Raw genomic sequence first — 57671 nt, forward strand, 5'->3', positions numbered from 1 at the left:
CGCAAAAAGCAACTATTGCACTCGCACATCAACTTCTTAAAATAGCTTATATCCTTTTGAAAGAAAATCTCACTTATCAGGAGTTTGTGCTACAAAAAAGGCTACTAGAGACGAGCCAGTAGCCTAATACAATTTTTTCACTTTCATTATATCACAAGGGGAGTCTTTTTGCGCTCTTTTGAGTTTTCGTATAAGAAATCGGTAATTCGTTAGAATTCGATTTCGTCGTCCCACCTCCGCACAGTTGAGTAGGGCTGTAAAAGCTGATGAAATCAGCGTAGTAGAGACCACTCAACCACTGCGTCTTGCTCGACAATCCAAAGACAATTGAGAGGCTAGGACTTTTGTCCCAGCCTCTTTTTCTATAGGCCTCAGTCCGCTTAAATACGAATTATCATTTCTATTTCAAGATTTTAGAAATATTTTAGAATTGCTTGATGAATACTTAATAAGTGTCCGATATACTGGATAGTGAGGAAAGGATTTCCAAAGATAATTTAAAAAGGAGAAGTAAAACCATGGAAAATATTTTAGTTTTACAAGGGGTCAGCAAAAAGTTCGGCCAGCAGCAGGCTCTGAGCGATGTCAATCTGACCATCAAAAAAGGAGATATTTACGGTCTCATCGGTAAAAACGGAGCTGGTAAAACCACTCTGATCAAAATTATGACCCAGCTGATGCATGCTAGCAACGGAACCGTGTCTCTCTTTGGTTCCAGCAACCAGGCCGAATGGACACAAGCCCTCAAGCGGGTCGGCTCGGTCATTGAAACGCCCGTTGCCCACAACCACTTGACCGCCTACGAAAATCTCAGCTACTACTGCAAACTCCGCCAGATACCTAATGCCGAGAAGGCCATCCAAGAAACACTCAACTATGTAGATCTGACGGACACTGGCAAAAAGAAATTTCATGACTTCTCCCTTGGGATGAAGCAGCGTTTGGGCATCGCTATCGCCCTACTATCCAAGCCAGATCTGATGATTTTAGATGAGCCTATCAACGGACTAGATCCTGTCGGCATCAAGGAATTCCGCCAGCTTGTCCAAAAGCTCAATGAAGAGCTGGGCATGACCTTTGTTATTTCCAGCCATATCCTATCCGAGCTCTATCTAGTAGCTACGCGCTTTGGCATCATCGACCAAGGCCATATGATCAAGGAAATTTCCAAGGCTGAATTTGAAGAACAAAGCGAAGATTATATCGTCTTGAAAACGGATCATTTGGAGGAAGCCAGCCGGCTACTCCAAGACCAATTAGGCTACCGCATCAAGGTGGTCAATGCTCTCAATGAGATCCATGTCTTTACTCACTCACATAACATCAACAATATCGTAAAAGAGTTGGTCACAGCTGACTTAGTCATTCAAGAAATCTACTATGCACGACAAAATCTCGAAAATTTCTTTACAGATTTACTTGATCAAAACCAGGGAGGTCTATCATGATTCAAACCATTCGCGCTGACTTTTACCGTCTCTTCCACTCCAAGGGCTTTTGGATTACCGAGTTCGTTTTGCTAGCCAATATCCTGCTCGGCGTCCTCTATAAGGTTACCAGCAGATTTGGAACATCCATTGAGACGGATGGACAAAACATCACTCAGCAAGCACCAGTAAAAATGACGGGTATCAATGCTCTTGCCCATTTCTCTGGAAATTCTGACAGTATTATATTTTTCACTCTCATTGTCGTCTGCCTCTTATTAGGTGTGGACTTGTCCCGCAAGCTTTATAAAAACAGCCTCGCTCACGGTATTTCACGGACAGAGTTCTTCCTATCTAAAACTTTGGTCTCCTTTGTTGTCGCCATCTTCCAATTCATTCTCTTGCTAGGGCTATCCTTCATCATCGCTAGCTCTATCAACGGAATTGGAACAGCTCCAGCAGGTTTCTTTGGCCAATTTTTAGTAACCATTCTCGTCCAACTCATTGTGACCATCGCTTGGATTGGCATCGTGTCCTTCGTCCTCTATCTCAGCCATTCCATTGCTGCGGTCTTTGTTACCTATTTTATCGGAAGCGCCCTGCTTGCCTTTCCAGTCTTACTCTATCCCCATATAGAGTTGTACCGCTATTTAACCTTACGATTTGGAATAGAGATGGCTACAGATCCTGCTGTTGTTTTACAAGCTAGTTTAGTAGCAATTGGCATAGCAGTCTTCTTCCTAGGCAACAGCCTCCTCATTTTTAAGAAAAAAGATCTCTAAAACCAAACAATCAGCTAATCTTCTGACTAGCTGATTCTTTTTTATAGAGCCACAATCAATTCAAACCAATCTCCCTCTGCTTGAATGGTCAAATCACCACCCAGGATTTCGACCAGCTGCTGAGTGATATAAAGACCCAGTCCAGAGGATTCCTCACTGCTGGAGAGATTTTCAGAATAGAAGCGATTGGTTAGTTTATCCAGATGCAAAATAGGCTTCTGAACCTTATTTTTGACCTGGAAAATAACCTTTTGCCCTTCATTTTTCAGACTGATGCTGGCTGTTTCTCGACCATGTTTGAGGACATTGCTAAGCATGTTCTGGACGATTCGATCAAAGATATCACTGTCCGTTTCCAAAAGCAGATTTTCAGACAAATCCACATCTAAATCAATCCCTGCTCGCTGAAAGGCATCATAGTAGGCAAAGAGTTGCTGGGTGACCAGCTGGGATAGGTCTACCCGCTGAAGGCTTGGTCGAATGGCTCCTTCCATCAAGCGACGGTATTCCATCAGAGCCTCCAAGCGTCTGGATACCATACCTAGATTATCCGCAATCTTTTGCAGCTGTTGGTCCATCTGCTCCTTATCAGCATCTTTGAGTAGCTGTTGCGTGTAGCCACTAGCAATGGTCAGTGGCGTTCGGATATCGTGAGCAATATTGCTGATAGCCATATCCAAGGTTTTCTTTTCCTGCTGGGTCACAAAGGACATCTTATCAATTTCCTGAAAAAGCTGCTCCACCTCGTCAGTCAGAGTCACTAGGCTAGGAGATTGATCTCTCAAGGTAAGCCGAACTTGACTTCCTGTACGACGTTTGTCACGGATCTGGCTGGTCAGACTACGAATCGCCAGATGATAGCGAACCAGCATGATTGACAAGAAGAGTATGAGCACAAAGGCTATAATCAACCACATAGCTAATCCTCCTTGAGCCGCACGCCCAGACCCCAAATGGTCTCGATATAGTCTGTCGAACTATCCAGCTGGGCTAATTTCTTACGGAGATTACTGAGATGGGCATTGAGCGTATTATCGCCTGGCAGATAGGTCTCCTCCCAGACCGACTCATACAGCTCCTCCTTGGTAAAAATCTTTTTAGGATGAGCCAGCAAGGTCTGGAAGATCTGAAATTCCTTTTTCCCTAGGCGCATGGACTGGTCACCAGAAGCAATTTCAAAGGTATCTGGCAAAAGGCGGATGTTTTTGATTGAGGTCTCCCCAACAGGCTTGGACTGAGACTGCTGACTGCCTCGCAGTTGGACAGTGACACGCGCCGCCACTTCGTCTAGATTAAAAGGCTTGACAATGTAGTCATTGGCACCATCCAGCAAATACTGACTCACGAGGCTCTTTTCGCCCAGGGCGGTCAGCATGACCACCGGCACCTGACTCTGCAAACGGATTTCCTCAAGGACCTGATCCCCATTTTTCCCAGGAAGCATGATATCGAGAAGGACCAAATCAATGCTTTCTTGCTGGAAGAGTCGCAGCCCTTCTGTACCTGAAAAAGCCTGAAGCACCTCATGGTCTTCGCTTAAGAGACTATACAAAATTTCTTGGATATCATTATTATCCTCAATTAATAAGATACGTGCCACTTGCCTCACTCCTCTTTTCTATGCTTACGAAATCATTTCTATTCCCCTAGCCTATCAAATAAAGGGACCTTCGTCAATGAAAATCTGATAAAATCCTATAGTCCCCAGGTAGATCTGCATGGTAGGTCATCACAAGATGAACTTGACTATCCTTTCTTTCAAATGGTACAATAGGACCAATGACACAATAGGGAGAATCATCTATGAAAAAAAATGCCAAAACTCAAATCAGCCTTGTATCCATTCTCGTCATCCTGGGCGTTGGTGCAAGAATGATGCGAGTCATCCACCGCCAGCAAATTAGGGAGCAAAACAGACAAACCGTCCAAACGGCTAAAAAGGTTTCAGAGTTTCAGAAAACACTAGACGAAGAAGAAACGAAGAAACGGAATGAAACCTTCAACAAGATTTTTAATGATTCCCTAATTCAGAAAAATTTTGAAAATTGGCAAAAAGTCGATGAACTTCATGGTTTGGGACAAAGAACTGGGCAATTTTATATCTATAACTTTGAAAAAAAAGAAGAGATACTCTTAGAGAATACAGATCAAGCATTTGTTCTACCCATTCGGGACAAGAGTGATAACGTCACATTTCAGGCTATCTTTGCCCACAAGGACGGTCAGTGGCACATCATGAAACCAGACGGAAGTTCACAGTTGCAACTAGGAGAAGCCAACATTTCCGCTGAATCTAAGTTTGTCATCGAAAACAATGTCTTAGACTACGACCAGTAAATCAATAAGGACTTGCCTTAATGACATACAAAAAGCTTAGGACCCCAGCTTGCAGTTGGGATTCTAAGCTTTTTAGTTTGCTGTCAGAGAGTCATCCAGAAGTTGGCGAAGCTCTACAGGAGACGTTTATTTAACAGAGGCCCCATTGGTCGCAATGACTTCTTTGTACCAATAGAAGGATTTCTTGCGCGAACGGGCTAGAGTTCCTTTTCCTTCATTGTCCCGATTGACATAGATAAAGCCATAGCGCTTCTTCATTTCTCCTATTCCGGCAGAGACCAGGTCAATACAACCCCAAGTCGTATAGCCCCAGAGGACGATGCCGTCTTCATGGATGGCATCTCGCATAGCCTTGATGTGGGCAGCCAGGTAGTCAATCCGATAATCATCCTCGATTTCCCCCGCTTCATTAGGTGTATCCACTGCCCCTAATCCATTTTCCACGATAAACATAGGCTTTTGATAACGATCCCAGATGGTATTGAGGGTAATGCGGAGACCAAGAGGGTCAATCTGCCAACCCCATTCTGAGCTTTCTAAGTAGGGATTCTTCAGAGAAGCAAAGATATTGCCCGCTGTTTTCTCCCTTTCAGCTGGATCGCCTGAAGCGACCCGACTGGCATAGTAGGAGAAGGAAATAAAGTCCACCGTATGCTCCTTGAGCAGCTGCAGGTCTTCTTCTGTCATTTCGACAATGATGCCCTCGCGCTCCCAAACTTTCTTAGCATAGTTGGGATATTCACCACGCGCCTGCACATCAATGAAGAAATAATTTTTCCTGTCTTCCTCCATACCAGCCCATACATCGCGTGGATGACAGGTGTTAGGATAATTTTGCCCTGCCGCCAGCATACAGCCGACCTTATTTTCCGGGTCAATCTCATGAGCCAGCTTGGTGGCAATGGCTGAGGCGACCAGCTCATGATGGGCTGCTTGATACTTGACCTGCTCTTCATTTTCGCCTTCTTCAAAGCAGAGCCCCGCCCCCATAAATGGTGCATGCAGGATCATATTGATTTCATTGAAGGTCAGCCAGTACTTGACCAAGCCCTTGTAGCGGGTAAAGAGAGTGCGACAGAGACGCTCGTAAAATTCAAGCATTTTACGGCTCCTCCATCCGCCATATTGCTCAATCAAGTGCATGGGGCAGTCAAAGTGAGTAATGGTCACCAAAGGCTCAATGCCATACTTGTGGCATTCCTTAAAGAGGTCTTCGTAAAATTTCAGGCCAGCTTCATTGGGCTCCAGCTCATCCCCCTTAGGAAAAATCCGGCTCCAAGCAATGGACAGACGATAGGTCTTAAAGCCCATCTCACCAAAGAGGGCAATGTCCTCCTTAAAGCGATGGTACATGTCAATAGCTTCCTTGGCTGGGTAGAAATAGCCTTCCTCAAAGTCAAACATCTTTTTCTTACCCGTGATGATGGCCAGACGGTCCGCACCAATCGGCACCACATCTACATTAGCCAGCCCGCGACCATCTGCATCATAAGCTCCCTCGCACTGGTTGGCAGCTGTCGCCCCGCCCCACAAGAAACCATCCGGAAAAGTCAGTTTTTCAGTCATATCTCTACCCACTTTCTTATTTGCTGGTTTATTTACTCATATTATAGCTCATTCTGTAAACCTTTTCTTATAAAAAACTGCGAAATGCTGATACTATTCTACTATTTCATTTAATCCAACAGATTTTCAGAGTCTGGTTCTTTAAAAAAATCATCTTTGAAGAAAAAGGCAATTAGCCTCTCCTGAAACAAAAAAAGAAGACTGAAAACCAGTCTTCTATTATTCCTCTTAAATCAAAGCCGTGATGGCCGTCACTAGGCCAAAAACGATACCAGGTGCATTTGCTGCTGCAAGCGGAATATCTCTTTCTTTTTTGAACAAGCCATAGTAGACCCATAGGCTACAGTTAATTGCTGCGACGAGCGGTTGGATAAAATTCCCTTTTTGTCCCGCTAGGTTGTTCATGATTTGTGGAAAATAGGACACATACATCATTACGGACATAAAGGTTGCAACCCATCCTAAAATTTTCATTTGTTTTTCAGACATTTTTAATACCTATTTCATTTTTCGGTTATATTTTATAACGATAGTCCAAGACAATCAAGCCCTTTTATCCCTTTGTTATGAAGATGTAAACTATCACAATCTTGTGATAAGAAAGAGGACAAAGAAAAAGACCGGATTGCTCCGATCTTTTCAAGTTCAGCTCTTAGAAAACCATAGAATGAAATCTACAAACTTCAAATTTGATTTTCGACGAGAGGAATTATTTAATAGCGCGTGATTGCAATCCTTCTTCTTCCAAGAAGAGACGGAATGGTACGAGTTCTTCTGCTTCGTATTTTTCCTTGAAGGCTTTGATTGCTTCTTCTGAGTGAAGTTTTGGATCGAGTTCAAGTACTTCTACTGGAAGTGGACGATGTTGAGAGATGCGAGCATCGATCACAACAGTTTTACCTTCTTTGTTCAATTTAACAGCTTCTGCAACAACTGCATCGATATCTTCGATACGGTCAACTGTAAATCCAACAGCTCCTTGAGCTTCAGCGATTTTCGCATAGTCAGCATTAGGGAAGTCACAACCAAACAAGTGTTTGTTTGTGTCTTCGTATTTGTCCTTGATGAAGGCATATTTACCATTTGAGAAGACAACGTTGATAACTGGAAGGTCGTATTGAACGTTTGTGATAACGTCTGGGTAGCACATGTTGAATGCACCGTCACCCATGATGTTCCATACTTGGCGATCTGGATTGTCTTTCTTAGCAGCGATACCACCAGGAAGGGCAATACCCATTGTCGCAAAGAGTGGAGATGTACGCCACATGTTCTTAGGTGTCATGTGAAGGTGACGAGTAGATGTTTGAGTAGTGTCACCTACGTCGATTGAATAGATAGCGTCTTGATCAGCATGTTTGTTAATTGCATTGTAAACTTGATACAATTGCAATTCACCCTCAGTTTTACCTTCGATTTTGTTCATGTAATCACGCCAGTTTTGGTTGTTCTTAACGTTTGCACGCCACCATGGAGTAGACTCAACTGGGTTTACTTTATCAAGGATTGCTTTCGCTGCTTGACCTGCATCACCAAGGATAGAAGCGTCAAGGGCATGGCGTTTACCAAGTTTGTAAGGGTCGATATCGACTTGGATGAATTTTTCAGTGTTCTTGAAGGCTTCGTAAACTTCAGCAAATGGGAAGTTTGATCCAAGGAAAAGAACTGTGTCTGCTTCAAAGACCACTTCGTTGGCTGGTTTCCAACCAACACGGTAAGCAGAACCTGTCAGACCTTCGTAGTTCCATTCAAAAGCTTCAAAGTTTTTACCAGTTGTGATGATTGGTGCTTTGATTTTACGTGACAATTCAGTAATCACTTCACCAGCTTTAACACCACCGTAACCAGCATAGATAACTGGACGTTCAGCCTTGTTCAAGATTTCAACCGCTTTGTCGATTTCAACTTCGTTCAAAGCAGGAGCGATAAATGAACGCTCGTAAGAACCTGAACCATAGTATGAATTTTCGTCGATTTCTTGGAAACCAAAGTTTACTGGGATTTCAACAACAGCTGGACCTTTTTTAGAAACAGCAGCACGGCAAGCTTCGTCAATCACTTTTGGCAATTGCTCAGCATAAGCTACACGTTTGTTGTAAACAGCGATACCGTTGTACATTGGGTTTTGGTTCAATTCTTGGAAGGCATCCATGTTGAGTTCGTTAACTGGACGTGATCCAAGGATAGCAAGGAATGGCGTGTTGTCCATAGCTGCATCGTAAACACCGTTAATCAAGTGAGTCGCACCTGGACCACCTGAACCAACTGCAACCCCGATTGAGCCGCCGAATTTAGCTTGCATCACTGCTGCAAGAGCACCTGTTTCTTCGTGGCGAACTTGCAAGAAGCGGATATCTTTGTCTTCAGCCAAAGCGTCCATCAATGAGCTGAGTGTTCCTGATGGGATACCGTAGATAGTATCTACGCCCCATGTCTTCAATACGTTGAGCATTGCTGCAGATGCAGTAATTTTCCCTTGAGTCATTCTAACTCTCCTTTAAATCTATATTGATCCTTTAAAAATGTAGCATAGCGCTTCTACTCCATCTTTGCGATCAGGTTTCGTTTTGAAAATGAGTTTTTTCTGACATTTCTCATGAAAACGATTTACAAAACGATTACAGTATTAATTTATCACAAAGAGATTCACATGTATAAGAATCTGCTCAGAGATACTCAATCCCTATTACATAACAGATGCTCTTTTTGAGAAAATTTCACAAACTATAGTAGAATAGGATATTTTATTATAATTTGCATGCACCTCTAAGACTTGTAGCTGTAGGAAATTAAACAAAAAGCGATACAAAATTCTGTATCACTTTTTATTTCATTTAATCAATTTTCTCAACATTGAGAAGCAGCGAGCTAGTCAAAACAGACAAAGAACTAAGGGCCATAGCAAGACCTGCTAGTTCTGGATTGAGGGTCAATCCCAGTCCTACAAAGACTCCAGCAGCAATTGGAATCCCAAGGATATTGTAGATAGAGGCCCAGAAGAGATTGAGTAAGATCCTGCGGAAGGTCTTTTGGCTCATGTCAAAGGCGCGCACAACGCCAAGTAAATCATTTTGCGTGAGCACGATGCCACCGGACTCGATCGCAATATCCGTTCCAGATCCCATAGCGATCCCCACATCCGCGATCGAGAGAGCTGGAGCATCATTGATCCCATCTCCAACAAAGGCGACCTTGCTAGCTTCTTGCAGTTTTTGGATGGCACTAGCTTTTTCTTGAGGAAGGACATCAGCAATGACGGTGTCAATTCCCACTTGCTTAGCAATAGCTTGGGCCACCCGTTCATTATCCCCCGTTAACATGACCGTTTTCAAGCCCCGTTCTTTGAGCTTTTTGATCGCTTCTTTTGAGCTGGCCTTCGGAGCATCTTGAATGGCAATCAAGCCAATCACTTGCCCATCCACAGACAAACTGATCACTGTTTTGGCCTGCTCTTGCAACTCTACCATCCGTTTTTCAAGCTCCGGATCCATCGCTGTCCCGTCATGAAGTTTGCCATTTCCCAAGGTCACCAACTGCTGGTCGATCTGACCTTGGACCCCTTTTCCTTCAATCGCTTGGAAGTTTTCCACAGGGGATAACACCAAACCTTTTTCTTCTGCTTGGGATAACACCGCTTGGGCTAGTGGATGTTCTGAAAAAGTTTCAAGACTAGCAGCCAGTGTCAAGACACGCGCTTCATCTCCTACAACATCGGTTACAAGTGGTTGGCCAATGGTAATAGTCCCTGTCTTATCAAACACAACGGTTTGAATCTTTTGCACTTCTTGAAGAACTGTTCCATTTTTAATCAGAACCCCCATCTTGGCACTACGGCCGGTTCCGACCATCAGGGCTGTTGGGGTTGCTAAACCAAGGGCACAAGGACAGGCAATAATGAGGACAGAGACTGCATAGAGCATGGCCTCTTGAAGCGACGCGCCCAGAAGCACGGACCAAACCCAGAAAGTCGCAATGGCCAAAATCGTCACCACTGGAACAAAGATACCTGAAATCTTATCCGTCAAATCTTGAATAGGAGCACGACTGGATTGGGCCATTTTGACAAAGTCCACAATTTGAGATAAGAGGGTCTCACTACCGACTTTTTCAGCCTTAAAGAGAATGGTCCCATTGCTGTTGATAGTGGAGCCGATAACTGCATCACCAACTGATTTTTCCACAGGCAAGCTTTCACCTGTCACCATCGACTCATCAATGGTCGTACTTCCTTCTACAATCGTCCCATCAACCGCGATCTTTTCCCCAGGACGGACCCGAATCAAGTCAGCAATTTGGATATCTTCTGCCGCCACCTCGACATAGTTCCCATCACGGAGAACTTGAGCCGTTTTTGCCTGCAAATCCAACAACTTTTCCACAGCCTCGGAGGCATTGTTACGCATCCGTTCTTCAAAGATTTGCCCTAAGAGGATAAAGAAGATGATAAAACCCGCAGCCTCAAAGTATACTGGCTGACCAGTAAAAAGGGCAAATACACTATAGACATAGGCTACCAGGGTTCCAAGAGCTACCAAGGTATCCATATTGGAATGGTGCTTCTTAAATGAGGCCCAGGCACTCTTGATAAAAGGAACTCCTGCTACCAACATGATCGGCGTTGTCGCTAGAAAAGTCCCCCAGCGACTGACTGGATGGGATACAAATCCTGCCATCATCCCGATCATCAAGATCAATAAGGGAAGAGTAAAGATACTAGTAATCCAAAAGCGACCCAGTAAACTTAAGACACGACGGCGTTTTTCCACAACCGTGTAAGAACCCTTTTGCATCTTCATTCCACATGAAAACTCGAAGTCCCCTGTTTCTGTCGGGGTAAAGGATATCACCTTATCCACACCGACTTCCAAAGGCTCTAAAATCCCCTGATCTTCAAACAGAATTTCCTTGTAACAGCCGGAAGGATTGACCCGATGGAAGGTGATTTCAGCAGGGATCCCTTTTTGAAGTTGAAATTCCTTTGGACTATAGCCTTTTTCTGCTGTAATACGGATCTTTTGCACTCCGTTTTCCACAACTGCTTTTTGTTTTTCTACCATACCTACTCCTTTATTCCACAATCATGTGACCATGCATCATGTTCATTCCACATGAATACCCATATTCGCCCGCTTTTTCTGGCGTAATTTCAATGATATGTTTTTCACCTAAAGGCAAATCTTCATGAACGCCAAAATCTGGAAAGATCACTTGAGCCAGACATGAAGATGGATCCTTGCGATGAAAGATGATCCGGGCTGGAACATTCTTTTTCAGGACAATGGTTTCAGGCGAATAGCCCCCCATGACTTCGACTTCAATTTCTTGATAACCTGATTTCTGACGAGCGTGGCCGCTTACCTTTTCATGCTCTGCAAAGAACCACCAAGCAATAAAAGCAACCACAAGTAAACAAACAATACTAATCAACAATCCAAACATGGAATTTCCTTCTTTCTATTACATACAATTGCAAGGGACTGTTTCGACAGCCTCTGCTTTCTTTTCTTCCAGGACCTGCTGCAGCTGATTAAGATCTGCAAGCGTAAAGTCACTCGCCTGAATCAAGTTTTCAAGCACCTGGACAATCCTTTTGGAGCAAACCTTGTCTTTCACATCCTCAACGACCAAGTCTAAACTCTGGTCCTGCTTCAACAAAGCCGAGTAAACAAAGGCTTTGCCTGATTTTTCTCTAGTCAAACATCCTTTCTCCACCAAGCGGGTCAAGAGAGTCTTGATCGTCGACTTCGACCAGTCAAAGCGCTCGGACAAGACTGCGATCAAATCCGTGCTGGTCTGCTTGCCTTCCATCCAGATAATCTTCATGATGCGCCATTCCGCATTGGAAATTTGCATGACCTCTCCTTTCTAAATCTACATTTGTAAACCTTATGATGTTATTCTACTCCTAAGATTTACATTTGTCAACCAAAAGTTTAAAAAAAAACAAATCTTCCTTTGAAGATTTGTCTGGTTGGGCTTTTTTCACTCCCTATTTTTATCTCTATAACGTTTCCTGCAGAGCTTGGGCTAGGATGCGATACCCGGCCACACTTAGATGGAGGCCATCTGTCGTATAGGCTTCTGCTAACTGCCCCACTTCATCCAATAAAGACGAATACACATCGACATAGCTGACCTGGTAGTAGGCTTGGGCCAATTCTTGGTAGGCACGATTGAGGGCTTGGATTTTCTCGTTCGTCCGGATATAAACCGTTCCTTTGTACTGCTCCTGCTCATTCACAGGCAGGACGGACAGCAACTGGATCTGAGCCAGAGGATAGTCGCGGGAAATCTCCTGAATAACCGCTTCCAGATTAGCCAGTGTTTCAGTCTGAGGCATCTCCTTACCAATGTCGTTGGTTCCAATCAGGAGAAAGACCTTGTCCAGAGCCTGCCCAAAAAGATGGGCATCCAAGTTTTCTAAAAGCAAATCAGTCTTGTAGCCACGAATGCCACGATTGACCAAGGTTTTAGGGCTTTGCAATAGCTCATGCAGCGGGAAATATTCCACAATCGAATCACCGATAAAAATAATCGCTGGCTCTTTTACCGCAAGCTGATTCAGATCCCGATAATTTTTCTGGATCTTTGCCTGCTCATTTAAAAGCCACTGTTCTAATAATTGAACTGCCATTTAGACTCCTTTCTCTAAGTATTGCTCAATCACCTGTAAAACGCCGGACTCTGCATTGGCTGGTGCCAAGCGACTGGCAATGCGCTTAATCTTCTCGTCCCCATTTTCCATAGCATAGGAAAAATCCGCTAGTTCCAGCATTTCCAAGTCATTTTCGCTGTCGCCAAAAGCCATGATTTCCTTGCTTTTGATTTGCCACCGATCCATGAGCTGACGAAGCCCCCAAGCCTTGTGAAGACCTTCTTGGATAATGTCAATCGCGCCATAACCGCTGGTCACGGCACTCAATCTTCCAGCAAATGCTGTATTGATCTGCTGCGTAATCTCTGCCGCTTGCGCTTCATCTACCATAATGCTCATCTTCAACACTTCTTCCAACGGATGATCTTGCAGATTGGGCACGAAATTCATTCGTTTGTAGAAATGAACCGCCATTTCTTCTGTCATAATCTTGCTAATCATCGGAAAATCCGTACCGTCCTGAACAAAGCCGCCTTTAGTGGAAGTAACCACCAGATGCACCTCTCGTTCTTGACCCTGAAAATAAGCCAGCGTGTCCGCAATTAAATCAGGCTGCCAGAAAGTGCCCAGCAACATTTCATTCTTTTCAAAGATTCTAGCGCCGTTGGCGACGATCAGGGTCATACGCTCTGTCAAATCGCCCAACAATAAGCGCATTCGTTGGATTTCATTGCCCGTCGCAATGACAAACTTGATGTCCCGCTCCTCCAGCTGGTCTAAAACTGCTGTCAGGCGTGGCAAATCCAGCTCTCCTCGCGAGTCCAAAAGGGTGCCGTCCATATCCGTAGCGATCATTTTAATCGGCATCTTTCCACCTCATTTCTATAATCTCAGATATTTATTTTTCACTTTATTCCATAAATATTTGAGATAAGCTTGTCCTTTTAACTTTTCGGCTAATGATTTTTCAAAATCTTTTACTTGGGCATCAACTTGACTTTTAACGCTTTTCCCCGCAATCGCATAGCAACCCTTAGCCGTATGGTAACCATCCGATCCTCGATTATTCTGAGGGGCTTTGAAGGCTTGCCCGCCATTTCGGATCGCCAGCCTGCGAAACTGGGGATCCCACTGGGCTGGACTTTTGACATCGTAGTAATAATGGGAACTATGATTGAACAGCGAGGGTTTCTCCCCGTAATTAAAACTAGCTCCATTGACTAGCCCATTTTGACTGCTCTTTTCTGGATCTAGGATATTGAGAAATCGCCCTTCCCTATCCAGAATAAACTCGGTATGGAAACGATGGAGAATCTTGATATTGGCCTGATAGGGCTGATGGTCTGGGTAGATCACCTTGTCCTTATTGACAAAGGCTTTATTGTGCAGCCGCGAAGATTCCCAGAGCTGGCAGTCTAGGTCAGGATGCGCCTGAAAATAGGCTAGGAGAGCCTGGCCATCTGTCATCCCCGACTTACGGAAATGCTGTCTGACCCATTGGGCCTGCTGACTGGAAATGATGTAGCGAAACTGGTGCAACTGACCTTTTAACCTTTGATTGCCACTGTCTGCAATAAAGTCTGCTGGAGAAAAAGCCTGCCGAATCGTTTGAGAAAACTGGTGCCAAAAGGGAGCGTGTGGCGATAAGTTCGGATGCATGCGCGAGAGCAGTTTGGTGATTTCTGCTGCTTCCCCACTCAGTTCGTCAGGCATGTCCATATAGAGCATAGCTAGCTCTAACAATTTCTCAGCTTGCTGGGGATGGGCTGCTCGGCATTCAAAAGACCATAACTTCTGAAAGAGGGGACTGCCAAATAGGAAGGCCTCCTCAAAAAGACTCTGGCGGGCTGATTCATACGATAATGACGCCATTTCTGTCAGAAAAACTTTGTCAAGAGCAGCTTGAGACCAGCCGAGCGCTTGTAATTCTAGGCAGTATTGCTTGATTTCTACTTTCATCACCATCCACATCCATCATATGAAATTTCTTCAGCACCCTTCAAGGCTTCGCTAACAGGCTCATGCAGCCTTCGATACCTCTCCTATTTACCTCTAAATATGCCAAAATTTCAGCTAAAAGTCAACGTACAATGGAACTTTCGGCCTCAAATTGTATTCTTCCAGCATTTTTTGCTATACTAGTCTTAGGAAAACAACGAGGACAAAAGATGACGCCAAATAAAGAAGACTATTTAAAATGTATTTACGAGATTGGCACACGCCAGGGAAAAATCACCAATAAAGAAATCGCCCAGCACATGCAGGTTTCTCCGCCGGCCGTGACGGAGATGATGAAGAAAATGCTGGCTGAAGAACTCCTAATCAAGGACAAAAAGGCGGGCTATCTGCTGACTAACCTAGGCCTGCAGCTGGTCTCTGACCTCTACCGCAAGCACCGATTGATTGAGGTGTTCTTGGTTCAAAAGCTAGGCTACACCACAGACGAAATTCATCAGGAAGCCGAAATTCTGGAACATACCGTTTCTGAACGCTTTGTCGCAGGCTTGGAAAAAATGCTAGATTTCCCAGAGACCTGCCCACATGGTGGCACAATCCCAGCCAAACACCAGCTGCTGAAAGAAAAATACCATCAAACTTTAGCCTCCGCTCAGGAGCCTGGTGGCTACCTCATCCGCCGTGTCCACGACGACTTTGAGCTTTTGGCTTATCTGGAAAAACACAATCTGAACATAGACCAAGAAATCAATTTCCTCCAGTATGACGACTACAGCCAGCTTTATCAACTAGAAGTGGACGGCCGAGCAATCCAAGTTAGCCCTATGATTGCCCAGCAGATTTATGTGGAAAAACTATAAACAGAACCCAGTTCAGGCTTTTTAGTCTAAACTGGGTTTTTTATTGACAAAAATAAGATGTCAGGATATAATAAGTGTACTTACAAAATATCTAGAGGGAAAGCTAATGGAAACATCGCAGTTTAACTCCATCTACAAGGATGAATATAAAAAATCAACCGGTCTGCTCTTTATCCGCGCCTACCACAAGTGGCATGGGCTGATTAAAAATGAGCTGAAAACCATTGATTTAACCCATCCTCAGTTTGTCGTTCTGACCACTCTTGCAGCGCTTCTGCGTCAGCAAGAATGGGTGAATCAGACCGATATTGCCCGATTTTCTGACATGGATGTCATGACCGTATCCCAAATCATCCGCCTCTTGGTCAAGAAAAGGTTGATCATGCGGGAAGTCCATCCCAAGGACAGCCGTGCCAACATCATACTCCTAACGGATATGGGGCTGCAAAAGGTCAACCAAGCTCTTCCTCTAGTAGAAAGCATTGATCAGGCATTCTTTGGAAAATTAGAAAATAAAACGGAAGTATTCAATCAACTTTTAATCAAACTGGAGGCAGAAAATGACTAGATTTTGGATTGGTGTCGTATCAAAAGAACACGTCCTAAGAGGTGTAGAGGGAGGCTTTTGCCAAGTCTGCCATGGAAAGAAAGCACCGCTGAACCGAATGAAAAAAGGAGATTACCTTTTGTACTACAGCCCCAAGTATCAGCTGAATGGTCAGGAAAAGCTGCAGGCCTTTACAGCAGTTGGCAAAATTCTAGATGACACAGCCTATCAAGTAGAAATGTTTGAAGATTTCTTCCCTTTTCGACGTGACGTCAGCTACTATCAGCCTGTCAAAGACTGCCCCATCGAGCAAGTACGGCCACATCCCGAATGGCGTCAATACGCTTCCCAACTGCGCTATGGACATTTTGAAGTTTCGAAAGAATTTTTTCTCTATGTCTTTGAACAGATGAAGGGAGAATAGGAGGCTGGGACATCCCGACCTCCTATTTTTCGTATCCGATATCATATGCTCTATAATTGTTTTAGCAGGAATTATGGAGTCTTTTCAATGAAAAAATCTTATCTACCTTACTGAAAAGTATAAATTAAATCAATAGAAAGATGTATAGAAAATAACCAAATCACATCACAAACCTCCTAGAAAGACCAAGGCTTTTCTGATCAAAATAATACTCTAGACACTTCCACTTCATCAAGTTTTTTAAAAGAAAGAAAAGATCCCATTTACCCCCTTGCAAACCTTTTCACTTTTTGCTAGAATGATGTCAAAAAATTAAGAAGGACAAATTATGCCACAAAATCTCTTTAAAGAATTGGCTCAACTGGAGCAAGTGGAAGCTCTGGCTCTAGGAGGCTCACGAGCCGGCCAACATTTTGACCAAGATTCAGACTATGATGTCTATGTCTACCTGAGCGCTCCTCTCGCGCCAGCCATCCGCCAGGAAATCCTCAGCAAGTACTGCTCCTATATGGAAATTGGCAATCAATTTTGGGAACTGGAAGACGACTGCGTCCTCAATAATGGTATCGAGATTGAGCTGATTTACCGCTCGCTGGATGACTTTGACCAAGACCTGCAGACTGTCGTTTTAGAGCATCAAGCCCAGAATTCTTACACTACCTGTATGTGGTACAATCTGGTTCACAGCAAGATTCTCTACGATCGAGACGGCCGCTATGCTGCTCTCCAGAGCAAGTACAGCCTGCCCTAGCCAGCTGAGCTGAAAAAGAATATCATCAGTAAGCAGCTCCTACTTCTTGACCAAGCTATGCCAGCTTTTTCAAGGCAGATTAAAAAAGCCCTCAAACGCCAAGATCTGCTCAGCATCAATCACCGCAGCAGCGAGTTTTTCGCCTCTTACTTTGATGCCCTCTTTGCCCTCAATGAGCAGCTCCATCCAGGCGAAAAGCGCATGCTCCAGTATGCCAAAGAAAATTGCTCCCGCCTGCCTCGGGATTTTGAGACTAATGTCCAAGACTACTTCCAACATCTCTACCAGCCAGACCAGCAACAGAAAGCGGTCCTAGCCTTGGACAGCCTACTAGACAATCTTAAGCAATTGATTGAAGCATCCATCTAGAATTTCAACAGATAAAAAGCTCATGAAGCCAGCTTTTCAGCTGGTTCATGAGCTTTTTACTATTTTCGTCAAGTAAGTTGAGGCTTATTTGCTAAAGATTGACTGTCTGAAGTCGTCTGTCTCACGAAGATAGGCGTTGTAAATTTTCTTCTTGAGCAGGTTGACCCAGCTAGCTTCAACACGATTTGTCGCATTGGTAATGTTGCGCACATCCTCTGCGACTGCTTCATCCATCAGTTTCTGCATCTCTGCATAGGAGCGAATGGTTACTTGCTTGGTACTGCTTGGATTTCTGAGTTCGTACTCGATGGTGATTGGTTTGAGCTTGGTTAGCTGGTCAATCCGCTCTTGGTACATGGCCTTCTTGAAGGCCGCCCATGAAGCATATTCTCCCTTGAATACATTTTCCAAGACCTTCTGATCTGTCACCAGACCAACGTCTCTCCTGAGCCAGCCATCCCAGGTCGTCTTACCTTCCGCAGCAGCCTCTTCGGAGAATTTCCCTGAGACATAAGGGACAAAGCCTTCATGGTAGCCCTTGGCTGCCAGCAATTCATAGGCTGTACGACGGAACATGACGTCTCCCGGCGCCCCATTTGGATTGCTCAAGGCTGAGTAGATTGGCGAGAAGAGGCTGAGACTGAGGTAGCCATTACGCGGATACTGTCCGCTATCCTTATTCTCCCGACGGGTGATGACATCATTGTCAATCAGGGATTCAAAGCTGGTCAACTTCTTGATTTCCTCAGCAGTGAAGCTGCGTGTCTGGTTACCAGCATGGGTCTGCTTACCATATTTATCTGTGATATAGTAATTCTCCATCTTTCTAAACCACTGGAGCTTGGCTGTATCGCTCTGCTTGACCATCGAAGTCCCCTCTAGGTAATCCAACGTGTAAATCATGTCAAACATACCATGGACATAGTGCTGCAAATCTGCCGCATTTTGGACACGTTCCTTAAAGTTGTAGGTATGCATCCGCGTCTTAGAGTCCTTGTCCGTCTTGAAGAGGGTATTGAGGGTAATGGTAGGCTCATTTGGACTTGGTGTAGACTGCAAGAGACCACGCGCATAGAGCTCAGCCCCCAGTCCTTCGCGGCGACCATAACCTTCAAAGTAGATAGAACCATCGGAATTATGGGTCATCTCATGGGTGTAGACGGAGTTACCATAGTCTTCTAACAAACGAGCAGCATCAAAGTGGGTGACACTTCCCGTAGCATAAGCATTGTATCCCTTGCTTGGATACCACTTGCCGGCTGGTCCAAAGAATTCCTGCATAGCTAGTGATTTCTTGTCATTAGCTGGAGCCCAATATCGTTTACCATCCTTGTCAACCAATGAGAACCCATCGTAAACCAGAACAGAACGGAAGAGCTTGTCCTTGCTTTCAGGACTTAAAATCTTATACCAGAAATCATAGTGGTCACGCTGCCATTCAGCTGACTTTCTAACTCGGTCTTCGACATACTCAACCAATTCTGCATCTGTTCGCACCCTGTTATTGGCATCAAGGCGATAGCGATCATAAGCCCCTATGGAGACAGTGGACATATTGGAGATAGCATAGACGCCCTTCTCAGTCATGGTCAAGAGCGGCAGTAGCATGCCCTTGTGTTCCCAATTGTCCGCAGTAATCTTGTCGTAAACGCCGACAGAATACTTGCTCTTGCCCTCGGCTGCATCCTGAAGCTGTCTGGCTTCTGGCACATCCGACTTGGCCTCAACGATATAGGCCTTTGTATTGGTCTTGAGCCATTCGTTATTGCTCTTGTCGGGCAGGAAGAGCTGGCGATAGCTTTCCAGATAGTTGAAGAGACCGCGCTTGCCAGTTGCTTCAGAGAGCGAGTTATCGTAAGCCAGATGGTTATTCTTGACCTTGAGATTTTCAAAACCAGACTGACCGAGTGCAATGATGGTGTCTAGCGTCGAAGCCTTATGATTACCAAAGAAATCAAACTTATAGGCCGACAAATCCTTGACATTGGTCTTGTCATAGTTGATATTATACCAACGGTTGAGATAGGTCAGACCAAGCAGGAAGGCTTCCTTATTGGCTGTAATCTTCTGAGCTACATAGTCAGCTACAACATCGCCTTCAGTATTGATGGACTTGTCCATAGCCAGAACTTTGCGTAACTCTTCTGCTAGCTTGGTCTTGACTTGCTCAAAGGCTGTGTCCAGATAGAGCTCATCCAGAGAAGCATCCGTATTCACACCTAAAACAGTTCGCATAGCTGGTGAGTCAAGGACAACCTTGTTCAACTCTGGTAGCACTTGATTAAGCACTCTGCTATAGTCTGATAGGAAGGCTTCTGGTGTATAAAGGAGGTCTAAACCATTCACAGCATACTCTGCGATAGCTTGATGTTTGAAGTCTCCCTTATAGGTCAGATTTAGATAGTCAACCGTCTTATCCTCAAAGTGCAGCATCAGGCGGTTAATCGCAGTCTTGTTGCTATGGATATCGGTGATCATCTGGTCGCTCTTCATCGGAACCACATCCAGCAAATACTCTCTAGTAAGCTTGTGATTATCTGGAAGTTTATTGCCGTAGGCAACGATGGTTTCCTTATTATAGAATGGCAGGAGTTTTTCCATATTGGCATAGGCTATCAGGCGGTCTTCACGAGCATTCTTTTCCTTGCTGTAGTCAACAGTGTAGAGGTTGAGATTGCTGTCTTCTAACGTGGTTCTAATGTCTAGGCTCGCCAGTTTCTCCTCAGCCTCGTCCAAGGTTAGAGTAGATGTGACAAACTGATCATTGCCTAGAGTTTCATTTCCTTCAACGGCATAGGCTTCTCTGATACGATCATTCTTGTAATCTTGGTCGCCAGAAATGCTGTAGACATTTGTACCGCTGACATTGCTGATAACATTGTCAATCAAGCCGTTGAAGTAATTGGAACCAACCACTCCCCCGATTTGACCGTTCTTCGTGGAATTTTGGATCTTTCCAGTCACATAAGAACGGCTGATGCGAGCATTATCTTCCAAGCGACCAACCAGACCTCCGAAGCGCTGTTCGTTTGTTCGAGCACCTGCCAGAATGGTCACATCTGCCCTGCTCTGACTGAGCAAGGAATTTCCTCCCTTGAGGTTGGCAACCAAACCGCCGACATTATAGGCCTTGTACTGCTTGTCATTGGCTTGGATAGTTCCTGTAAAGGAGCTGTTGGTGATTTGGCTATTGCTTGCAACAACGACCAAACCAGCCACTTGCGAAGCATTGCCCACTACCGACACTCTACCTTGAGCAGAAACATCCGTGATTTGCGCATTATCTGCACTACGGGCCAAGGCAGCAGAGTCATAGGTTCCGACAATATTGACCTCTTTCAGGTCCAAATTAGAAATAGAGGAACCGCTCTTGAGGTTTTCAAACAAAGGTTTGGCTAGATTATAAATCGCATACTGCTTGCCATTGTGATTACCAGTCAGACTGCCTGTGAAGTTTCCTCGGAGATAGACATAATCCGCAGGTGCCAGACTGACCTCGCTCGCATCCAAATCGGCTCCTAGAACAAAGTTGCCAGCCATATTTTTCTTCATGGCATCTACCAAACCAGCAAAGCTCGTGTAGACATTTTGCTGACTAGGCACTGCCCTGCTGATATAGAAGTCATAGCCAGACTTGTAGCCTGTTTCGCCCTCTTGCACTAGCTCAGGCAGAGAGACCCTTACCTTGTAGACAGCCTTGCCATCCTTCTGGCCTTCTGCCATGCTGTGAACCGGCAGGAGCATTTCCTTAGATTCACTTGATTTGACTTTGACAAAGTAGGTAGACAGGTTCGTAGGTATAGCGCTCATGGAAACGACACGCTTGAACTGATCCTTTTCTTTTCTGTAAAACTCTGCCGAATCAATATCGCGGAAGGCAATCTTCTTGTATTGCAACTCAAAGTTGCGGCTATCTTTTTCAAGGTCAGTCAGGCTGCCAGCATCAAGCTCATAAGTCAGCTTGGTTTTCAAAGTATAGCCTGTATAGTAGTCTAAATCGTCAATCTTCAGACTTCCTGCCACATTGGCAATCGGAAGCGAGCGAACAAGCTGGTCTCCCTTGTACAATTCAGCTGTCGCTGAGCGCAAGGATTTTGTCTTGTCTTCCAAGCTGTATTGAACCGTGACCGACTTGTCCTCTGGATTTTCTGTCAGACTTAAGATCGAAAATGTCGGCTTGACCTTAGGCACACCATTTAGAGCCGTCTTGCTTGCTGTCAGGCTGGCAAAAGCTTGATTGATCTGCACTTGTGTGGCGGTTTGATTATTCAGAATTCCCTCTGCCTTGGCCAATTCGTTTGTATAGGCTGCTTTCTTATCTGCATCAGCATTCTTGTATTGGACAGTCGTCTGCACTGTGCTGCCCAAATCATATTCATTCCGCAAGCGTGTTTTGTCTACTTCAAGCCCCTGTAACTGAGCCTTGGCTTGATTGATTTGGTCCACCAGCTGATTGACTTCTGCTTGGCTGGCTTGTGACTGATTGAGAAGCGTATGACCTGCCGCCAAAGCAGTATCATAAGCTGCTTGGCGACTTTGACTATCGTTAAAATAACGAGCCTGAGCCTTGATTTGCTCTGCTTCTGTCAGTAAATCATGAAGCGAAATCAAATCGAACTCTTTCAAGGCTTCCACTTGCGGTGCATCGCTTGGTACCATGTGCGGTTTTATTGTGCCAACTTTGACAAGCTGAGCAACTGCTGCCCGCGTTTCCTCATTGGACAACTCTTGACGGTCAATTTCCTGACCGTTGGAAGTATAAACTCTAGTCTTGATTGTTCGTTCGCCCTGAACACCTTGAGTGACGATGTGACGAGCGCCACGAACTAGCTCATCTGTTTCTTCCTCTCGCGTAGTGAAATCGATTTTCTCTACTCGCGTTTCATCCCTATAAGTCAGCGGATACTCTGGGAGGGCAGATGCTTGAGGGGCGGTGCTCGGTACCATATGTGGCTTGGCCGTGCCAATTTTGACAACTTGCGGAACTGGGGCTAGAGTTTCCTCATTGGACAGCTCTTGACGGGCAATCTCTTGACCGTTGGAGGTATAAACTCGAGTCTTGATGGTACGTTCGCCCTGAACACCTGGAGTGACGATGTGGCGGGCACCTTGGACAAGTTCATCCGTTTCTTCCTCTCGAGTGGTGAAGTCGATTTTCTCTACTTGCGTTTCATCCTTATAGGTCAGCGGATATTCTGATAAAGCGGGCTCTTGCAGCGCAGTGCTCGGTACCATATGTGGCTTGGCGGTGCCAATTTTGACAACTTGCGTAACTGGGATTAGCGTTTCCTCGTTGGACAGTTCCTGACGGGCAAGTTCTTGGCCGTTGGAGCTATAGACACGAGTCTTGATGGTACGTTCGCCCTGAACACCTGGAATGACGATGTGGCGGGCACCTTGGACAAGCTCATCTGTTTCTTCTTCACGTGTGGTAAAGTCGATTTTCTCTACTCGAGTTTCATCCGTATAAGTCAGCGGATATTCTGGGAGGGCAGATGCTTGCGGCGCAGTGCTCGGTACCATATGTGGCTTGGCCGTGCCAACTTTGACAACTTGCGTAACTGGGGCTAGCGTTTCCTCGTTGGACAGTTCTTGGCGGGCAATCTCTTGTCCGTTGGAGGTATAAACTCTAATCTTGATGGTACGTTCGCCCTGCACACCTGGAGTGCCGATGTGGCGGGCACCTTGGACAAGTTCATCCGTTTCTTCCTCTCGCGTGGTGAAATCGATTTTCTCTACTCGAGTTTCATCCCTATAGGCCAGCGGATACTCTGGGAGGGCAGATGCTTGCGGCGCAGTGCTCGGTACCATATGTGGCTTGGCCGTGCCAATTTTGACAACTTGTGTGACTGGAGCTAAAGTTTCCTCATTGGACAACTCTTGGCGAGCTAATTCTTGACCATTGGAAGTATAAACTCGAGTCTTGATCGTACGTTCACCCTGCACACCTGGAGTGACGATTTGGCGGGCGTCCTGAGGTAGCTCATCAGTATACTGTTCCTCAATGTTAAAAGCAATCTTCTCCACACGAGTTTCATCCTTTGCAACCAACTCTAACTCAGGGACTTCATGCACGGGAGCACTAGCGGGAACGGTGCCATAGCCAGTTAACTCAGGCTTCTCGTGCACAGGAGCACTATCTGGAACGGCGCCATAATTAGTGAGCTCTGGTTTCTCATGTACGGGAGCTGTATCTGGGACCGTGCCATAACTAGTAAGCTCGGGAACTTCGTGCACAGGAGCGGTATCGGGTACCGTACCATAACCAGTGAACTCAGGCTTCTCGTGCACGGGGGCACTAGCGGGAACTGTACCATAATCAGTTAATTTTGGTTTCTCGTGCACGGGAGCAGTGTCGGGAACCGTGCCATAATCAGTTAACTCGGGTTTCTCGTGCACGGGGGCGGTATCGAGTACCGTACCATAATCAGACAACTCAGGCTTCTCGTGCACAGGAGCACTATCTGGAACGGTGCCATAATCAGTTAACTCAGGTTTCTCGTGCACAGGAGCGGTATCGGGGACCGTGCCATAGCCAGTTAACTCAGGGACTTCGTGCACGGGAGCGCTATCTGGAACGGTGCCATAGCCAGTTAACTCGAGTTTCTCGTGCACGGGGGCTGTATCGGGGACCGTACCATAACCAGACAACTCAGGCTTCTCGTGCACAGGAGCACTATCTGGAACGGTGCCATAATCAGCTAACTCAGGCTTCTCGTGCACGGGGGCACTAGCGGGAACGGTGCTATAGCCAGTTAACTCGGATTTCTCGTGCACGGGGGCTGTATCAGGGACCGCACCATACGCAGTGAACTCAGGGACTTCATGCACGAGAGCAGTATCGGGAACGGTGCCATAGCTAGTTAACTCGGGCTTCTCGTGCACAGGAGCGGTATCGGGGACCGTACCATAACTAGATAGCTCAGGCTTCTCGTGCACGGGAGCACTAGCGGGAACCGTACCATAACCAGGCAACTCGGGAAGCTCATGAACCGGGGCGCTATCAGGGACTGTGCCATAACTAGTAAGCTCGGGAACCTCATGCACAGGAGCGGTATCGGGGACCATGCCATAGCTAGTTAACTCAGGGACTTCATGCACGGGAGCGCTATTCGGAACGGTGCCATAGCCAGTTAACTCGGGTTTCTCATGGACTGGAGCAGTATCGGGAACGGTGCCATAATTAGTGAGCTCAGGAACTTCATGAACGGGAGCGCTAGCTGGAACGGTGCCATAGCCAGTGAACTCGGGTTTCTCATGCACAGGAGCGCTATCTGGAACAGTGCCATAATCAGTTAACTCAGGAACTTCATGCACAGGAGCATTAGCGGGAACCATACCATACTCATTTAACTCGGGAACTTCGTGCACAGGAGCATTAGCAGGAACAGTGCCATAATTAGTGAGCTCAGGTTTCTCATGTATGGGAGCGGTATCTGGGACCGTGCCATAGCCAGTTAACGCGGGAACCTCGTGCACGGGGGCGGTATCTGGAACGGTGCCATAGCCAGGCAACTCGGGTACCTCGTGTACGGGAGCTACATCTGGTACGGTGCCATAGCCAGGCAACTCGGGTACCTCATGAACCGGAGCGCTATCCGGAACTGTACCATATCCAGACAACTCGGGTTTCTCGTGCACGGGAGCAGTATCGGGAACCGTGCCATAACTAGTGAGCTCATGTACTTCATGGATTGGAGCTTCTTTAGGAACTGCCTTATTTGCTGCAGTTCCAAGTAAAACAACTTCTGAAACAGGTTCAGTGGTTACTTGATCGGAAATCTGCTTGCTCTCTACGACTTTTCCCTCAACACTATAGTGGCGTGTTACGATCTTGCGAGTCCCTGGAATGCCCGCGCGGATCACTCGAGATTGTCCTTCGGCTAAGTCATCTGAATACTGATATTCCGTTTTATAGGGAATTTCTTTGGTCTGGGTCCTTGTTTGACTTGTAAATTGCAGTTCTGGTCGCTCATGAACTGGCGTTTGACGAGCAAATTGTCCTTCTTTAGCAGCAATCTCCTCCCTTTCCTTCTCGGAGAGATAGTCTCCGCCAGCAGGCTGCGCCTCTTTCGGAGCTTCAGTATGCTTAGGGCGACTTGCTAAATCTTTCAACTGTTGATCAGGCTGACTAGCTGAGGCTTCCTTTTGAAGAGCTGGCAGCTGAGAATTTCCTCTTTGAGGCAGTTGATGCTGCGCTTCTTTTTTAAGGTAACCAATATACTGGTAGCCAGCAATTTTCAATGGTTCTGGCAACTGATCGCCAACGGCCAAAGTCAGACTTTGATTATAGGCAGCCAAATCCGTACTGCTGACTGCCAAAACAGAAGCTGGCAGAAGCACAGAACCCAAGCCTGTCACAAGCAAAATAGAAGACAGATATCTCTTGCCATTTTTCCCTCGTGCCAGCACTAAAACAACCAAGGCCAGTCCTGTAGCTGCAAAAGCTGCTCCCAAAATGCCTGACTCGCCTGTCTTAGGGAGCTTCCCTGACAAGCTTTCCTGACTTGTCGGACGGTAAACCAAATAATAAGCGTCCGAATTTTCTTCCGCAAATTTGGGAAGTTCCTTCACAATAGCAGCTTTTTCAGCCTCAGTTAGATCGCTCTCCACCACATAGTGGTACTGAACGACGGTAGACTGATTGGCAGATACTTCCGCTGCCTCGACAGAGTTGACACCTCCTCCCATTGTCGTACACAAAAAGAAGCTTCCGATAGTAGCGGAAACTAGACCTACAGACAGCTTTCTAAAAGAATAGCGCTGGTATATGTCACCAGTGACTCTTTTTTTCATAAAATTCCCTTTTCTTCATATAATAAACTAATAAAAATTTTACTGGATTTTACTCTAAATTGCAATCCCTTAGCCTTATAAAATACTTTTCTTGCAGTTGTCGAGAAGAAGAGGAACGTTTTATTTTTAGCGAACAGCAAAAAGCAGATTCTCTGGGAGAGAACCTACTGTGTTACAGATCATCCAAGCCCCAATTCCAACTCAAAGAGGCCATACTCATGCTTGTCTCCTTGCAATTCTGCTGCATAGTGGCGCGTGACGGTATTTTGGTGAATCAGGGCACCGATAGCCGAGGCTTGCCGTTTCTGCGCCTCTTTAAAAATCGGATAGGCCAAGGCAGAGCCCAACCCCAAGAATTCTTCATCTACTCCTAGATACATAATCGTATAACGTTTAGCAAAGCGCTTGGTCCAGAAAAGCTTGGCTAGGTTGAGAGGAGTCAGCTTTTTATAAACCAAAGAGCCATAGTCCGGCATGGCAATCAGGAAGCCAACTAACTTGCCCTCCTTATAGGCCAGCTTAACCATGGAAAAATCAAGAATATACTGGTATTTTTGAAAAATCTGACTGAACTGCTGACTGGAAATTGACCGATAAATCGGAAAATCTTGATAGAGGCGATTGAGGAGCTCAAAAACCTGCAGCGAAGCTTCTTCCCAGTCCTTCTTTTTGGGCGAGCAAATGATGAAACCCGCTTCTTCAAAAGACTCAAAGCGATGAGCCAACTTGTCCTGATGAGTTTGATTGCTGACCTTGGGATAAAAATTGGACAGATAGCGCTCCTTGAGCTCAAAACCAGCAGCCTGCCACAGCTGAGGATAATAGGCTGGATTATGAGGCTCCCCTGTAAAAGGGGGCTCCTCTGTTCCAGTCAGCTGCATTCGATAACCCAGCCAAAAACTTGCCTGTACGGGACCGATTATCTTAATCGCTCCGAGACTGCGAGCAAAACCTGCTAAATGCTCGATAAAAGCAGATGCAAGCTGTTGGTCGTTGATTGATTCGAAAAATCCTAAGTAAGCAGCCTCATCATCTGAATAAAAGGTCAGAAGTCCGCGAATACAAGGCTGACTGTTCATATAGCCAACAAAGGCATAGGTTTCTAGGTCAGAACTCAGCGGGTGACTGCCTTCAATCAAAGCCAGCTCTTCCTCTGCCGACTGCATGAGGAGGTCTGGCTGGTAAATCTGCTTGGGCAGAGCTAGAAAATCGGCCAGCTCTGCAGTATTGGGTTTGACAGGTTTAATTTGCAGCATGGTCTTCCTCCTTGATCAGTCGAATCTTGCCAGTAAGGCCATCCATCTCAATCCAGTCACCATTTTGCAGCTGGCTGCAGGCGCCTCTGACATTAACAATGGAAGGAATACCCAACTCGCGGGAAATAATGGCCGTGTGCGAGAGCAAGGATCCCTGCTCGGCAATGACACCCTTGGCTTGGGTCAGAAGATAAACCCAGCCCGGATCGGTCATCTTGGTCACGATAATCCGGTCCTGAGCAGACTCAATCTCCTGCACATCTTCCACGACCAAAACCTGAGCCTTAACGAAACCAGGTGAGCAGCCAATCCCTTGTAAGGCTTGATTGCCTGTATTATGACTGCTGGTGCGGTTTTGCGGTTTCAGATATTTCTCAAAGACCTGTCCAGCAAAAACATAGCGACTAAAGCTTGGCAGCTCCTTATCAGCCTCTAACTTCTCTCGACGCTCGGCTATCAAGCCGCTAACATCTCTGGGCTTTCTGGTCAGCTCAAACAACTCTTCCTTTGTCAGGTAAAAAACATCGTCAGGCGTAGCCAGCAGTCCTTGCTCGGCTAATTGCTGGCCCAATGTTCTGAAAATCTGCCGCATCATGCCATAGATCCGTGTGCGGTTTAAGCGGGAGCTTTCCCGATATTTAACGCCTGTCATGGCTCGCTTACGAAGAAAATTCGTCCACCAGCCTGATTTTTGCACCTCTTCTTCAAGTTTCTGAGGAGCCAGCTTCTTCTCCTCTTGCTGGCACATTTGCAGCAGGAGCTTAAGCAGACGCTCTGGGTGCGTTCGAAAAGTTGAAGTTTCTAACTTCAACTCTTCTGGAGCTCGATCACCAAATTCATGGATAAAATGGACTATTTCTTGGACCAAAGGGTGCTGGCGATTTAGAAAGACAGCTGGACTTTCACTTGCCATGGCCTGTCTAATCTCTGCATTTTCTTCTGCTTTCAGCTGAGCTGTTAAAGCCTGCAGAGCCAAGGCCGGCCGCATACTTTCAATCTGCTCAATTCCTGCAATTTCAGCTTGAACAGCTCCGCCGCGACGCGACTTCTTCAGGAGTCCAGTATATACAAAAGCATAGAGGTCATTGACCAGCGTAATGTCCCAGTGAGCCAGAATATCCTCTTTCAGCTTGCTGACCAAGCCAATCAAGGTCTCCGCATCTGCGTCGGGAGAAAAGCTCGCTTCATATTCGTGCTGAATCTGGGCGAACTGCTCTTCCAATTTCCGCATTTGCTTGGGTGCCGTCCAAAACTCTCGGATGATTCGGAGCATGATTTGCAGGCGTTTGAAAGCAGATAGGTGCACTGGCATCTGAGGCACTTCTGTCTCTCTCACTCCCAGCATATCCTGCCAGATAGGAATGATTTTCTTTGAAAAAGGCAAAAGCTGCAGCAACTGATACCAGCTCTGAATCTGGTAATAAACCCGGCTGTTGACCGGCTGCAGCATATTTTGAAAAGTGTCTTCATAGGCAGCCAACTCAGGGGCATCCTTGCCAACCAAGCGCTGGGCAAGACTGCGGAAAATGCTGGCATAAGCCTCTTGAATAAAACTAATAGTCAGAGGACTGGAAACGCCCGGATAGCTCTCGACAATGTTGCTGTTATCCAGAATAATCTGCTGTCCCTCTGGCAAGGTGGTAATAGGTCGTGCCTGCAAGAGATAGAGTTGGCCATTTGCGAAGGTGAACTCCATATCCATATAAGGTCCGAAAAGCTGACTCACCTGACTAGCCAAGGCCTGTAACTCCTCGAGTTGTTCCAGTGATACGTCTGGCGAGTCCTCCGTCTGCTCTGTATAAAAGAGCTGATCCTTAGGATGGAGGGTCACCATGGTTGTAGGAATCTTATCCTCGACAACCTTATTGCCCAAGCCCCGACCGATGACAATGATGTGCTCGTTAAAAATTCCCTTGGGATTAGCTGTAAAGTAAATCCCAGACAAGTCTCCCTCCTGCATGACCTGCACAAGGCAAATCATCTGCGCTTGCTCCAAGGATAGTCCTTGCTCAAACAGATAACCAAGAGCTGACTCCTGATAAAGAGAGAGCAAGGTCGCTTGGATGGCTTCTTTAAGTCCATCTGGCTTCACATTGAGCCGGCTCTCAAACTGACCGGCAAATGATGAAGCCTTCCCATCCTCAATGGTTGCTGATGAGCGAACTGCAAAGCGACAGCCTGTCTGAGAAAACTCCTTGTGGACCCAACTTTCTGCTGCCGTCAGGTCTTCTTGACTAAACTGCTCTCTGGCCCAGTCCTGCAGTTGCTGACTGAGCTGGGACAAGTCTAACTCCCCAGACCGATAAGCTGCTTCCATCCGCTCCAAGTCAGCAGAGCTGGCAGATTTTTGAAAAAAGTCAAAAGCAAACACTGCAAAGTCAGGAATCAGCAAACCAGCAGCCTGCATTTTCAGCAAATGATAGGCCTTGCCTCCAACCCGGTCAAGCCCTGTCTGCTTGATTCTTTTCATCAAAGTACCCCCATCAAGAGATAAACAGCAACGGACAGAACCATGGTCGTCTCCGTGATATAAGTATAACGTTCCACCCGCTCCCGGATATTAAAGCGAGTTGGATCCTTGATAAACTGCTCAAACTGGACGGTCATCCAGATGACATTCAGCACCAAGACTACCACTCCGACATGGGAAATATTCCAGAGGAGAGCGAAATTGGTCAAGATATCCAGCAGAGTCACCACCTCGATAAAGCGAGTGGCTTTTTTGTAGCCAAAAAGCATAGAATAGGTCACATACTCTGTCTCGTCTTTTGGCGCCCGAATCTTACGGCAGACTTCCCAGATCAGACTTGGGAAATACATGGTAAAGGCCAGCAGGACAGTCGGCAGGGACAAGAGAGGCAGATTGTACTTGTAGCAGACAAAAGAGATGGTATAGAGATTCAAAATCATCATGACCGGATTATGGGTCACTAGAGCCAGTGGCAGGGAATTTTGAATCTTGTCACGCTTGAAGAACCAGAAGGACATGAGAGTTCCGTAGATATAGAGAAAGAGGAACCAGCCGATATTGTTCATAAAGAGGACATTGAGGAGTACAGAGACAGCTACGATAAAGCTGAGGGCAACAGCCAAGTCCTTCTTTTTCACTCGTCCAGATGGCAGAGCCCGATGAGGAAAGAGGCGTCGGTCGGTCTCGTAGTCCTTGAAATCATCCGCAATCCGCAGAATCATCAGAAAGACAAAAATCGTAAAAATCCCAATCAACTCCTGATGGTCAAAGTGAAACTTGGTCACTCCGTCATTGAGCAGAAGGACAAAATAAATCTCAAAAAACATGATGGCAGCCACAAAAAAGCGCGGCAGCAAAGGAAACATTTCCTTATAATAAACAGCTAATCGTTTAAACATAGCTTTTCTCCAATCTTTTCCCCCATTTGAATTTGGGTTTCTATTCCGAGGTCTGAGTAAGTCAGAATATCCTGATCCAAGCGAATCATGCCTGCTGGATAGAGGACAAGAATGGTTGAGCCGCCCAGACCAAAGCAGCCCTTCTCCTGTCCCCTGACCAAATAGTCCTGACTGTGATTGTATATTCTTCCGACCAAGAGAGCCCCTACTTCCATCTGCAGGACAGGTCCTAGGTCGGTATCTAAAAGACAGTATTCTCTTTTATTTTCCTTGTAAATCAAGCGCCGTTTCTGGGCTACCTGCCTAACCGTATGCAGGCGACCCTTGATTTTTCGACTTTGGGTAATTCTGCCGGATTCAGCTGCCAAATAGCGGTGCAGGTCTTCTACTCCCAAGCGATAGACCAGCGCTGTTCCGCCACTAAACAGCTGAGCCAACTCCTCATCCAGCAGTAACTCAGCTAGCCTGTATGTCTGCCCCTTAATTGTCAACCGCAAGTCCTGACTAATGGTAAAAGCCTCCAGCTTGGCATCTGCCACAGCCAGCACTTGACTATCAGGACAGACCGGACGCAGAGCGGACTTGATTTTTCGCTGGAAGAAAGCCGCAAAACTAGAATAGGGGCCAGATTCATAGTCGGCCAGATTCAGCTGATAATTTTCCACAAAAGCTGCTATTTTCTTGCGAGAAAAAAGAGTGTAGTCTTTCAAAGTTAGAAGATAAGACAGGCTAGGTCGGGTCAAGAAAGACAACAAGATGCGGCCCCAAGCAGTACCATAAAGCTTATCTAACAGCCCCGCCTTATATTCTGTCGGTTCCACTACTTGGCCAGTCTTTCTTTGATAGACCTTAACCATGCGGGAGAACCCCCAGACCAATCAGACTTGCAACTGCTAGAATCGCAAAGGCCAGATAGGCCAGCTTATTGGGCTTGGGAATACGGCAGTTGTAGACAAATAGAAAGGTCAGCAAAAGAGACAGGCCCAACCATACCCAAGCAAATAGAGCAGGCGCCATCCATTGACAGACCAGATAGGTCAGAGGGAAAAAGAGGGCGCTGTAAGTCACGGGCAAGCCGATAAAATAAGAGCCAGATCCTTCATCATGCTTGGCCAAGCGGTTAAAATGCGCCAAGCGCGTGACCGCAGCCAAGACATAGAGAACAGCCAAGATGATATTGGCCGCTCCCAAGGGCAGCTGAGTCATGAGGAGCACAGCTGGAAGTGCCGCAAAGCTAATCATGTCGCAGAGCGAATCAATCTCAATGCCGAAGCGCTTCTGACTTTCAGTTCGCTTCATCCGTCGCGCCACTACACCGTCAAAGAGGTCACAGATACCGCTAACGATAAAGGCCATCATGGCTAGCCTCATCTGGGACTGAATGATGGCATAGACTGCCAACAGTGCAAAAGTGGCGCCCATATAGGTTAGGATAACAGATTTGTCGTATTCACCGATAAACAAAGGTTCATTCTTCTTCATGAAGTCGTATTTCTCCTCTTCTTCCATCTAAAGTTACCATCATGCCAGTTTCTAGCAGCTGAGTTGCATTCTTAGCGCAGACCAGAGCTGGAATCCCACACTCCCGAGCGACTATGGAGGCATGGCAGAGGACCCCGCCATACTCTGTCACAAGACCGCCCAGAATACCGAAAACATAGCTCCAACCCGTATCTGTATAGCGAGTGACAAGAATTTCTCCCGGCTCAATCGTCTCAATATCCGCCAAATCCAAGAGGACTCGAACCCGACCGGTCACCTGACCGCTGCTGGCTGGCATTCCCGTCAGCAGAGCCTGACTCTCATAGGCCACCTTTTCCAAGCTCATCTCTTTGTCGGTCAAATCCCCCACTGGGTCAAAATTCCGATAGGCCTGGCAATAATGCCGATTATCTGCTGCTGCTTCTTGCAGCTGGTCAGCAGTCCTTTGCCCTTCCATAAAGGCAATCAGACTTTCTTTCTTAATATAAAAAATATCTTGGGAATCTTTCAGAAAGCCTCGCTTTTCGTAGGCCTGGCCGAGTTTGAGGCTAATCTGACGAATGAGGTGGTAATAGCGCGTGGAAATATCTTTGAACTCCTCCCGCCACCAGAGCAAGTTCCGCAGGTCTTGACTGATTTTTTCTATCTTTTTCTGCTTGGCTCGAGATAGATGAGGCAAATCCAGCTCAGACTCTGAGACAGGACTGAGCGAAGCTTTGGCCGCCTGGTAATACGCTGAATCAGCAATCAACTGCTGAACCGCTGTCAGAACTTGATGAGCATCTTCTTCATAACTAGCTACTCGCAAGTCCAGCTCCCGTGTCGAGTGATAGCCAAAGTCCTTTTGAAAATCCTGAACCTTGATGAAATCTGCTCGCTCAGGATATTGTGCAGCCAGTTCCTGCAACTCTTCCACCGATAACTTCAACCAATCATCTGTCAGTTTCTCGTCTGCCAAAACAAGATCCGCAGCTTCCAGCATTCGAGCCAAAGGCTTGGTATGCGAAACATTTCCCAATTTAGCTATCAGTTGGAAAAATTCATCCACCGTCAGCCATTTAAGCAGACTGGTCTTTTTCATAGACAGCTGGACCGTATTGATGTAGGCCTGCCAGAAATAAGCTCCCTCACTATCTAAATAAGCCTGATTTAGCACTAACTGCCAAAGACTCTCGACTTGCTGGAGCGGGCTTTGGTCGTTCAGTTCTTGGATTTCTTGATTCAGGCGGGTAAATTGCTGACGCAGCTCTTGCAGCTTGTCTGGTGCCTGATGCAGAAAAGTCTTAGTTACTTTTTGCGTTTTCAAAGCTACCCGCAGGAAATTCAAGAGCAAGGCTGGGCTTAATTTGCTGGTAAAACCTTGACCTTGATAGTCTTTATTAACTCCCAGCTCGTCATCAAAGTCACGCTCAATATAGCCCGGAATCTGCTCCATGCCTTGCTTGACCACACCTAAGTTCCAGAAAGGCCGTGCATAGTGCAGGCGCATCAGCGGTGGCATCACACCATCTGGCTCTAGGCCAATAGCCAGCAAAAAGCTAGAAAGGGCCTCTTGCCAAGAATGGCGGTAAAGGCTCCACATCAGGTTTGGACAGGGCTGAGCCGCCACTCCTCCATCCCGAAAATTCGCCGTCGTCCAGCGGCCACTGTCGATTTTAGTTGGTACTGTCGTGATGGGCCGAGCCTGCAGCAGATAGACTTGCTCTTGTACGGCACACCACTCAATATCCATCGGCCGACCAAAATACGCCACAATCTGCAAAACCTGCGCATGCAGCTTCTGCAAGACTGCCAGAGAGATTTCAGCCTTTTCAAACTGGAGCCAGTCCGGCTTGTACCAAGCAAGAGTCAGCTGCTCAGGATTGACTTGACCGCTAACCAAGCTCTCAGCCGAGCCTTTTACATACTCAAGCAGCATGGTCTGGTCCTGATTAGTCGCCACGTCTAGCGAAAAGCAGACACCGCTGAAGTCAGGCTCTATCTGCTCCTGGATCAGCACTGCCATGGCAAAATCTTTCTCAGGCAAACCCTGACGCTGCCAGTAAGCCAAGGCTTCTGGATTAAAGAGGGAAAGCAGACAAGAACGAATGCCCTGCTCAATTTCTGACAGTGTCCAGCAGTTGCCAATCGAGTCATACTGACCAGCAAATGACATGGCCTGTCCGTCTTCTAAGATGGCACTACTGCGAACGATATAAGCTTGATTTCCCTGACAAAAGTCTGCTAACTCCTGTAGCCAAGCTGGCTCCAAGAGATAATGTTGCAAACGCTCCGCAATTTCCTCCTGGCCCAGTTCGATTAACTCTTTAAGTCCCTGTTTTGAGTATTCTGGCAGAGCTACGCTTAGCCAAGCCATTACTTGGTCCGCTGGTAAAATTAACCCCTTAGGAACCGAAAGACCCAACCGACAGAGGCTGATTAACTGATTGATTTTACCACCATAGACGGCCGAAGACTCTTTTTCCAGCCATAGTTCTTTCATCAAAAACTCCCATCTCACATACGATTTTTTCTAAGCTTAGCCCAGTAGAGCAGACGATTGACTCCTAGATGCGTGCCCGCCCCTAGGATTAGAATGCCCAGCATCTGCTGCCAAGACAGAGGAATATAGAACAGCAAGAAAATAATACAGCCAATCAAGGAATCAATCTGGTCTATCCAGATAAAGGTCCATTTCCAGCCATTCTCCGCCGTCTTGCCCTCTCTGATTTCCAAACGGCGCTTGATGAAGCTATTGGGCAACTCAAACAAAACATAGGCCAGCCCCAAAAGAGCCCCAAACACTAGATTAAAGAGCACGGTATTTTCGTAGAAGGCATAGACCAAGTGCAGCTTCTCTAGGGTAGGAATACTCTTCAAAAGCAAGCCCCAGAGAATCTGCGCCAAAGCTCCCCAGACAATCATGCCAAAGAAACCTTTCCATGTCTTGTTGTCTCCAAAAAGCCTCTTCCCATCCTTTAACATCAGCCCAGCATCCATGGGTCGATAAGCCGCCTCTAGCAGTGAAGACTTGCAAAAGATCATATTCAGTACTCCAGCCAGAATGACCGGCATCAGGGTTACATACAAGGCAAGAATCGAGCGCATATTATTTCCTATTCTTTTTATGAAGATCAGTCTGAAAAAAATCAAGAGACTCCTCAAACTTATATATATCATTATACCATAAGTCGTAAAGCCTCTTTCCAATAAGCCCTACGTATCTGTCGCATCTGACAAGGAGCAACCCATGTCTGCCATTCCGCTTTATCAACTCCAAAGCTGCCTGCTAGAATAATATCGCCTTTAAACCACACAAAAAGCCTCATAAGAACTTCTAAGGAAACCAGCATCTGGTTTATTAAAAATTACTTATGAAGCCTATAAATATGAGTTTTATCTAGAAAAGAAACAAACTATTTTTGCTTGGTCGTAAACCACTAACCTTCAAAAGGCGCGCAATTCCTTCACCGATTTTTAGTGTCTAGCAAAATAGTCACTGGGCCATCATTTACCAATTCTACCTGCATATCTGCTCCGAACACGCCCGTCTTGACTGGCACTTGCTCAGCTAACAGCTGGTTAAACCTGTCAAAAAAGGGACTAGCCATGTCCGGCTTGGCTGCACCTGTGAAGGCTGGCCGATTTCCCTTTTTGGTATCTGCATGCAGAGTGAACTGGGAAATCGACAAAATCTCTCCAGCAATGTCCTTGATAGACAGGTTCATTTTGCCCTCAGAATCGGAAAAAATCCGCATATTGACAATCTTCCTGACCGCGTAGTCCATATCTTCCTGACTATCATCAGGCCCGACACCTACCAAGAGCAGGAGACCTTGTTCAATGCTACTATGCAGCTGCTGGTCAATACTAACCTGAGCACGTTTGACACGCTGAATGACAATTTTCATATCTTTTCCTTTATTTCTGACTACTATCTACTCTGACAGGCTCGCACTTAGCCGTTGGTCCGTTTGACCGAATACACCTCTGGCACGCTCTTGATCTTATCCACCACCGTCGTCAGCATGGACAGATTAGCAATGCCAAAAGAAACATGGATATTAGCAAATTTCATATCCTTAGTTGGCTGGGCATTAACCGTTGAGATGTTTTTGGTGGTATTAGACAGCACCTGCAACACATCGTTAAGGAGGCCAGACCGATTGAGACCATAAATATCAATGTGGGCTATATACTCTTTGGTCGAATTATTTTCTTCCCATTCCACATCAAGCAAGCGCTGCTCGTAATTTTCCTGAGCCTTGAGATTCATACAATCTTGCCGGTGAATAGCTACGCCGCGTCCTTTGGTAATGTAACCAACAATATCGTCACCAGGCACAGGATTACAGCACTTGGCAATCCGAATGAGGAGACCAGACGCCCCCTGAATGACCACACCACCTTCGTGCTTGACTTTAAGGGTGTCTTTTTTATTTTCGACCTTGACTTCACCGCCCTTGACCAATTCCTCCGCCTCTGCTTTGGCCTTGGCCCGCTCTTCCTCACGGCGCTCTTTTTCTGTCAAACGATTGAAAATACTAATGGCACCGATCTCACCGAAACCAATTGCCGCAAAAAGCGCTTCTTCGGTCTTATAGCTGGTCTTTTGCAGCACATCTTCCATGTGCTTCTTGTCCATGTACTTATTGGCTACATAACCATTCTCCTGAAATTGAGCCTGCAAGAGCTCTCGCCCTTTAGAAATAGACAGCTCCTTGTCTTGATTTTTAAAGAACTGACGGATTTTATTTCTGGCCTTGCTGGTCTTGACAAGATTAAGCCAGTCACGACTAGGTCCAAAGGAATTGGCATTGGTGATGATTTCCACCTGATCCCCAGTCTTCAGCTTGGTATTGAGCGGCACCATGCGGCCATTGACCTTAGCTCCTGTCGCCTTCTCCCCAACCTTAGTATGGATCTCATAGGCAAAATCAATGGGTCCTGAGTCCTTAGGCAAAGAACGCACTGCTCCATCCGGTGTGAAGACATAGATTTCCTCAGCCAGGTAGCTTTCCTTAACCGAATCAACAAATTCCTTTGCATCACCAGACTGATTCTGCAATTCCATCAATTCCTTGATCCAATTCATCCCGATGGCAGATTCCTTGCCGTCAACCTGACCCTTAATTCCTTTTTTATAGGCCCAGTGAGCCGCGACCCCGTATTCTGCGACTTCGTGCATTTCCTTGGTTCGAATCTGGAACTCAATCGGACCTTTAGGACCATAAACGGTCGTATGGATAGACTGGTAGCCGTTGGCCTTGCGGTTGGCAATATAATCCTTGAAACGCCCCGGCATAGGTTTCCAAAGCTCATGGATGTAGCCCAGCATAGCATAGACATCGCTGTGGGTGCTCAAAATGCAGCGAATGGCAATCAGATCATAGATCTCATCAAACCGCTTCTTCTTGTCCTGCATTTTGCGGTAGATGGAGTAAATATGCTTGGGACGGCCATAAATCTTCCCATGTAGATTGCGTTCTCCCGCGTAGGTTTCAATCTTGTGGACAACTTCCTCTACTAGAGCTTCCCGCTCTCGGCGCTTCTCCTTCATCATGTGGGAGATTTTATAAAATTCCGTCGGATTGAGATAACGGAAAGATAAGTCTTCCAATTCCCATTTGACACTGGAAATCCCCAAACGATGGGCCAGAGGAGCATAGATTTCCATCGTTTCCTGCGAGATTCGCTCTTGCTTGTCTGGCCGTAAATGATTCAGAGTACGCATATTATGCAGACGGTCAGCCAGCTTGACCAAGATCACTCGAAGGTCTTCTGACATGGCCATGAGCATCTTGCGGTGATTTTCCGCCAACTGTTCTTCGTGAGACTTGTATTTGACTTTCCCAAGCTTGGTTACACCATCCACAATCACGCGCACATCATGGCCAAATTCTCGCTCCAGATCGTCCAAGGTCGCCGCCGTATCCTCTACGACATCATGCAAAAAACCACAGGCTACTGAAACAGCATCCAGCTTGAGCTTGGCTAAAATTCCCGCCACCTGAATCGGATGGACAATATAGGGCTCTCCCGACTTGCGAGTTTGCCCGCTATGACATTCCATCGCATAAATCAGTGCTTTTTGAACAAAAGCTACATCCTCTGCAGCTAAATATTTTTTTGTTAGGGCTACAACCTGATTCCCCGTTAAATTTTCTTCTTTTGGCATGCATTCTCTCCGCTTTCTTGCCTACTATTTTAACATTTTTAAATCAATATGAAAACCAAGAGGACTAGAATAAAAGTAAGGTGGCAGAATAGAACTACGTTTTCAAAGTTTTAGCTTGTCAACCTTATTTCCGAGCTAAGGTTTAAAAGCTTTCCTAGAATTATAAACAGTTCCAGCCCCACGAGGTTGCTCGATAATCCATAGCTATTGAGCAAGCAGCTGCAACCTCAAGGATCTCTTTCTAATAAAAAGCGAGGCCGAGACACTTTTGTCTCAACCTCCGTGATGAAAATGATGTACTTTCTCCATATGAGCTATATCTTTTAGAAACTCATAATAGGCATAGATGAGGTAACCAGCAGAGGCTACACCCAAAATAGCTATTGATACTTCAAATAAGGTAGACAAAGACATGATAAACCTCCTCTCCTTATTTCAAACTGCAATGTGCAAAACGACCATCAGCGGCTGTTTCGTTTCCGATTTTTTCCTTTCTAGCCTGCCTCCGGATTCACCTTTATTATACCAAATTTAAGATAGGAAAACAATAAAAATTCCTTTATAAAAGCACTTTTTCCTGACAATTTTGTAAAGCTTGATGAGAAAATAATTCTTATCTATTCGAAGTGCTCTTCTTCCTTTTCAACTATTTTCTCTTTCTTTCTATGAGCATACTCTCTAATTGTTAGCCCAGTCGCAATATTGGTTAAAAGTAAGATTACAAGTAGATAAACCCAGATCGGTGTATTTGATAAAACACCAGATTGATTGGTTTTTTCAGTTACAACTGGGTTGGATAAGAAGTTTAAAACAGCTTGATTATCCGTTCCGTTCGAACGAGCATTTGATAGTACTCCTTGGAAGTTCTTATTAAATTCAGTACTATCTTCAACATTCTTAGCCTGATTCTTAATAAGTGATTCCGTTTGCTGATGAACTTCCTTCACTTCTCCTTGAACTCTTTTAGCTTGCTCTGCTAAAGTATTAAATTGCGTATCCATAGATCCAATTGTGTTCCCATTAGAGATGATTGTATCAGAAGTGTTTCGAGTATTAGAGGCAAGTTTTGTAACAATATCCAATAGACTATTACTACTATCATCTGTTGTATAAAGTCTACTATTTGACAAACCGTCACCTGAACTTGTTGGAGAAATCTCTAAAAGCTCTGGGCCATTTTTTTTCCACTTCTCATACTCCTCATTCAACTTATTAGACGCCTCTTGGTGCCAATCGCCTAAGTCTTTAACAATTGTTTCAAAATAATTGCTAGGTAATTCTTCTTTTGCCAGCTGAGGAAGAGAGGCTATATTTGCCTGAAGTCTATTTATCTCTACACTTAATTTAACATATAGGTCAATTCCTGACTGTCTATATTGATCCACATCTTTCTGTTGCAACTTATCCGCTACAGATGATGGTGAAATGTTCCCATACATCTTCGCAACTGAGTCACTCGCTGGATTAGCTATGTCAACATTGTTATACGATGATGTTGGGCTACCATATAAATTCTTAACCATAGTCGACGCTATATCAATTCGAGATAGTTGGTCAAAAATATGGGATAAATCTTTCTTTACTAACGCAACATTTCCTTTATTATCATCATAAAAGAAACTATACTCTAAAGGAATTCTTTCACCACCAATTTCAAGTTCAAACATAATAGTATTCAGTCCATAATTAGGAGAAAGTTGAATTTGAAGTTGGAGGGTAGTCGGTGCTGAAATCTTATCAACGCTTGGGACTACTGTGGCTCCCTTGGCACCCTTAACACGTACATTTGTCACACGAATAGGAGTTTCAATATATTTCTTAGCTCCAGTTCCTGCAGAAGAGAGTTCAGGATAAACATGAGTCATTGTAACCGTTTGAGTCTCTGTAGGTGGCAACACATCATTAGCTACTGTTATAAATGTATAGCCTGGCATCGAACCAGTAGTCCTACCTTTAATGCTCGCATATTTCGACAATAGGCTTAATTTTGCGTAATATGAATTGATTTGTCCATCTGTTAAAGCTCCAAACTCTTTTAGTTTATTAAATAAGATTCCATAATCACTAGGATTAACACTAATAGAAGCAATCGTGCTATCTACTTGATTAGTATAATCTATGGGCAATTCATCTGAATCTGATAAAGTATTAACAACCTGCTTAGCTAAAGCTTGTCTTACACTATTTTGATCTGCTTCATCACTGACTGCTTTTAAAATCGCTGCCTCATCACTTCCTAAGGTCGATGTATCAATTTCTTTACCGTCAAAATAGTTCTGAGATATTTGTCTACGAGACTCCTCAAGAGAGCTCCGAATGGAGCCTAGTTCTTTTCGAGACTGCTCTATCTGCGCTTGATATTGCTTCATCTTCTCATTATAACTATTTATACGCTGAGCTAAACGTTTAAAATAAGGTTCTGAATTATCTGGATCAGTAGAGGAGTCTGTATTTTTGAAAAGATGCAAATAATTCATTGAATTTCTATAAAGGGTTAGATACAATTCATTATCTTTATCATATTGATTCTTAATAGAATTTCCTGCGACTCGAGCATTGTGATTAGCAACCTGTGATTGAACTTGTTTGTACTTTAAAATTGGATCTGCTTGACCGAGTAAGGACTCCGAATTTTTTTTCAACAAATCAGAGGTTGAGGTTTTGAAACTTGACGTTGATTGTTCAAATGCTCTATTAGAAGACTGAACACTCTGTGCGATCGAAGGAATGGAATCTATTGATTTAATACTCCTATCAGCAGGTTGAAAGATTGAAGTAGATAAGGAACTATACACATCTGATTCATCATCAACAATTGTTTTCATCCGAAGTTTGGCATCATCAAGATTATTAATGACACTTGTAAAATATAGACGAATGGTTTTCTGATTCAAGCTATTAACATAATCCCCGACTTGTTGAGCCATTTCAAGAGACTGCTCTTTTTTTACAGAATCTTTTACCTTATACGTTATTTTGGCCTTTTCAGGATTAAAACTTGACAATTGCAATATATTGTGCGAGAAATCTTTAGGTATGTAAATGATAGCTTCAAGTGAATCATCCTTGTACTGGCTTTCTGCTTGATTCCTAGATAGGACTTTCCAACTCGCCTCTTTTTTCTCATCCTTCGCTAGTAATTTTGTAAAATCATCTCCAAAATTATATTGGACACTATTTAATTGCTCACCCTCATCTTGATTGACAATTCCAATTCGAAGATGTGTTTTTTCCTTAGTTCCTAAAATAAAAGAAAAACTATCTGATTTACTTACATAGATAAGAACTCCCACAGTAAGCATCAAGCATAAAATAATTAACACTTTTCCAAACAAATGTTTTTTTTCTTTTTTTAGACTCATTATAATTCTTTCTCCTAAATTGATTTTAGACGCATCATCGTTACTTGTTAACAGGAATCTCTCTGTCTATTATAGCACATTCAAGACTTATTATGAAAACTTTTTGTAACTACTTATCTTGCGCTATTCTCAGGCGATGAACACTTCTACCAACGAAGAACTGTGTTTCATTAAGTTCCACCAAAGGTTCATTGTATTGAGTACGACCTGGTACGACCTTTTGTTCATTAAAGGTAGTACCAAACGTTCCCATCGGAACATTTTGTCGAAGTCGCTTGAAGAATGGTGTAAATTTACTAACTACACTACTTTGATAACCATGGAAAATTAAATGGATGTTAACTACCGAAGATTTGGTGAACAAAGTATTTACATCTTTATCCGTCAACACAATCTTATCTCCAGTTAAGTGTATATCTGGAAGATAAACAAACATTGGTTGCTCTCTACGCTTACCAGATTGGATGATTCCTAAGAGTTCACCAAGGAATTGGCTAATATTCGCCTCATCAATTCTAGTGTCAAAATATTCATTCATACCAGCAAAACGTCCATCTGTATCAACTACTACACGGTCCATTTTCCCAGAAAACTCTGAAAAAGCTGACAATATTGCTCGTTCAATACTATATGTTTGAGAAGGAGTGTCATCCATGAGAAGAATAAAGTCATAATTCATTGGTTCAATAGAGCGAATCATTGTTGTTTCTTTATCATAACCAATTGGAATATTGAATCTCTCCCGTTCTTCTTGAACAGCTACATCATTTTCAAATTCCTCAAATGTAATCTCATTAGCCAGCATCGGGATAGCTTCGGGTCTAGAGCCATTCCATGACTTGTCCATTGATTCAATAGCGTTTTCTAAACTCTGCAGTCTCTCAAGATTTGAACCCCCTTCCGTTGCAAGGTATACTTGAAAACGAATTGGTTCCTCAAATCTAATCTGACCGCGACCTGGAACAACTTGATCAGCCAGAGCATCAAAACCAATAAGATCTTTTTTGGAGTCCTTATCTACCAAATATAGAACAAACTGTGTAGCAAAATTACTTCGCATACTTAATTTCATACTAGTATTTCGGAGAACTGTTGCTATCAAATAAATACCTAGGCTCGCTCCTTCACGCAGTACCTGATGAAAAGCAGATTCAACAGAACTTTCAAGCGGATGATCACGCACAGTATCATAAGAGTCAACAATATTCAAAATAAATGGTAAAGATTGCCCTGTCTTCTGCTCATACTGTTCAATAGAAGTGACTCCATATTCAGCCAATAAATCCCGTCGTTTTTGTATTTCCTTTTGTAAACTTTTAAGGAACTTTATTAGTTTTTCTGCATCATCTAATGTAGCAATATCTGCCACATGTGGTAATCCTTTCAGAGGGAATAGTCCATTCGTTCCAAAATCAAATAAATTAAAATGTATTTGATCTGGTTTATTAAGTCTAGCAAAATTCATGACTAAGGTTTGAAGCGCTTGTGACTTTCCGAATCCTGGGGAAGCATAAATGATACTGTGACTAAATTCTTCTAAATCGAACTCTAGCATCCGCTGATCCTGTTCCGAAGGAATATCCATTAAAGCAAAAGGAGCTTTGTGAAGTTTTTTATCCCCCCAATTTGCAGTTAAAATCGGAGAAGGAATATCCTCATTAAGTGGAGGTAGCCATGGTTTAGTTGGCATACAGAGATTCACACTTTTTGCATACTGTGCAATATAATCTACAACAGCATCCAATTCAGTCTCATCATTATCAGCATCCCTACTAACCATCTCTTCGTCTAGATAAGACAAATCTGTAGTCGCAAGCTCATATTGTCCTAGCTCATTAATTACCCAAAGTCTATTATCAACTTCTTCAGTACTTGCTTTCGCTTTCGGTGCATAACGTGCCCCACTCCATGCCGATTGGAATAGTTCATATATCTCATTATTCCCAACTTGCAAATAAGCTCGACCTGGCTGTGTAATGCTTGCAGCATCTGGTGTCTTTATGATTTCATTCGAATCTGCTTTTTCCGCGACTTTTAGCGCCAGCTTAAATCGTGAATTAGACCAAATTTGATCATTAACAACACCTGAAGGCTTCTGAGTAGCTAGAATCAAATGGATCCCTAGGGAACGACCAATACGAGCCGCTGTCACAAGTTCTGTCATAAACTCTGGTTCATTTTGCTTTAACTCAGCAAATTCATCTGAAATTAAAAATAGATGTGGGAGTGGCTCTGTAGGAAAATCTCCCTCTATCCCTGTACGACCTTCCTTGTATAATTTTGTATATCCATTAATATGGTTGACTCCAAATCTACCAAATAGACGCTGACGCTTTTGTAATTCTGCTTTAATGGAAGCCAGAGCACGCTGGATCCCTGCCCCATCTAAGTTGGTGATAACACCCATCAAATGTGGCAAATCTTTGAATAAATTTGCCATACCACCACCTTTAAAGTCTATTGGGAGAAAACCGATATCCTCTGGGCTAAAGTTTAATGCTAACGATAAAATGTAAGATTGTAATATTTCTGACTTCCCAGATCCCGTTGTTCCAGCAACGAGACCGTGAGGGCCGTGAGCGCGTTCGTGTAAGTTCAGGTAGACAATATCATCTTTTCCTCGAACCCCAAGTGGAACTGCAAGACTCTTAGATGTATCTCCTCGTGCCCATCGACTGGAAATATTTAAGTCCTCAACTTGCTCTGCATTATATAACTCTAAAAATGTAATCGCATCTGGAAGAGCATTTTTCTGAGTCTCCTCATGAATTAGGTTACTTAATCTACGTACAGCACCTTCATAATTATCTACTAATGGATACGGAGTAAAGGCTTGGTTTACATATATTCCTCTATTATTGATTAAAGTTGCTGTATCTCTACTCCTCAAATCGATAAGCGTTGTTACCGTCTCAGGTAATTGACGGCGACTTTCTTTCACCCAAATAACAGTTACGCCAAAAGAAGCCAAATCTGATCGCGAAAGACTTTCATTGATAGCATGACCAGACAACAAGCGATCATCTGAAATAACAATGACAATCTGAGGTAAATAAGTTCTTTCCTTCTGATCCTTTTCTTGAAAACGAGACTGTAAAACCTGATAAAGACTGGTAAGTACTGCATCTTTCGTACGATCATCATGTACAAAACCACGAACATTAATCATTGGTAACAGAAAATGAGGTAGAAATCTCCATTTCTTCCAAATTTGATCATAATCTTCCTGCGAAGTCAAATTAACAAATATTACATCATGATAAGAATGAAAAGCCGCAATCTGCAATAAAAGTTGCTGGAGAAATAGCTGACCTATATCATGTTGAGCGACGAGTCCAATGATATTTTGGGTAAGCGTTGTTGTAACAGGAACACTCTTTTGTTTCTCATAAGTCTTTAGCAAATCTTGAGAAAAAATTGTTAGCTTGTCCTTAGTTAAAAAGTCTGTTTGGTAATCAATTTGAAGCTGACTATCAATATCTCCCAAACCAAGCGAGACAGTCATAAAATCTTCATTAAAAGGCAGACGCTCATAAAGACGTTCATCATAACGCATAATCATTTCAATCAGAGTTTCAATATTGGGTTGCTGATAGAAAAGAATGTTCCGTTCCTCTATGTAGTGCTTATGTAAGGTAGATACTTGCTGTAATAGATACGCCTCGTAATCTTCGAGCCTTGTTATCTTCTTTTGTTTATACTCTTTTTTATCAGTAAAATAGCTCGTAATTGAAAATGCAGCAGTGAGAACACTCATCCCCCCCATGCTCAACATCATAATCGCATTTCGTCCCATTAAAACTACTACTAGCCCAGAAAGAGCAAACATACCTAGAGGAGGAACAATTGCACGCCAAATAGCATTCTTTGGTTTCGTTGGAGGATTTTTTGGTTTTTCTATCCTCTGACGTTTATCATATATCGTAGGAAGTACTCGAGGACTACGCCGATAGACTGGAAAATTAGATTGATAAATTGATTTTCTTTCTTGTAACAGGACAGTTTGACTATTGAAAATTGCTTTTTCAAAGAAAGACGAAATCTGCCATTGATTGTCCAAAAACTCTATAAAGTAATTTTCTATAAAAATACTATCTCCCTGTTTAAACTCAGAAATAATATCAGAAGAAATCAAGCGCTCATTCAAATAACATACACTGTCATTTGGATAGAGATAAACCTTTCCGTTGGAAAACAGAATATAAGCTTTCGAGCAAATGAGGAGATTTGCTTCTTGATCTTTTGAAATAATAAAATCTTCGTTTGGAGGAGAAATGTAACTGACAAATATGTTTCTTTCTTCTTCAATAACAAAAACAGTCTTATTTTCAATGGTATTTTTTCCCATCATCAACTCTTTTTCGTCAGCGTATATATTGCCATCCTTCATGTAGAAAGAGAACCCCTGCTCCTCAGCATTCGTTCCTTCCATAAACGTGAGTATCGATAGGCGTTCAGAAAAAATGACTACTTTGAGTTGACCTAACATTTTACCAGAAACTAGATTCTTTTCTGTGTTGTGAAAAAAACTTTTATCATCTCTACTCATCTTTTTCTTCACCTACTTTTACCCCAAGTTTTTTCGAGAGTTTCTCAATCTCTTTACGATACTCGCTTAATTTCTTTTGCTTATCAGCACCCTTCATATTTTTATCTTCACGAACTTGCTCATATAGATTTGTATAAGCATGCAGAGTCAACTGATCATCTCCAATATTCTGAGCCAAATCTAAAGATTTTTTATAGTTTCCCCTTCCAAGATAAATCCAATACTCCAAGAGGTTATCCTCACTGGAGGGTGTAATTGTATTTAAAACACTTGCTTTCTGATTTTCAGATAGATCATCTAAATGAACATAGGAAGATGCTAAGACATACTTTGCTTCTTTACCTAAACGACCTACTTGAAACTTTTGTAAATCATCTGCCACATCGTCATAGTGTTTAGAAATAAAATGGCTTTGAGCATTTATTGTCGCTCGCTGAACAGGAACAGACCAAAAATAAAAGTAGGCTGCAAAAGTCCCCAAAGCAATGCTTGCTGCGCAAAAAATTCCCATTCCAATAGAAAAAATATGCCAGCTACGTTTCGAAACAACCATCTTTGTTTTCTTTTCTTCTTGGTAAGCTTTGTCATAAGCTTCGTTAACGTATTTTACTACCTCATCATATGTCTCACATGCGGCTATATCCTGTATTAACGAATCTCCTATTGCAGCTACACCATTTATCAGTAAGTCAAAATCAAGTTTCGGTCGCAATATAGAAACAATTAAGGCCTTATAACTCATTAGAAAAGTTTCTAAGGTATACGGAATCGGACTCATAATTCCTTCTAAACCATAATGAAGGATCTTAACAACACTTCCTTGTAAAAATATATTTTTCGGATGTATATAAGGAACTTTAAAATGATGCTCAGAGAATGTTAAAGATTCCATCTTTTGAGCCAATTCCAAACGTTTCACTTCTGACATCTCTTCTGTGATACAATCTTTAAGACTATAAGAATATTTTGGTTTGTCATAAATCAGTGATAAAGAACCACTATCTTCTAATGTCACAGTGGCATCCATATAATTTTCTATAGTAGATAATTTTTGACGAGAAAAGTGACTTGCTGGTAAAATAACCTTGACCTTTTCCTTACTGTATTTAATTTCGATTTTATCACTCATTTATGATTACCTCCAATACATCGCCATCTCCTAGCGGATATTCTTTTAAAGCTCGATGTTGCTCTATTCTCAGAAGTTTTCCCTGAATCTCTAAATGCCAATTCGAGGGAATAATAGACAACGCTTTATCTAGATTATTTAGGCAAATTAACATCTTAACTTTCTGTAGAGATAATAATTTGGAAAAGCGAATATCTATTTCCTTATCTTTGTATCTAATGGTTGCGTTTAAATATTCTTCCTCCATGAAAATTCCTTCCTAAATAAATTCCAATTAAAAGCATGATTGTAACAAATGATATTGCCCCAAAGACTGTCCATATCATCATGTCGCCCGATTCCTCTTTATCTACGATGATACTGTCAGAGACTTGATAATTCTTAAAAAGAGCTTGGCGATACGCCTTAAAATCTAGTCCATCGCCACTCAAAATTTCTGCTTTGCTGAAATTAACTCGATTTGCAGTTTTGAGCATTTCCTGAGCATCCGTTTTAGATTTTATTGCTTCTTGTTCTATCCTATCCATGAATAGATTTGGTGCATACATATGCTCGATCTCATTTCCTTGAGAACGCTGTTTCTTTTGCGTCATCGAATCTGTTTTTAAGTCTAGTTCGCCATCTTTAGCATACACAGTACCACCTGTAAATAAAAATAATAAAAATAATGCTATAATTTGGTATAATCGCTTCAAGATACAAGCCCTACTTTCTAACTTAAGAAACTAAGAGAGACAGCTGTCTTCTGCAAATAAATACGTTACAAATATTCATTAATAGCATTGACCTATCGCAAATATCTTTAATGTATTTCCTATTTAGTCTCACTCAAAGACTAGTTTTATTTTAGCATGAATCGGATCAATATTCAAACCCTTAAACAGATGTGTAAGGATCTCATTATTTCGTTCTAATAGATAATATATCGCACCCAAATTTATTTAGACGCCATTCAAACATGTGATTTTTACTTTATCTTTTTTGGCACCTCCCTGCTATTTTTAGCAAATATCTAAACAAGCTACCTTAGTTTCTTTAGATATACAATACCCAATGGTCAAAATTCTTTACTTTTCCTTGTGGCCAATCACTCCAGATCCACTTTTTATAATATTGTTTACTATAGTACTCTTGACTTGAAATATTTATATAGGTCTTATACTCTTCTAACTATCCGAAAATTATGGTAAGTTTTAAAAATGAACCCATTGTTCATATTTTATACTGTTAATACTAGAAAAAGAACCGCTACATTCCCTACTATAAGCTGAATCTAAAAATCTAATCTCGATATAATTGCCATTAAAAGACCGTATTATTAGCTTGACTAGCCTCCATCCAGTATTATCAAGAGTTTCTTAATACTAAACAAAGCCTCGTGTGCATTCTATATATTATTGCCCCATTTTATTATCAAAAAACTGGCTACATCTAACATCTTTCTAGCCACTTAACAAAAGAGACAGAAAAAGAGAAGAAGCGCTTTAATATAGCGATTCTTCTCATATCATTATTTAATAGATCCTTTTGGAACTTCTGCTGACTTCATCCAAGTATCGTAATGCTCTTCAAAAGCCTTCTCATCTTCGTTTCTATATCCTTCAAATAAAACTTCTTTGACATTTTCTCTATTGAAAAAGAATAAATTATCTGGTGTCTGCATCCCGTTCGGAATAACTACTGATCCGTAGTCAAAGTAGACACTCTTAGTCCCTCCTTGACCATCTTCCACTTCGATGACACTAGCTCGTGAAACAATCATTACTTCTGTATTATCACCATTTTTGAGGGTTACAACTGAACCCAAAGGTAAAATTTTATCTGTCATCTTCTTCTCCTTCTTCCTTAAAACGTACTTTCCCTTGACTGTATAGCTTCATAATCTTCACAAAACGAACTGGGTTACTTTGGTTATAAAAGTATATTATTGTACACCAGATTATCCCCATCCCCCAAAAGTCATAGTTATCCTCAATAGGCTGACCAAATAACTGGATATAACTATAAATAACATATATAGAATATAAATTCATAAGCACAAGGATCCATCGAACAATTCGGCAGGCTGTCGCAGATTCCTTAGCTGGTTCGAAATCGTCCCCCCTCACCATCAAATTATGGGAAGCTGCATAGTAAAACACCTTCTCTGTTGTCGGAACAGCCTTGCGAACATTTTTATAAAGCCCTCGCTCAAGAATACAAACCAAAAGCAAAAATTCAGCCAACCAAGATAGTAGAATATAGGTCAAACTGGTCCAGTTATAGACACCAATAGACAGGGCTGCAAAGAATCCAAAGGCAATAGGCCCACCTGCTATTAGAAAAATAACTAATTCAGAAATGTAGGCACTGATTTCACGCGCACCTTCCGTATTGAGCAGGGTACTCTTTGGAGCGGCCAAAGCCTCTCCAGTCTGCTGGTCATAATAGACCGCCTGACCATCACATTCGCCTATAAACACTCGACGACGTCTAAGAAAAAACATTCTAACCTCTTTCTAATTACTCATCCAAATTCTATCACCCTAGCTTAGGCAGCTTCCACTCTCCATGTGAAAACTTATCCCATACATGATTAATTCCTTCTGAGATCTTACCTCCTATAAAACTACCTACCATAGAACCCGCAACAGTACCCACAGCTGGAAATGTATCAATTTCACAAAAGAGGTCTTAGCCGTCTTGAGCTGAGCATCAATCGAGGTTTTTGAATTAGACAAGGCTGTCTTTTGTTCATAAACCTCTTTCAATCTACCTTTCCTATGTTGCATAGAAAAACAAAGTCATCCACTCTTAATTATACCATGAATCTAGAAGCCGATAACTAAAAAATCGCTTCATTATTTAAAGCGATTCCTCATTTATAGTAAATCGTAATTGAAATTACTGAACTCAATCCTCGACTCTCATTTTCTGTATATCCAGACCTTTTCCCCAGTCTTCATAGATTTCCATATATCGAAAGTCTTCCATTGACAAAATGAGCTCTGAATCTAAGTAAGTTAGAGTCACTTCCTCTTTTTCCCAATCAAGCTTCATCGTCACAGATGTACCAAGCAGACTATTGTAACTATAAAAAGACTCGTTCTTGAGAAGCACCAACTGAAGTCTACGGAAAGCATCACCTTGACTGACCAAAGAATGACCAACTTGCTCCAAGATAGAGCCTTTATCCTCTTCTACTCCTACTCGAGCTAAAGAAGTTTGGTATAAAGCACTTGTTTCATTCATTAGTACGCATAACCAATCAATACAGTTACACGACCTGCACCCTCAGTCTGTAAGATATGATAAAAAGGGGTATTTAGTTCTTGGTCATTCTGTTCCAATGTCCATAGTAAACGCGCATAAGCTTCTTTCGTTAATTCTTCATAATCATGATCTAATGAAACCATTAAAACATTATTAATTTCAAAATAGGTTGAAAAACGCATTCCCTCTACTTCCAAATATTCCTCTTGCAATGGAAGTAGAAACTCTACATCCATATTTCCATCTTCAGGAACATTGTTCAAGCTATAGACAATTGGTCCATCGGGATGCCCGCCTGCTTTTTCAATTGCTGTCATAAATGCATCTAGTTCATTTTGCATCTGACTTACATGAAAGCTGGCACGTTTTTTTATAACATTGCGAGCCTCAAAAACGGCTTCGTTTGTCACTCCTTCTGCCACCACATAGTCCATTAATCTACCTCCCAACTACTGTATGCGTCAACTCTAATTTCGCTACCAGGATGATAAAGTACGTGGTACACTGCTAAGGTTTCCAATTCTTTATCTGCATATTTGATAGCCAAAGTATCATAATAGTCTCCTAGACTCCCCGAAGAAAATGTCGCAAAGTCATCACTACTTACTAAAACCTTTTCTTCAAAAAGAATTGGTCCGTCATAGTTACCTGTAGGATTTATTTCATTCCCAAATGTTGAGAAAATTGAGAAGTGATTCCGATCAGAAAAAGGATAACTTTTAAAGCATACCGGTCCATCTGAATACACAAGATCCAGCATATCTTCTATAAATTCCCAACATAAAGGATAGATTTCTTGACAAAGTAATTCCACTGGAATATCTAGCAAATTTTTTTCTTCATAGCCATAAAGTTGGTGAAGCACTAACTTTTTCGGTCTTGTTTTCATCATGACTTCTTTTCTTTCTAGTTTGTTCTTCAATTATTAATCCTACTCTTCATATTCTGGGTGTTTGCGTACATAGCGTGCTGCCTGAACTCCATCCACTATGAGAGCTGGGAAAACGAAGTTCATCAAGATTCCCAAGAAAACACCAAAGACATTCTCAATGTAACCAGTAAGAATTGCTGGGGCTAACATGACAGCTACAAAAGCAACTCCAAAATTAAACAATCTCTCTTGCTTCTTGTCATTGTCTTTACCACCATAAGTCTCCCATCGGTTGAAAGCCCAGATTTTCCCCTGATTTTTAGGAAGATAATACCAGGAGTAGAGACCAGTAGAAAAAAGCAAGATACATAGAGCAACGAGATTGTAAATAAGTGCCCAGACTGAATAGATCCCGTCATTACCAACTAGCATAATCAAGCCTATAAAAGTAAAGTCAACGTTTAAAATCAAAACAAGTATGGAAACAAAAAGATAGATAAAACTCTTAAATCTCAAAATAAAACGATCAAAGAAAGAGAGTGGGATTGCTACACCACTAATAAACATGCAAATAATGAACAAGATTTTATAAATGCCAATATGATCGATATAGGTCGTACCAAAAAAACCCATAAAAGAGACTGCTAGTGTAATCCAAGGTAGAAGTTTGATATAGCCTAAACTAACCCCATTTGTAATCAAAGGGCCGTGGTAACGTTCTTCGTACATACTTATCCTCCAAATAATTTCTTTAAGCCCGATTTAGCCCATCCAGTGAGGGAACTATCGTCTGATTTGCCAACTTTAAAATTCATAGCCCAAGAAAATGCCATCCCAAGTCCAGCACCAACAACTGTACCAATAGGACCACCAATCATCGTGCCGATTGCCGCACTAGCATAAGCTGCGCCTGCACTAGAAACTGTATCTACAGTCTGATTCACTGCAAAGTTCCGGATTTTTTGACCTGTTGTAGAGGTTTCATCATGACTTCTTTTCTTTCTAGTTTATTATTCATTTTTTAATTTAATTCATCATAATCAGGATGCTTCCTTATATAAATTGCTGCATAAACTGCATCTACCATAACTGCTGGAAGAGTCACTGTTATCAGAATCCCAAATGAAATACCAAAGACATTCTCAATGTAACCAGTAAGAATTGCTGGGACTAGCATGACAGCTACAAAAGCAACTCCAAAGTTGAACAGTCGTTCTTGCTTTTTACCTTTTTCCTTGCCACCATATGTCTCCCACCGGTTGAATGCCCAGATTTTCCCCTGATTTTTAGGAAGATAGTACCATGAATAAAGTGCAGTGGAGAAAATGAATAAAAAGATTAACGGAATCGTATAAAACAGCACCTTTTCTGATGAAAAATCAGCTGGGACAGTAGAATTATTCTTTGACAAAAATGATGTCATCCCAATAAAATCTAGCCACAGTATGTTAGTTCCCACGACTAAAGCAATTAAAATATAGGTTAAAGATTTGAACTGATTGATCAAATCATGGAAAAATGACAAAATTATGCCCAAGAGGTTAATCACGACACAAGTTGTAAAAACACCTCTAATCACACCATAATAATCGCTATACCAACCTTTTAGTCCAATTCCAACTAAAAGAATTGAAAAAAACAAATTGATCCATGGATAGATCTTGATATATCCTAAAACAACTTCATTGGTTATTAGAGGTCCGTGATAGCGTTCATTTAGATAGGCAGAATTCTCTGTTCTATTTTTCTTTTTGTTTTTTACCATTAGCTAAACCACCCTGCTACCGTTTTAAAACCATCACCGATGGCATTTGTTGCCCCCTTTAACGCATCTTTAGTCATATCCTTAATAGAACTACCTTTTTCGCCTCCCCATTTATAGTCTAAGAACGCTGAAATAGCTATACCAGCTCCAGCACCAATAACCGTGCCAAGAGGACCACCAATCATCGTGCCAATAGCTGCACCTGCATATGCTGCTCCTGCACTAGAAACTGTATCTACAGTCTGATTCACTGCAAAGTTCCGGAGTTTTTGACCTGTTGTAGAGGTTTCATCATCAAAGAAAGATTCTTTGAAATTCATTACAATTGATGAAATAGAACCTGCAGCTCCCAAAAATTTTCCACCTTTAGCCCATTTGCTTGCTTCCTTAAAGCCTTTGAAGTCACTAAAAGGATTCAAACCAGATTTAAATGAATCCTTCGCTGCAGCAGCTCCAGACTTTCTGGCATCGGCCCAAGCATTTTTCCAACCGGTCATCTTAACACCTCTACCGATATTGGTCTTGCGAATATCAGACTGTTTAGTCTGAGTTTGAAATTCTTTTCCTCTCTTATATACCTTATCATTGTTTCGGCTATAGAGGTTCTGACGTTTTGAACCAATTTGAACACGACCCTTGCTGTCAACGATAATTTTTCTGCCGTTGATATATTTTATTTCTTTTAAATAAGTAATTACTGCTTTAACAAACTTAGTTCCTCTTTTTTCCCATTTATTTAGCGTAATTACTAGTTTGCTAATACTCGTCAGCAAGCCCAAAGGAGTTGAAGAATTGACATTTTCAGTGATTTTCTTAACATCTTGAACAAAATCTTTATCGTTATAAAATGCTTTGGCATCTTTTGAATTAAAATCACTACTTTTGAATTTATCAAGATTTTCTAGACTCTGAGTTTGCATCGTCATCACTTTATCAAACTCATCTCCTCGCTTCCAACCATTGAAGCTCGCCATATTCGTCTTGGTATCTGTTAAAATCTTCTTACCTTCTGACAAAGGAGTAGTTATTGTACTAGCATCTGGATTCGTCAGACTGATAATATCAGAGATAGAGCTATAGATATTTGCAGTTGCTTTATCCACTGTACTAATATTGGTCTCCAAATCTGAAAAGCCATCCAAAAGCCCCTGCAGATATTCCGTATCAATAATCGCATCCACCGCATTCTCTGATACCGTTGATTGAAATTGCTTAATGGTCTTCTCGTACTGAGCTAAGAGAACCGCTAAGGCATTCGTAAAATTTGTCAATAGTGGAACTTGGTGATTCGTGATTTTTGCATTGATTGCTCCCTTAACATCTCCTTTGAGACTTTCTGAATGTACCAAATTCACAAAAGAGGTCTTAGCCGTCTTGAGCTGAGCATCAATCGAGGTTTTTGAATTAGACAAGGCTGTCTTCTGTTCATAAACCTCTTTCAATCTACCTTTCCTATGTTGCATAGAAAAACAAAGCCACCCACTCTTTAATTATACCATGAATCTGGAAGCCGATAACTAAAAAAATCGCTATATTATAGCGATTCTTCTCACATCATTATTTAAATAGATCCTTTTGGAACTTCTGCTGACTTCATCCAAGTATCGTAATGCTCTTCAAAAGCCTTCTCATCTTCGTTTCTATATCCCTCAAATAGAACTTCTTTGACATTTTCTCTATTGAAAAAGAACAAATTGTCTGGTGTCTGCATCCCGTTCGGAATAACTACTGATCCGTAGTCAAAATAGACACTCTTAGTCCCTCCTTGACCATCTTCCACTTCGATGACACTAGCTCGTGAGACAATCATCACTTCTGTATCATCACCATTTTTGAGGGTTACAACTGAACCCAAAGGTAAAATTTTATCTGTCATTTTACTCTCCTTGTTTTTCTAATTTTTCTGCATTACTTAACGCAATAAAGTTCAACAATATTCACTAGAAGTCAAAAGAACACTATTGCATCTCTTGACTTTAAAACAAAAATTAATCTCTATATTTTATATCTTAAAGCATCTCAAAACTTTCTTCTTTACTTATCTAATTCTTTTGTCACGATAGATCCATCCGATCCAACGCTCACTTCTAGATAGACATCTGGATCGTCATCAGCTCTACATATCACACTAAGTTTTCCAGCACGGAATAAATCCAATATATCAAAACTCTTGGGAAGATTATTCTGATTATATAATACGAAAGAAACACCTAATAAAAGTCCAGTTGCAATAATTTTAAATATTTCTCCTCCAATAGGATTACCTAACAAGTCTTGATAATTAAAAATAAAATCATAGGCATAGAAGAATCCAACTAAGGGGACTAAAAAAATTAATCCTCTTATCAAGCGTGTAGCATTGCGGCTATCTTTTTCACTCATCTCCATCTCTGCCTCCACGTCCTTGGCTTCGTCTGACTTTTCCATAATCACCAGACAAACCGTTTGGGTAGTCACTTGAGCCCTGCTGACATTTCTATACAAGGCTCGTTCTACGAGGATAGTGATAAAAGCAAATTCTGCTATCCAGATAATAATAACACTCCAAAAAGCAGTCATACTATAAGTTCCTTGTAAAAATAGACTAAAGAAGGAAGTAAGTCCGCCACCGCTAAACATAAAGAAAACAACTAATAGAGGAATATGCCGATTCATTCTGCTTGATTTCTCTGTATCTAATAGTTTACTCTTTGGAGCTTCTAAAAGTTCGTGAGTCTTACGATCAAAATAAATTGCTTTGTCATAATATTGATTAAAATACATACGACGTCTGAAAAAGAACACTCTTTTCTCCTCATAATATTGACATAAAGAAGACTTTAAACAAAAATCTATACTTAAATTTCAAGGCTAATGCTAAAAAATTAGATTGTTCCTTTAGAGACATCTGACGATTCTATCCACATATCATAATGCTCTTCAAACGCTTCCTCATCTTTATTTCGATATCCCTTAAATAATACTTCTTTTACATTCTCTTTATTAAAGAAATATACAGCTTCAGGGGATAAGAAACCTTGTGGAATAAGGATAGCACCGTAATCATAATAGACCTCACGAAAATGTTCCTTAACAATAGAAGCCCTCGAGACTATTAGGAGCTCTGTTCCATCGCCATCTTTTAAGTTAACCACACTTCCGAGTGGGAGGATTTTATTGTCCATCCTTAAAGTTTTCCTTTCTTTCTATATCTTTCAACAGCCATAAACCATCGAACCATATTGTTTTGCCATAATAACAGAACTGCTACAGCTGGTAAAATGCCCATAAAGCTTAAAGTGATAATCTCACTGCCGATAGGTGTCCCTATCATATTAAAAACTAGAATAGATATGACTAAAATTGGACCAATCAGTCCCATTAAAGCCATAAATACTGTGAAAATCCAAGCGAATATCTTCTTGCCAAGAGTAACCTTCTTATCGCCAAAATTACCCCAAATAAGATTAGTATCAACTGCCCGTCTAAAATTTTCTTTACTGGTTGGCTGTGCCAACTTAACATTCTTATAAAGGGCTCGCTCTACTATGACCAGCAAAAGGCTACCTTCCAGAAGCCAAACAGTTAGAAAATAAATCAAAGTACCATAACCATAGACACCACCAAATAATCGTGTCTCAGGAAAAAGCTGCATCACACCACTAAAAGCAATCAGAAATGATGTAATTAAAATGATTTGTTTTCGATTGCCACGCGATGCCTCTGTATTCAATAGTTTACTTTTAGGAGCTGCTAAGGGATCTCTTGGCTTTTCTACATTTACATAAATAGCCTGACCATCACTTTCCCCTATATAAATAACTTTCCTAAAAAACATCCTTCATCCTTTCTAGCAATATTAAAATAGAGCAAAGTTACTCCAATCCCATTTTCCGTGTGCCAATCCATCATAAACGGTATTAGCAGCAGCATTGACGACATACCCAGCAAATGCTCCTGCAAGAGTACCGACGACAGGAATAGGAATCATGCTACCAATAGCAGCTCCAGCATAAATCGCACCTATAGCTGTTGAAGTGTGTGCAACACCATCAATAACAGCACTAGTTTCTCCATATTGCTCTTTTCG

General features: G+C 42.9%; 48 protein-coding genes and 1 pseudogene (1 of these 49 running past the window's edge). 7 read left to right on the forward strand and 42 right to left on the reverse strand.

What is annotated here, in order from left to right; all coding sequences use genetic code 11:
* Positions 1–518: 518 nt before the first annotated feature.
* Complete coding sequence (locus tag D8793_RS06425) at positions 519–1448, forward strand: ATP-binding cassette domain-containing protein (RefSeq protein ID WP_125371202.1); 930 nt, start codon at positions 519–521, stop codon at positions 1446–1448.
* Positions 1445–2209, forward strand: coding sequence for an ABC-2 transporter permease family protein (locus tag D8793_RS06430; protein WP_125371203.1), 765 nt, complete (start codon positions 1445–1447; stop codon positions 2207–2209). Before D8793_RS06425 ends, D8793_RS06430 begins: the two co-directional genes overlap by 4 nt.
* A 41-nt stretch (positions 2210–2250) precedes the next feature.
* Here D8793_RS06430 and D8793_RS06435 read toward each other — a convergent pair whose 3' ends face one another.
* Both D8793_RS06435 and D8793_RS06440 read right to left on the reverse strand, forming a co-directional pair.
* Positions 2251–3126, reverse strand: coding sequence for a sensor histidine kinase (locus tag D8793_RS06435; protein WP_125371204.1), 876 nt, complete (start codon positions 3124–3126; stop codon positions 2251–2253).
* Positions 3127–3128: 2 nt separating this feature from the next.
* Positions 3129–3809 carry a response regulator transcription factor gene (locus tag D8793_RS06440; protein ID WP_125371205.1) on the reverse strand — a complete coding sequence of 227 codons (681 nt, stop codon included), beginning with the start codon at positions 3807–3809 and terminating at the stop codon, positions 3129–3131.
* Between the two features lie 203 nt (positions 3810–4012).
* Between D8793_RS06440 and D8793_RS06445 the strand changes: the two genes are divergently transcribed.
* Positions 4013–4546, forward strand: a complete 534-nt coding sequence (locus D8793_RS06445) for a hypothetical protein (RefSeq protein ID WP_125371206.1) — start codon at positions 4013–4015, stop codon at positions 4544–4546.
* A gap of 126 nt (positions 4547–4672) precedes the next feature.
* Here D8793_RS06445 and D8793_RS06450 read toward each other — a convergent pair whose 3' ends face one another.
* The 9 genes from D8793_RS06450 to D8793_RS06490 all read right to left on the reverse strand — a co-directional run bounded on the left by D8793_RS06450 (position 4673) and on the right by D8793_RS06490 (position 14672).
* Positions 4673–6112 carry a 6-phospho-beta-glucosidase gene (locus tag D8793_RS06450; protein ID WP_125371207.1) on the reverse strand — a complete coding sequence of 480 codons (1440 nt, stop codon included), beginning with the start codon at positions 6110–6112 and terminating at the stop codon, positions 4673–4675.
* A 228-nt stretch (positions 6113–6340) separates the two neighbouring features.
* Entirely contained in the window at positions 6341–6601 is a 261-nt protein-coding gene (locus D8793_RS06455; protein ID WP_001291473.1) for a SemiSWEET family transporter, read from the reverse strand.
* Positions 6602–6821: 220 nt separating this feature from the next.
* A complete protein-coding gene (spxB, locus tag D8793_RS06460) occupies positions 6822–8597 on the reverse strand; it encodes a pyruvate oxidase (protein ID WP_125371208.1) in 1776 nt (591 codons plus the stop codon).
* Positions 8598–8946: 349 nt separating this feature from the next.
* Positions 8947–11169 (reverse strand): heavy metal translocating P-type ATPase, encoded by a 2223-nt coding sequence (locus D8793_RS06465; RefSeq protein WP_125371209.1) that lies wholly within the window; start codon positions 11167–11169, stop codon positions 8947–8949.
* 10 nt (positions 11170–11179) lie between these two features.
* The gene (locus D8793_RS06470; RefSeq protein ID WP_125371210.1) at positions 11180–11551 is read right to left on the reverse strand and encodes a cupredoxin domain-containing protein; all 372 of its coding nucleotides are present in this window, start codon (positions 11549–11551) and stop codon (positions 11180–11182) included.
* Positions 11552–11569: 18 nt separating this feature from the next.
* The gene (locus D8793_RS06475; protein ID WP_045498041.1) at positions 11570–11965 is read right to left on the reverse strand and encodes a CopY/TcrY family copper transport repressor; all 396 of its coding nucleotides are present in this window, start codon (positions 11963–11965) and stop codon (positions 11570–11572) included.
* Positions 11966–12113: 148 nt separating this feature from the next.
* The gene (locus tag D8793_RS06480) at positions 12114–12746 is read right to left on the reverse strand and encodes an SGNH/GDSL hydrolase family protein (RefSeq protein WP_125371211.1); all 633 of its coding nucleotides are present in this window, start codon (positions 12744–12746) and stop codon (positions 12114–12116) included.
* Positions 12747–13574 (reverse strand): Cof-type HAD-IIB family hydrolase, encoded by an 828-nt coding sequence (locus tag D8793_RS06485; protein ID WP_125371212.1) that lies wholly within the window; start codon positions 13572–13574, stop codon positions 12747–12749.
* 15 nt (positions 13575–13589) lie between these two features.
* Entirely contained in the window at positions 13590–14672 is a 1083-nt protein-coding gene (locus D8793_RS06490; protein ID WP_260471156.1) for a DUF3114 domain-containing protein, read from the reverse strand.
* A gap of 203 nt (positions 14673–14875) precedes the next feature.
* Between D8793_RS06490 and D8793_RS06495 the strand changes: the two genes are divergently transcribed.
* The 4 genes and pseudogenes from D8793_RS06495 (at position 14876) to D8793_RS06510 (ending at position 17614) form a co-directional block, all read left to right on the forward strand.
* Positions 14876–15523 carry a metal-dependent transcriptional regulator gene (locus D8793_RS06495; RefSeq protein WP_185761028.1) on the forward strand — a complete coding sequence of 216 codons (648 nt, stop codon included), beginning with the start codon at positions 14876–14878 and terminating at the stop codon, positions 15521–15523.
* A gap of 106 nt (positions 15524–15629) precedes the next feature.
* Positions 15630–16091, forward strand: a complete 462-nt coding sequence (locus D8793_RS06500) for a MarR family winged helix-turn-helix transcriptional regulator (RefSeq protein WP_125371215.1) — start codon at positions 15630–15632, stop codon at positions 16089–16091.
* Positions 16084–16494 (forward strand): EVE domain-containing protein, encoded by a 411-nt coding sequence (locus tag D8793_RS06505; protein WP_125371216.1) that lies wholly within the window; start codon positions 16084–16086, stop codon positions 16492–16494. The genes D8793_RS06500 and D8793_RS06505 overlap by 8 nt, the downstream gene beginning before the upstream one ends.
* Before the next feature lie 328 nt (positions 16495–16822).
* Positions 16823–17614, forward strand: a pseudogene (locus tag D8793_RS06510) (nucleotidyltransferase domain-containing protein).
* An 84-nt stretch (positions 17615–17698) separates the two neighbouring features.
* Here D8793_RS06510 and D8793_RS06515 read toward each other — a convergent pair.
* The 31 genes from D8793_RS06515 to D8793_RS06660 form a co-directional block, all read right to left on the reverse strand.
* Positions 17699–26410, reverse strand: a complete 8712-nt coding sequence (locus D8793_RS06515) for an SIALI-17 repeat-containing surface protein (RefSeq protein ID WP_125371217.1) — start codon at positions 26408–26410, stop codon at positions 17699–17701.
* 179 nt (positions 26411–26589) lie between these two features.
* Positions 26590–27666, reverse strand: coding sequence for a hypothetical protein (locus D8793_RS06520; protein ID WP_125371218.1), 1077 nt, complete (start codon positions 27664–27666; stop codon positions 26590–26592).
* A complete protein-coding gene (locus tag D8793_RS06525; protein WP_125371219.1) occupies positions 27653–30136 on the reverse strand; it encodes a phosphoenolpyruvate synthase in 2484 nt (827 codons plus the stop codon). The genes D8793_RS06520 and D8793_RS06525 overlap by 14 nt, the downstream gene beginning before the upstream one ends.
* Positions 30136–31035, reverse strand: coding sequence for a UbiA family prenyltransferase (locus D8793_RS06530; protein ID WP_125371220.1), 900 nt, complete (start codon positions 31033–31035; stop codon positions 30136–30138). Before D8793_RS06530 ends, D8793_RS06525 begins: the two co-directional genes overlap by 1 nt.
* Positions 31020–31892: a phosphatidylserine decarboxylase gene (locus D8793_RS06535; RefSeq protein WP_125371221.1), complete on the reverse strand. Its 873-nt coding sequence runs from the start codon at positions 31890–31892 to the stop codon at positions 31020–31022. Before D8793_RS06535 ends, D8793_RS06530 begins: the two co-directional genes overlap by 16 nt.
* A complete protein-coding gene (locus D8793_RS06540; RefSeq protein ID WP_125371222.1) occupies positions 31885–32517 on the reverse strand; it encodes a CDP-alcohol phosphatidyltransferase family protein in 633 nt (210 codons plus the stop codon). Before D8793_RS06540 ends, D8793_RS06535 begins: the two co-directional genes overlap by 8 nt.
* Positions 32504–34999, reverse strand: a complete 2496-nt coding sequence (locus D8793_RS06545) for a PEP/pyruvate-binding domain-containing protein (protein ID WP_125371223.1) — start codon at positions 34997–34999, stop codon at positions 32504–32506. Before D8793_RS06545 ends, D8793_RS06540 begins: the two co-directional genes overlap by 14 nt.
* Before the next feature lie 14 nt (positions 35000–35013).
* Positions 35014–35604, reverse strand: a complete 591-nt coding sequence (locus D8793_RS06550; RefSeq protein ID WP_125371224.1) for a CDP-archaeol synthase — start codon at positions 35602–35604, stop codon at positions 35014–35016.
* A 359-nt stretch (positions 35605–35963) separates the two neighbouring features.
* A complete protein-coding gene (gene dtd, locus D8793_RS06555) occupies positions 35964–36407 on the reverse strand; it encodes a D-aminoacyl-tRNA deacylase (protein ID WP_125371225.1) in 444 nt (147 codons plus the stop codon).
* A gap of 47 nt (positions 36408–36454) precedes the next feature.
* Positions 36455–38674 (reverse strand): RelA/SpoT family protein, encoded by a 2220-nt coding sequence (locus D8793_RS06560; RefSeq protein WP_061910305.1) that lies wholly within the window; start codon positions 38672–38674, stop codon positions 36455–36457.
* Positions 38675–38947: 273 nt separating this feature from the next.
* On the reverse strand, positions 38948–39088 hold the full coding sequence (locus D8793_RS11885) for a hypothetical protein (RefSeq protein WP_167320505.1): 141 nt from the start codon (positions 39086–39088) through the stop codon (positions 38948–38950).
* 203 nt (positions 39089–39291) lie between these two features.
* On the reverse strand, positions 39292–42036 hold the full coding sequence (esaA, locus tag D8793_RS06565; RefSeq protein WP_125383817.1) for a type VII secretion protein EsaA: 2745 nt from the start codon (positions 42034–42036) through the stop codon (positions 39292–39294).
* A 109-nt stretch (positions 42037–42145) separates the two neighbouring features.
* Positions 42146–46585 (reverse strand): type VII secretion protein EssC, encoded by a 4440-nt coding sequence (gene essC / locus D8793_RS06570; protein WP_125383818.1) that lies wholly within the window; start codon positions 46583–46585, stop codon positions 42146–42148.
* On the reverse strand, positions 46578–47714 hold the full coding sequence (gene essB / locus D8793_RS06575) for a type VII secretion protein EssB (RefSeq protein ID WP_125371228.1): 1137 nt from the start codon (positions 47712–47714) through the stop codon (positions 46578–46580). Before essB ends, essC begins: the two co-directional genes overlap by 8 nt.
* Positions 47707–47961 carry a hypothetical protein gene (locus tag D8793_RS06580; RefSeq protein WP_041826857.1) on the reverse strand — a complete coding sequence of 85 codons (255 nt, stop codon included), beginning with the start codon at positions 47959–47961 and terminating at the stop codon, positions 47707–47709. Before D8793_RS06580 ends, essB begins: the two co-directional genes overlap by 8 nt.
* On the reverse strand, positions 47930–48349 hold the full coding sequence (locus D8793_RS06585) for a type VII secretion EssA family protein (RefSeq protein WP_260471157.1): 420 nt from the start codon (positions 48347–48349) through the stop codon (positions 47930–47932). Before D8793_RS06585 ends, D8793_RS06580 begins: the two co-directional genes overlap by 32 nt.
* An 875-nt stretch (positions 48350–49224) precedes the next feature.
* Entirely contained in the window at positions 49225–49542 is a 318-nt protein-coding gene (locus tag D8793_RS06590) for a DUF4176 domain-containing protein (RefSeq protein ID WP_125371230.1), read from the reverse strand.
* Positions 49532–50200 carry a hypothetical protein gene (locus D8793_RS06595; RefSeq protein ID WP_125371231.1) on the reverse strand — a complete coding sequence of 223 codons (669 nt, stop codon included), beginning with the start codon at positions 50198–50200 and terminating at the stop codon, positions 49532–49534. Before D8793_RS06595 ends, D8793_RS06590 begins: the two co-directional genes overlap by 11 nt.
* A 126-nt stretch (positions 50201–50326) precedes the next feature.
* Positions 50327–50464, reverse strand: a complete 138-nt coding sequence (locus D8793_RS11890) for a hypothetical protein (protein WP_185761029.1) — start codon at positions 50462–50464, stop codon at positions 50327–50329.
* Between the two features lie 142 nt (positions 50465–50606).
* Positions 50607–50945: a hypothetical protein gene (locus D8793_RS06600; protein ID WP_125371232.1), complete on the reverse strand. Its 339-nt coding sequence runs from the start codon at positions 50943–50945 to the stop codon at positions 50607–50609.
* Positions 50945–51400 (reverse strand): DUF5085 family protein, encoded by a 456-nt coding sequence (locus D8793_RS06605; RefSeq protein ID WP_125371233.1) that lies wholly within the window; start codon positions 51398–51400, stop codon positions 50945–50947. Before D8793_RS06605 ends, D8793_RS06600 begins: the two co-directional genes overlap by 1 nt.
* Entirely contained in the window at positions 51400–51858 is a 459-nt protein-coding gene (locus D8793_RS06610; protein ID WP_260471092.1) for a hypothetical protein, read from the reverse strand. The genes D8793_RS06605 and D8793_RS06610 overlap by 1 nt, the downstream gene beginning before the upstream one ends.
* Positions 51859–51897: 39 nt before the next feature.
* The gene (locus D8793_RS06615; protein WP_125371234.1) at positions 51898–52566 is read right to left on the reverse strand and encodes a hypothetical protein; all 669 of its coding nucleotides are present in this window, start codon (positions 52564–52566) and stop codon (positions 51898–51900) included.
* Between the two features lie 2 nt (positions 52567–52568).
* Entirely contained in the window at positions 52569–52781 is a 213-nt protein-coding gene (locus D8793_RS06620) for a hypothetical protein (protein WP_125371235.1), read from the reverse strand.
* Positions 52782–52858: 77 nt separating this feature from the next.
* Positions 52859–53602, reverse strand: coding sequence for a hypothetical protein (locus tag D8793_RS06625; protein WP_125371236.1), 744 nt, complete (start codon positions 53600–53602; stop codon positions 52859–52861).
* The gene (locus tag D8793_RS06630; RefSeq protein WP_260471093.1) at positions 53602–55044 is read right to left on the reverse strand and encodes a T7SS effector LXG polymorphic toxin; all 1443 of its coding nucleotides are present in this window, start codon (positions 55042–55044) and stop codon (positions 53602–53604) included. Before D8793_RS06630 ends, D8793_RS06625 begins: the two co-directional genes overlap by 1 nt.
* Before the next feature lie 119 nt (positions 55045–55163).
* Positions 55164–55478: a DUF4176 domain-containing protein gene (locus D8793_RS06640; RefSeq protein WP_125371238.1), complete on the reverse strand. Its 315-nt coding sequence runs from the start codon at positions 55476–55478 to the stop codon at positions 55164–55166.
* 158 nt (positions 55479–55636) lie between these two features.
* Positions 55637–56365, reverse strand: a complete 729-nt coding sequence (locus tag D8793_RS06645) for a hypothetical protein (protein WP_125371288.1) — start codon at positions 56363–56365, stop codon at positions 55637–55639.
* 101 nt (positions 56366–56466) lie between these two features.
* A complete protein-coding gene (locus tag D8793_RS06650; protein WP_125371239.1) occupies positions 56467–56766 on the reverse strand; it encodes a DUF4176 domain-containing protein in 300 nt (99 codons plus the stop codon).
* 2 nt (positions 56767–56768) lie between these two features.
* A complete protein-coding gene (locus D8793_RS06655; RefSeq protein ID WP_125371240.1) occupies positions 56769–57419 on the reverse strand; it encodes a hypothetical protein in 651 nt (216 codons plus the stop codon).
* A 21-nt stretch (positions 57420–57440) separates the two neighbouring features.
* Positions 57441–57671, reverse strand: partial view of a T7SS effector LXG polymorphic toxin gene (locus D8793_RS06660; RefSeq protein WP_125371241.1) — the end only. Its footprint extends 1089 nt past the window's final position; only the last 231 of its 1320 coding nucleotides appear in the window; its start codon lies beyond the right edge, outside the window — the gene reads right to left on this strand; the stop codon is at positions 57441–57443.

The organism is Streptococcus cristatus (genome assembly GCF_003943465.1).
GTDB lineage: Bacteria > Bacillota > Bacilli > Lactobacillales > Streptococcaceae > Streptococcus > Streptococcus cristatus_C.

What these genes read in the sequence shown, in the direction of transcription:
- D8793_RS06485 (WP_125371212.1), bottom strand. Translation starts at nt 13,574, where the DNA reads ATGCCGATTAAAATGATCGCTACGGATATGGACGGCACCCTTTTGGAC.
- D8793_RS11885 (WP_167320505.1), bottom strand. Translation starts at nt 39,088, where the DNA reads ATGTCTTTGTCTACCTTATTTGAAGTATCAATAGCTATTTTGGGTGTA.
- D8793_RS06580 (WP_041826857.1), bottom strand. Translation starts at nt 47,961, where the DNA reads ATGGAGGAAGAATATTTAAACGCAACCATTAGATACAAAGATAAGGAA.
- D8793_RS06540 (WP_125371222.1), bottom strand. Translation starts at nt 32,517, where the DNA reads ATGAAGAAGAATGAACCTTTGTTTATCGGTGAATACGACAAATCTGTT.
- D8793_RS06465 (WP_125371209.1), bottom strand. Translation starts at nt 11,169, where the DNA reads ATGGTAGAAAAACAAAAAGCAGTTGTGGAAAACGGAGTGCAAAAGATC.
- D8793_RS06550 (WP_125371224.1), bottom strand. Translation starts at nt 35,604, where the DNA reads ATGCGCTCGATTCTTGCCTTGTATGTAACCCTGATGCCGGTCATTCTG.
- D8793_RS06455 (WP_001291473.1), bottom strand. Translation starts at nt 6,601, where the DNA reads ATGTCTGAAAAACAAATGAAAATTTTAGGATGGGTTGCAACCTTTATG.
- D8793_RS06515 (WP_125371217.1), bottom strand. Translation starts at nt 26,410, where the DNA reads ATGAAAAAAAGAGTCACTGGTGACATATACCAGCGCTATTCTTTTAGA.
- D8793_RS06470 (WP_125371210.1), bottom strand. Translation starts at nt 11,551, where the DNA reads ATGTTTGGATTGTTGATTAGTATTGTTTGTTTACTTGTGGTTGCTTTT.
- D8793_RS06435 (WP_125371204.1), bottom strand. Translation starts at nt 3,126, where the DNA reads ATGTGGTTGATTATAGCCTTTGTGCTCATACTCTTCTTGTCAATCATG.
- D8793_RS06490 (WP_260471156.1), bottom strand. Translation starts at nt 14,672, where the DNA reads ATGGTGATGAAAGTAGAAATCAAGCAATACTGCCTAGAATTACAAGCG.
- D8793_RS06525 (WP_125371219.1), bottom strand. Translation starts at nt 30,136, where the DNA reads ATGAAAAGAATCAAGCAGACAGGGCTTGACCGGGTTGGAGGCAAGGCC.
- D8793_RS06655 (WP_125371240.1), bottom strand. Translation starts at nt 57,419, where the DNA reads ATGTTTTTTAGGAAAGTTATTTATATAGGGGAAAGTGATGGTCAGGCT.
- D8793_RS06625 (WP_125371236.1), bottom strand. Translation starts at nt 53,602, where the DNA reads ATGGTAAAAAACAAAAAGAAAAATAGAACAGAGAATTCTGCCTATCTA.
- essC (WP_125383818.1), bottom strand. Translation starts at nt 46,585, where the DNA reads ATGAGTAGAGATGATAAAAGTTTTTTTCACAACACAGAAAAGAATCTA.
- D8793_RS06615 (WP_125371234.1), bottom strand. Translation starts at nt 52,566, where the DNA reads ATGTACGAAGAACGTTACCACGGCCCTTTGATTACAAATGGGGTTAGT.
- D8793_RS06505 (WP_125371216.1), top strand. Translation starts at nt 16,084, where the DNA reads ATGACTAGATTTTGGATTGGTGTCGTATCAAAAGAACACGTCCTAAGA.
- spxB (WP_125371208.1), bottom strand. Translation starts at nt 8,597, where the DNA reads ATGACTCAAGGGAAAATTACTGCATCTGCAGCAATGCTCAACGTATTG.
- essB (WP_125371228.1), bottom strand. Translation starts at nt 47,714, where the DNA reads ATGAGTGATAAAATCGAAATTAAATACAGTAAGGAAAAGGTCAAGGTT.
- D8793_RS06475 (WP_045498041.1), bottom strand. Translation starts at nt 11,965, where the DNA reads ATGCAAATTTCCAATGCGGAATGGCGCATCATGAAGATTATCTGGATG.
- D8793_RS06610 (WP_260471092.1), bottom strand. Translation starts at nt 51,858, where the DNA reads ATGATGAAAACAAGACCGAAAAAGTTAGTGCTTCACCAACTTTATGGC.
- D8793_RS06445 (WP_125371206.1), top strand. Translation starts at nt 4,013, where the DNA reads ATGAAAAAAAATGCCAAAACTCAAATCAGCCTTGTATCCATTCTCGTC.
- D8793_RS06500 (WP_125371215.1), top strand. Translation starts at nt 15,630, where the DNA reads ATGGAAACATCGCAGTTTAACTCCATCTACAAGGATGAATATAAAAAA.
- D8793_RS06595 (WP_125371231.1), bottom strand. Translation starts at nt 50,200, where the DNA reads ATGTTTTTTCTTAGACGTCGTCGAGTGTTTATAGGCGAATGTGATGGT.
- D8793_RS06640 (WP_125371238.1), bottom strand. Translation starts at nt 55,478, where the DNA reads ATGACAGATAAAATTTTACCTTTGGGTTCAGTTGTAACCCTCAAAAAT.
- D8793_RS06520 (WP_125371218.1), bottom strand. Translation starts at nt 27,666, where the DNA reads ATGCTGCAAATTAAACCTGTCAAACCCAATACTGCAGAGCTGGCCGAT.
- D8793_RS06425 (WP_125371202.1), top strand. Translation starts at nt 519, where the DNA reads ATGGAAAATATTTTAGTTTTACAAGGGGTCAGCAAAAAGTTCGGCCAG.
- D8793_RS06545 (WP_125371223.1), bottom strand. Translation starts at nt 34,999, where the DNA reads ATGAAAGAACTATGGCTGGAAAAAGAGTCTTCGGCCGTCTATGGTGGT.
- D8793_RS06645 (WP_125371288.1), bottom strand. Translation starts at nt 56,365, where the DNA reads ATGTATTTTAATCAATATTATGACAAAGCAATTTATTTTGATCGTAAG.
- dtd (WP_125371225.1), bottom strand. Translation starts at nt 36,407, where the DNA reads ATGAAAATTGTCATTCAGCGTGTCAAACGTGCTCAGGTTAGTATTGAC.
- D8793_RS06590 (WP_125371230.1), bottom strand. Translation starts at nt 49,542, where the DNA reads ATGACAGATAAAATTTTACCTTTGGGTTCAGTTGTAACCCTCAAAAAT.
- D8793_RS06430 (WP_125371203.1), top strand. Translation starts at nt 1,445, where the DNA reads ATGATTCAAACCATTCGCGCTGACTTTTACCGTCTCTTCCACTCCAAG.
- D8793_RS06605 (WP_125371233.1), bottom strand. Translation starts at nt 51,400, where the DNA reads ATGGACTATGTGGTGGCAGAAGGAGTGACAAACGAAGCCGTTTTTGAG.
- D8793_RS06600 (WP_125371232.1), bottom strand. Translation starts at nt 50,945, where the DNA reads ATGAATGAAACAAGTGCTTTATACCAAACTTCTTTAGCTCGAGTAGGA.
- D8793_RS06560 (WP_061910305.1), bottom strand. Translation starts at nt 38,674, where the DNA reads ATGCCAAAAGAAGAAAATTTAACGGGGAATCAGGTTGTAGCCCTAACA.
- D8793_RS06480 (WP_125371211.1), bottom strand. Translation starts at nt 12,746, where the DNA reads ATGGCAGTTCAATTATTAGAACAGTGGCTTTTAAATGAGCAGGCAAAG.
- D8793_RS06535 (WP_125371221.1), bottom strand. Translation starts at nt 31,892, where the DNA reads ATGGTTAAGGTCTATCAAAGAAAGACTGGCCAAGTAGTGGAACCGACA.
- D8793_RS06450 (WP_125371207.1), bottom strand. Translation starts at nt 6,112, where the DNA reads ATGACTGAAAAACTGACTTTTCCGGATGGTTTCTTGTGGGGCGGGGCG.
- esaA (WP_125383817.1), bottom strand. Translation starts at nt 42,036, where the DNA reads ATGAGTCTAAAAAAAGAAAAAAAACATTTGTTTGGAAAAGTGTTAATT.
- D8793_RS06530 (WP_125371220.1), bottom strand. Translation starts at nt 31,035, where the DNA reads ATGTTTAAACGATTAGCTGTTTATTATAAGGAAATGTTTCCTTTGCTG.
- D8793_RS06495 (WP_185761028.1), top strand. Translation starts at nt 14,876, where the DNA reads ATGACGCCAAATAAAGAAGACTATTTAAAATGTATTTACGAGATTGGC.
- D8793_RS06650 (WP_125371239.1), bottom strand. Translation starts at nt 56,766, where the DNA reads ATGGACAATAAAATCCTCCCACTCGGAAGTGTGGTTAACTTAAAAGAT.